General features: G+C 73.5%; 50 protein-coding genes and 1 pseudogene (2 of these 51 running past the window's edge). 29 read left to right on the plus strand and 22 right to left on the minus strand.

Annotation, left to right across the window (positions count from 1 at the left end; translation table 11 throughout):
* The 4 genes from ACIP5K_RS09225 to ACIP5K_RS09240 all read right to left on the minus strand — a co-directional run.
* Positions 1-153, minus strand: the beginning of a protein-coding gene (locus ACIP5K_RS09225; RefSeq protein ID WP_401407057.1) for a branched-chain amino acid ABC transporter permease. Its footprint begins 777 nt before the window's first position; the window shows 153 of its 930 coding nt (coding positions 1-153); it begins with the start codon at positions 151-153; the stop codon falls past the left edge of the window.
* A gap of 119 nt (positions 154-272) precedes the next feature.
* Positions 273-1502, minus strand: coding sequence for a branched-chain amino acid ABC transporter substrate-binding protein (locus ACIP5K_RS09230; protein ID WP_401407059.1), 1230 nt, complete (start codon positions 1500-1502; stop codon positions 273-275).
* Positions 1503-2671: 1169 nt separating this feature from the next.
* Positions 2672-3154, minus strand: coding sequence for a PaaI family thioesterase (locus ACIP5K_RS09235; RefSeq protein WP_401407061.1), 483 nt, complete (start codon positions 3152-3154; stop codon positions 2672-2674).
* A 73-nt stretch (positions 3155-3227) separates the two neighbouring features.
* Complete coding sequence (locus tag ACIP5K_RS09240) at positions 3228-5504, minus strand: FdhF/YdeP family oxidoreductase (RefSeq protein ID WP_401407063.1); 2277 nt, start codon at positions 5502-5504, stop codon at positions 3228-3230.
* A 243-nt stretch (positions 5505-5747) separates the two neighbouring features.
* Here ACIP5K_RS09240 and polA point away from each other — a divergent pair, with 243 nt between their 5' ends.
* Both polA and ACIP5K_RS09250 read left to right on the plus strand, forming a co-directional pair.
* Positions 5748-8417, plus strand: coding sequence for a DNA polymerase I (polA, locus tag ACIP5K_RS09245; protein ID WP_401407566.1), 2670 nt, complete (start codon positions 5748-5750; stop codon positions 8415-8417).
* Positions 8418-8978: 561 nt separating this feature from the next.
* Positions 8979-9365: pseudogene (locus tag ACIP5K_RS09250) on the plus strand (serine hydrolase); the annotation flags it as partial.
* Between the two features lie 133 nt (positions 9366-9498).
* On the opposite strand, the gene ACIP5K_RS09255 reads toward ACIP5K_RS09250, so the two are convergent.
* Positions 9499-10377, minus strand: coding sequence for a DUF4184 family protein (locus ACIP5K_RS09255; protein WP_401407065.1), 879 nt, complete (start codon positions 10375-10377; stop codon positions 9499-9501).
* Positions 10378-10622: 245 nt separating this feature from the next.
* On the opposite strand from ACIP5K_RS09255, the gene ACIP5K_RS09260 reads away from it, so the two are divergent.
* The 3 genes from ACIP5K_RS09260 to ACIP5K_RS09270 all read left to right on the plus strand — a co-directional run bounded on the left by ACIP5K_RS09260 (position 10623) and on the right by ACIP5K_RS09270 (position 13735).
* On the plus strand, positions 10623-12392 hold the full coding sequence (locus ACIP5K_RS09260) for a lytic transglycosylase domain-containing protein (RefSeq protein ID WP_401407067.1): 1770 nt from the start codon (positions 10623-10625) through the stop codon (positions 12390-12392).
* Positions 12393-12559: 167 nt separating this feature from the next.
* The gene (locus ACIP5K_RS09265; protein WP_401407069.1) at positions 12560-12694 is read left to right on the plus strand and encodes an SPW_0924 family protein; all 135 of its coding nucleotides are present in this window, start codon (positions 12560-12562) and stop codon (positions 12692-12694) included.
* Positions 12695-12742: 48 nt separating this feature from the next.
* The gene (locus ACIP5K_RS09270; protein WP_401407071.1) at positions 12743-13735 is read left to right on the plus strand and encodes a DUF3068 domain-containing protein; all 993 of its coding nucleotides are present in this window, start codon (positions 12743-12745) and stop codon (positions 13733-13735) included.
* On the opposite strand, the gene hrpB is transcribed toward ACIP5K_RS09270, so the two are convergent.
* The gene (hrpB, locus tag ACIP5K_RS09275; RefSeq protein ID WP_401407073.1) at positions 13725-16244 is read right to left on the minus strand and encodes an ATP-dependent helicase HrpB; all 2520 of its coding nucleotides are present in this window, start codon (positions 16242-16244) and stop codon (positions 13725-13727) included. The two genes, ACIP5K_RS09270 and hrpB, sit on opposite strands and share 11 nt — an antisense overlap.
* Before the next feature lie 36 nt (positions 16245-16280).
* Positions 16281-17174 carry a class I SAM-dependent methyltransferase gene (locus ACIP5K_RS09280; RefSeq protein WP_401407568.1) on the minus strand — a complete coding sequence of 298 codons (894 nt, stop codon included), beginning with the start codon at positions 17172-17174 and terminating at the stop codon, positions 16281-16283.
* A 313-nt stretch (positions 17175-17487) separates the two neighbouring features.
* Between ACIP5K_RS09280 and rpsA the strand changes: the two genes are divergently transcribed.
* Positions 17488-19002: a 30S ribosomal protein S1 gene (gene rpsA / locus ACIP5K_RS09285; protein WP_401407075.1), complete on the plus strand. Its 1515-nt coding sequence runs from the start codon at positions 17488-17490 to the stop codon at positions 19000-19002.
* 112 nt (positions 19003-19114) lie between these two features.
* On the opposite strand, the gene ACIP5K_RS09290 is transcribed toward rpsA, so the two are convergent.
* Complete coding sequence (locus ACIP5K_RS09290) at positions 19115-20062, minus strand: right-handed parallel beta-helix repeat-containing protein (protein WP_401407077.1); 948 nt, start codon at positions 20060-20062, stop codon at positions 19115-19117.
* Between the two features lie 161 nt (positions 20063-20223).
* Between ACIP5K_RS09290 and ACIP5K_RS09295 the strand changes: the two genes are divergently transcribed.
* From ACIP5K_RS09295 to ACIP5K_RS09310, 4 genes are all read left to right on the plus strand, one after another.
* Positions 20224-21159 (plus strand): PAC2 family protein, encoded by a 936-nt coding sequence (locus ACIP5K_RS09295; protein ID WP_401407079.1) that lies wholly within the window; start codon positions 20224-20226, stop codon positions 21157-21159.
* 60 nt (positions 21160-21219) lie between these two features.
* On the plus strand, positions 21220-21828 hold the full coding sequence (gene coaE, locus ACIP5K_RS09300) for a dephospho-CoA kinase (RefSeq protein ID WP_401407081.1): 609 nt from the start codon (positions 21220-21222) through the stop codon (positions 21826-21828).
* The gene (locus tag ACIP5K_RS09305) at positions 21825-22208 is read left to right on the plus strand and encodes a DUF3592 domain-containing protein (RefSeq protein WP_401407083.1); all 384 of its coding nucleotides are present in this window, start codon (positions 21825-21827) and stop codon (positions 22206-22208) included. The genes coaE and ACIP5K_RS09305 overlap by 4 nt, the downstream gene beginning before the upstream one ends.
* Positions 22209-22289: 81 nt before the next feature.
* The gene (locus ACIP5K_RS09310; protein WP_401407085.1) at positions 22290-22652 is read left to right on the plus strand and encodes a tetratricopeptide repeat protein; all 363 of its coding nucleotides are present in this window, start codon (positions 22290-22292) and stop codon (positions 22650-22652) included.
* Positions 22653-22685: 33 nt separating this feature from the next.
* On the opposite strand, the gene ACIP5K_RS09315 is transcribed toward ACIP5K_RS09310, so the two are convergent.
* From ACIP5K_RS09315 to ACIP5K_RS09325, 3 genes are read right to left on the minus strand one after another with little or no spacing between them, the layout of a single operon-like run.
* Positions 22686-22952, minus strand: coding sequence for a DUF6343 family protein (locus ACIP5K_RS09315; RefSeq protein ID WP_401407087.1), 267 nt, complete (start codon positions 22950-22952; stop codon positions 22686-22688).
* A 52-nt stretch (positions 22953-23004) separates the two neighbouring features.
* Positions 23005-25008 (minus strand): hypothetical protein, encoded by a 2004-nt coding sequence (locus ACIP5K_RS09320; protein WP_401407089.1) that lies wholly within the window; start codon positions 25006-25008, stop codon positions 23005-23007.
* Between the two features lie 7 nt (positions 25009-25015).
* A complete protein-coding gene (locus tag ACIP5K_RS09325; protein WP_401407570.1) occupies positions 25016-25849 on the minus strand; it encodes an SGNH/GDSL hydrolase family protein in 834 nt (277 codons plus the stop codon).
* 226 nt (positions 25850-26075) lie between these two features.
* Between ACIP5K_RS09325 and ACIP5K_RS09330 the strand changes: the two genes are divergently transcribed.
* The 4 genes from ACIP5K_RS09330 to ACIP5K_RS09345 all read left to right on the plus strand — a co-directional run bounded on the left by ACIP5K_RS09330 (position 26076) and on the right by ACIP5K_RS09345 (position 29602).
* Entirely contained in the window at positions 26076-27317 is a 1242-nt protein-coding gene (locus ACIP5K_RS09330; protein WP_401407091.1) for a PucR family transcriptional regulator, read from the plus strand.
* Complete coding sequence (locus ACIP5K_RS09335; RefSeq protein ID WP_401407093.1) at positions 27314-28348, plus strand: acyltransferase domain-containing protein; 1035 nt, start codon at positions 27314-27316, stop codon at positions 28346-28348. Before ACIP5K_RS09330 ends, ACIP5K_RS09335 begins: the two co-directional genes overlap by 4 nt.
* A 34-nt stretch (positions 28349-28382) precedes the next feature.
* Complete coding sequence (locus ACIP5K_RS09340; protein ID WP_401407095.1) at positions 28383-29078, plus strand: class I SAM-dependent methyltransferase; 696 nt, start codon at positions 28383-28385, stop codon at positions 29076-29078.
* 92 nt (positions 29079-29170) lie between these two features.
* Positions 29171-29602 (plus strand): DoxX family protein, encoded by a 432-nt coding sequence (locus ACIP5K_RS09345; protein ID WP_401407097.1) that lies wholly within the window; start codon positions 29171-29173, stop codon positions 29600-29602.
* Between the two features lie 42 nt (positions 29603-29644).
* Here ACIP5K_RS09345 and ACIP5K_RS09350 read toward each other — a convergent pair whose 3' ends face one another.
* Positions 29645-30154, minus strand: a complete 510-nt coding sequence (locus tag ACIP5K_RS09350; protein ID WP_401407099.1) for an RNA-binding S4 domain-containing protein — start codon at positions 30152-30154, stop codon at positions 29645-29647.
* A gap of 117 nt (positions 30155-30271) precedes the next feature.
* Here ACIP5K_RS09350 and ACIP5K_RS09355 point away from each other — a divergent pair, with 117 nt between their 5' ends.
* The 4 genes from ACIP5K_RS09355 to ACIP5K_RS09370 are packed head-to-tail and all read left to right on the plus strand — an operon-like array spanning position 30272 to position 35168.
* A complete protein-coding gene (locus ACIP5K_RS09355) occupies positions 30272-31657 on the plus strand; it encodes a M20/M25/M40 family metallo-hydrolase (protein ID WP_401407101.1) in 1386 nt (461 codons plus the stop codon).
* Positions 31654-33165 (plus strand): YfcC family protein, encoded by a 1512-nt coding sequence (locus tag ACIP5K_RS09360; RefSeq protein WP_401407103.1) that lies wholly within the window; start codon positions 31654-31656, stop codon positions 33163-33165. Before ACIP5K_RS09355 ends, ACIP5K_RS09360 begins: the two co-directional genes overlap by 4 nt.
* A 47-nt stretch (positions 33166-33212) precedes the next feature.
* Positions 33213-33959 (plus strand): uracil-DNA glycosylase, encoded by a 747-nt coding sequence (locus tag ACIP5K_RS09365; RefSeq protein ID WP_401407105.1) that lies wholly within the window; start codon positions 33213-33215, stop codon positions 33957-33959.
* 9 nt (positions 33960-33968) lie between these two features.
* A complete protein-coding gene (locus ACIP5K_RS09370; RefSeq protein WP_401407107.1) occupies positions 33969-35168 on the plus strand; it encodes an MFS transporter in 1200 nt (399 codons plus the stop codon).
* Here ACIP5K_RS09370 and ACIP5K_RS09375 read toward each other — a convergent pair.
* The gene (locus ACIP5K_RS09375) at positions 35155-35862 is read right to left on the minus strand and encodes a GntR family transcriptional regulator (RefSeq protein ID WP_401407109.1); all 708 of its coding nucleotides are present in this window, start codon (positions 35860-35862) and stop codon (positions 35155-35157) included. The genes ACIP5K_RS09370 and ACIP5K_RS09375 overlap by 14 nt on opposite strands.
* A gap of 135 nt (positions 35863-35997) precedes the next feature.
* Between ACIP5K_RS09375 and ACIP5K_RS09380 the strand changes: the two genes are divergently transcribed.
* From ACIP5K_RS09380 to ACIP5K_RS09395, 4 genes are all read left to right on the plus strand, one after another.
* On the plus strand, positions 35998-37455 hold the full coding sequence (locus tag ACIP5K_RS09380; RefSeq protein ID WP_401407111.1) for an NCS1 family nucleobase:cation symporter-1: 1458 nt from the start codon (positions 35998-36000) through the stop codon (positions 37453-37455).
* A gap of 96 nt (positions 37456-37551) precedes the next feature.
* Positions 37552-38517, plus strand: a complete 966-nt coding sequence (locus ACIP5K_RS09385) for a glycoside hydrolase family 6 protein (protein WP_401407113.1) — start codon at positions 37552-37554, stop codon at positions 38515-38517.
* Positions 38518-38715: 198 nt separating this feature from the next.
* A complete protein-coding gene (locus ACIP5K_RS09390; protein WP_401407115.1) occupies positions 38716-39414 on the plus strand; it encodes a hypothetical protein in 699 nt (232 codons plus the stop codon).
* A 130-nt stretch (positions 39415-39544) separates the two neighbouring features.
* The gene (locus ACIP5K_RS09395) at positions 39545-40633 is read left to right on the plus strand and encodes a cation diffusion facilitator family transporter (protein WP_401407117.1); all 1089 of its coding nucleotides are present in this window, start codon (positions 39545-39547) and stop codon (positions 40631-40633) included.
* A 215-nt stretch (positions 40634-40848) separates the two neighbouring features.
* Here the strand turns inward: ACIP5K_RS09395 and ACIP5K_RS09400 are convergent, their stop codons facing one another.
* Positions 40849-41718 (minus strand): SigB/SigF/SigG family RNA polymerase sigma factor, encoded by an 870-nt coding sequence (locus ACIP5K_RS09400; protein ID WP_401407119.1) that lies wholly within the window; start codon positions 41716-41718, stop codon positions 40849-40851.
* Positions 41719-41941: 223 nt separating this feature from the next.
* Between ACIP5K_RS09400 and ACIP5K_RS09405 the strand changes: the two genes are divergently transcribed.
* Positions 41942-43039: a hypothetical protein gene (locus ACIP5K_RS09405; protein ID WP_401407121.1), complete on the plus strand. Its 1098-nt coding sequence runs from the start codon at positions 41942-41944 to the stop codon at positions 43037-43039.
* A gap of 70 nt (positions 43040-43109) precedes the next feature.
* Positions 43110-44030, plus strand: coding sequence for a nucleotidyltransferase family protein (locus tag ACIP5K_RS09410; RefSeq protein WP_401407123.1), 921 nt, complete (start codon positions 43110-43112; stop codon positions 44028-44030).
* A gap of 16 nt (positions 44031-44046) precedes the next feature.
* On the opposite strand, the gene ACIP5K_RS09415 is transcribed toward ACIP5K_RS09410, so the two are convergent.
* Positions 44047-44580, minus strand: coding sequence for a 2'-5' RNA ligase family protein (locus ACIP5K_RS09415; protein ID WP_401407125.1), 534 nt, complete (start codon positions 44578-44580; stop codon positions 44047-44049).
* 125 nt (positions 44581-44705) lie between these two features.
* Here ACIP5K_RS09415 and ACIP5K_RS09420 point away from each other — a divergent pair, with 125 nt between their 5' ends.
* Positions 44706-46730: an FUSC family protein gene (locus tag ACIP5K_RS09420; RefSeq protein WP_401407127.1), complete on the plus strand. Its 2025-nt coding sequence runs from the start codon at positions 44706-44708 to the stop codon at positions 46728-46730.
* Positions 46731-46811: 81 nt separating this feature from the next.
* Here ACIP5K_RS09420 and ACIP5K_RS09425 read toward each other — a convergent pair whose 3' ends face one another.
* Positions 46812-47651, minus strand: coding sequence for a serine protease (locus ACIP5K_RS09425; protein ID WP_401407572.1), 840 nt, complete (start codon positions 47649-47651; stop codon positions 46812-46814).
* Between the two features lie 265 nt (positions 47652-47916).
* On the opposite strand from ACIP5K_RS09425, the gene ACIP5K_RS09430 reads away from it, so the two are divergent.
* Complete coding sequence (locus ACIP5K_RS09430; RefSeq protein ID WP_401407129.1) at positions 47917-48612, plus strand: DUF899 domain-containing protein; 696 nt, start codon at positions 47917-47919, stop codon at positions 48610-48612.
* Between the two features lie 143 nt (positions 48613-48755).
* On the plus strand, positions 48756-48938 hold the full coding sequence (locus tag ACIP5K_RS09435) for a hypothetical protein (protein WP_401407131.1): 183 nt from the start codon (positions 48756-48758) through the stop codon (positions 48936-48938).
* 60 nt (positions 48939-48998) lie between these two features.
* On the opposite strand, the gene ACIP5K_RS09440 is transcribed toward ACIP5K_RS09435, so the two are convergent.
* Together ACIP5K_RS09440 and ACIP5K_RS09445 are read right to left on the minus strand one after the other, a co-directional pair.
* Positions 48999-49463, minus strand: a complete 465-nt coding sequence (locus ACIP5K_RS09440) for a hypothetical protein (RefSeq protein WP_401407133.1) — start codon at positions 49461-49463, stop codon at positions 48999-49001.
* Positions 49464-49581: 118 nt separating this feature from the next.
* Positions 49582-50067, minus strand: coding sequence for an ATP-binding protein (locus tag ACIP5K_RS09445; RefSeq protein WP_401407135.1), 486 nt, complete (start codon positions 50065-50067; stop codon positions 49582-49584).
* Between the two features lie 338 nt (positions 50068-50405).
* Here ACIP5K_RS09445 and ACIP5K_RS09450 point away from each other — a divergent pair, with 338 nt between their 5' ends.
* Both ACIP5K_RS09450 and ACIP5K_RS09455 read left to right on the plus strand, forming a co-directional pair.
* On the plus strand, positions 50406-51275 hold the full coding sequence (locus ACIP5K_RS09450) for a helix-turn-helix domain-containing protein (protein ID WP_401407137.1): 870 nt from the start codon (positions 50406-50408) through the stop codon (positions 51273-51275).
* Complete coding sequence (locus ACIP5K_RS09455; RefSeq protein ID WP_111661655.1) at positions 51276-51548, plus strand: DUF397 domain-containing protein; 273 nt, start codon at positions 51276-51278, stop codon at positions 51546-51548.
* Positions 51549-51766: 218 nt separating this feature from the next.
* On the opposite strand, the gene ACIP5K_RS09460 is transcribed toward ACIP5K_RS09455, so the two are convergent.
* From ACIP5K_RS09460 to ACIP5K_RS09475, 4 genes are all read right to left on the minus strand, one after another.
* Complete coding sequence (locus ACIP5K_RS09460; RefSeq protein ID WP_401407139.1) at positions 51767-53299, minus strand: PLP-dependent aminotransferase family protein; 1533 nt, start codon at positions 53297-53299, stop codon at positions 51767-51769.
* 513 nt (positions 53300-53812) lie between these two features.
* The gene (locus ACIP5K_RS09465; protein WP_401407141.1) at positions 53813-55309 is read right to left on the minus strand and encodes a glutamate synthase subunit beta; all 1497 of its coding nucleotides are present in this window, start codon (positions 55307-55309) and stop codon (positions 53813-53815) included.
* A 127-nt stretch (positions 55310-55436) separates the two neighbouring features.
* Positions 55437-55922 carry a DUF1772 domain-containing protein gene (locus ACIP5K_RS09470; protein WP_401407143.1) on the minus strand — a complete coding sequence of 162 codons (486 nt, stop codon included), beginning with the start codon at positions 55920-55922 and terminating at the stop codon, positions 55437-55439.
* 124 nt (positions 55923-56046) lie between these two features.
* Positions 56047-56357 carry the 3' portion of a DUF2293 domain-containing protein gene (locus tag ACIP5K_RS09475; RefSeq protein ID WP_401407145.1) on the minus strand. It continues 430 nt past the right edge of the window, so only the last 311 of its 741 coding nucleotides appear in the window; the start codon falls outside the window, past its right edge — the gene reads right to left on this strand; it ends in the stop codon at positions 56047-56049.

The following is a 56357-nucleotide window of genomic DNA, read 5'->3' on the forward strand; positions in this document are numbered from 1 at the left end:
GAGGGCGCCGAAGCCGCCGATCATGTAGATCTCGCCGTGGGCGAAGTTGATGAGCTGGATGATGCCGTAGACCATGGTGTAGCCGACGGCTATGAGGCCGTACAGGGCTCCGAGGATCAGGCCGTTGACCAGCTGCTGCGGCAGATCGTGCACCGCTGGGCCTCCGAGGTTGTCTCAAGTGCGAGGGCGCGGGGGGCTGTTGTGGTGCCCCCCGCGCCGTGGGCTGGTGCGGTGGGATCCCGGAGAGGGTTACCGCGGGTGGTCCCGGTGGGTTACTTCTCCAGCTCGCCGGTCTTGACCGGGGTGTGCTTGCCGCCCTTGACCTGGTAGACGGTCAGGGTGCGGTTGGTGGTGTCGCCGTACTCGTCGAAGGCGACCTGGCCGGTGACGCCGTTGAAGGAGACCTTCTGCGTGGCCTCGGTGATCTTGGCGCGGGCGTCGGAGGGGAGCTTGCCGTCGTTGTCGTTCACGACGCTCTTGACGGCCTGGATGATGGCCCAGGCGGCGTCGTAGGAGAGGGCGCCGTAGGTCTCGTACGGGTCGCTGTAGCCGCCGGCCTGGTAGTCGGCGATGAACTTCTTGGCGGTGTCGAGCTGCTCCGGCGGGGCGCCGACGGAGGTGGCGAAGTCGCCTTCGGCGTTCTTGCCGGCGAGCTTGACGTAGTCGGCGCTCTGGAGGGCGTCGCCGCCGATCACCGGGATCTTGGCTCCGGCGTCCTTGATCTGCTTGGAGAGCGGGGCGCCGGCCGGGTACTCGCCGCCGTAGTAGACGAAGTCGGCCTTGGAGTTCTTGATCTTGGTGGAGATCGCGCCGAAGTCGCGGTCGTCGGGGTTGATGTGGTCGGTGGCCACGACCTTGCCGCCCAGCTTGGTGAATTCCTGGCGGAAGGTGCGGGCGAGGCCGGCGCCGTAGGTCTTCTTGTCGTCGACGGAGTAGACCGTCTTGAGCTTCAGGGTGTTGTACGCGTACTGGGCGGCGTACGGGCCCTGGAGCGCGTCGGTGGTGGCGGTGCGGAAGTACGTCTTGAACTGGCGGGTCTTCTTCGTCGCGTAGTTGGCGCCCTGGGTGAGCTCGGGGGCCGTGTTCGCGGGCGAGATCTCCACCAGGTTCGCGGAGTTGAAGGTCTTCTGCATCGACTGGGCGACGCTGGAGTTCAGCGGGCCGACGACGCCGAGGACGTCCTTGTTGCCGACGAGCGTGGTGGCGTTCTGGCCGCCGGTGGAGGGGTTCGCGACGTCGTCGAGCGCCTTGATCTGGAAGGTGACGCCCGGGACTTCCTTGTTCTTGTTGGCGGTCTTGGCGGCCAGGTCGACGGAGTTCTTGATGCCGATGCCGATGGCCGAGAGGTCGCCGCTGAGGGGGGCGTCCACGCCGATGACGACGGTGGTGTTGCTCTTGTCGCCGGACTTGTCGCCGCCTTCGTCGCGCGATCCGCAGGCGCTGAGCGTGAGTGCTCCGGTCGTGAGCACTGCGGTGAGTATGAGCTGAGAACGGTGTCGCACGATCAATCCTCTCCCTGGCGCGGCCCTTTGGTCGGGGGCCGTGTGTCTCGCCGGGCCGTACGGGGTGGTACAGGGGCCGTGCAAGTGACGCGCCCGGCGGCGCGGTGACTGGCCGTGACTATAAGCGCAGGTGGGGGAGTGCAGCGTGGATGCGGGAGAGGCTGTGACGCTCTTGTTATGCCGGGGCGGTTTCGGCGGGGTGCGGTGTGGGCGATTGGGGCGGATGTGCCGGTGGCGGAAAAGATCGCTTGCTGAGAACGCCCAGTTCTTCCAGGGGACTTGAGGTGATCTTGGTCGGGTGGATGGCGGTGGTTTCGGGCGGTTGTGTCCGTCAGGGGAGGGTCGCGCCGGGCGTGGGCGCGGCGCGTGGCCTTCGCATTGCTTCGTTGCGGCAGAGGTAACGGATTGTTACCGCTGTGTGAGTTCGGAACGCGGGCGGGGCGGGGGCCGGGAGGCGCGGTACGCGCGGTGGGCGCGGGTGGGCGGAGGGTGCGGGGAGTGGCCGGCGGAGCGGGGGGCGGGGGCTCGCCGGGCGGTCCCGGAGGGGCGAAGTGGCGCCGGGACGGAGGGAGGTGGGGCGGCGAGGAGGTGCGGCGCGGACGCGGGGGGCCGGGTGCGCGGGGGTGCGCCCGGGGCTGCCGTGCGCGGTGGGTCCGCCGTGACGTGGGGCGTCAACTGGGCTTTTCCGGACCGCATCTGACTGATCATCACCGGGGCCGGGCGGGCGGCGCGGATCGGGTGCGGCGGAGCGGTGGGGGCGGCGGCCGGGCGGCGGGGCGCGGACGCGGCCCCGGGCGGCGGCGGGGCGCGGGATTCCCGGCCGGGGCGCCGCCGGGCGGGGTGGCGGCGCGGGGCGCGGCGCCGGGCGCGGGGAGCCGCTGACGGCGCGGCGGCGCCGCGGCCCGATGACCGAACGGGCACGGGCGCCGCTACCGAGGGTGGCGGTCGGTGCCGAGGAGTAAGGGGTGAGGGGCGCGGTCGGGGTCGTACCGCCGCGGGGCCCGGGCGGGCGGCGGCACGAGGGGGCCGCGGTGCCCGGTCCGGCCGATGTCGGTGCAGGTCATGCGGGAACGCGGAGGCGGCGCGGGGTGCCCGCCGACGCCGTCCGCGCCGGACTGTCGGGCACCTCACCGCCCCGTCCCGGCCGCACCCGGCCGGGGCCGGTCCGCTCAGGCCGCCGGCGGCGCCGCATCGGTCAGGGGGGCTTCCTTGAGCAGGCAGGTCAGACGGGCGGAGCAGACCCGCCGGTCCTGCTCGTCGCTGATCACGATGTCGTACGTGGCCGTGGTGCGGCCGCGGTGCACCGGCGTGGCCACCCCGGTGACGAAGCCGGAGCGGGCGCTGCGGTGGTGCGTGCAGTTCAGGTCGACGCCGACCGCGAGCCGGCCGATGCCGCCGTGCAGCATGGCGCCGACCGAGCCGAGGGTCTCGGCGAGCACGGCGGAGGCGCCGCCGTGCAGCAGGCCGTAGGGCTGGGTGTTGCCCTCGACCGGCATGACGCCGACCACCCGGTCCGCGGACGCCTCCCTGATCTCGATGCCCATGCGGGTGCCGAGGTGCCCGGCGGAGAACAGCGCCGGCAGGTCGATGCCGTAGTCCGCGTACTCGTCGAGGACCTCCTGCGGGAACTTCACCTGGTTCTGCTCGCCCATGGACCCTGCTCCGTCCGTCGTTCCTGAGTGTCTGGGTGCGTCGTACCACGACGCACGCTCGCTGAGCGAACGCTCAGTCGGTGCCGGATTGTTCCAGGCGCACCACGACGGACTTGCTGGCGGGGGTGTTGCTGGTGTCCGCGGTGGCGTCCAGCGGCACCAGGACATTGGTCTCCGGGTAGTACGCGGCCGCACAGCCGCGGGCCGTCGGATAGTGCACGACGCGGAAGCCGGGGGCGCGCCGCTCCACACCGTCGCTCCACTCGCCGACCAGGTCGACGTAGGAGCCGTCGGCGAGGGCGAGCTCCTTGGCGTCCTCGGCGTTGACCAGCACCACCCGGCGGCCGTTGCGGATGCCGCGGTAGCGGTCGTCCAGGCCGTAGATGGTGGTGTTGTACTGGTCGTGCGAGCGCAGCGTCTGGAGCAGCAGCCGCCCCGGCGGCAGCCGGGGGTACTCGACCGGCGCCGCCGTGAAGTTGGCCCTGCCGGTGGCCGTCGGGAAGCGGCGCTCGTCGCGCGGCGCGTGCGGGAGGGCGAAGCCCGCCGGGTCGGCCACCCGCGCGTTGAAGTCCTCGAAGCCCGGCACCACCCGGGCGATGCGGTCGCGGATCGTGGCGTAGTCCCGCTCGAAGTCCGCCCAGGGCACGGCCGAGTCGGGCAGCACCCGGCGGGCCAGCCGGGTCACGATGGCGGGTTCGGACAGCAGGTGGCGGCCGGCGGGCTCCAAACGGCCGCGCGAGGCGTGCACCATGCCCATGGAGTCCTCGACGGTGACGAACTGCGCGCCGCCGGCCTGGAGATCGCGCTCGGTGCGGCCGAGGGTGGGCAGGATCAGCGCGCGGGCGCCGGTGACGGTGTGCGAGCGGTTCAGCTTCGTCGACACGTGGACGGTGAGCCGGGCGCGGCGCATGGCCGCCTCCGTGACCTCGGTGTCGGGGGAGGCGGAGACGAAGTTGCCGCCCATCGCGAAGAAGACCCGCGCGTCGCCGTCGCGCAGCGCGCGGATGGCCCGGACGACGTCGAGGCCGTGCTCGCGCGGGGGAGCGAAGCCGAACTCCTTCTCCAGGGCGTCCAGGAAGGCGGGCGCGGGGCGCTCGAAGATGCCCATGGTGCGGTCGCCCTGCACGTTGCTGTGTCCGCGCACCGGGCAGACCCCGGCGCCGGGCCGGCCGATGTTGCCCCGCAGCAGCAGGAAGTTCACCACTTCGCGGATGGTCGGCACGGAGTGCTTGTGCTGGGTCAGGCCCATCGCCCAGCACACGACCGTGCGGCGGGAGGCGAGGACCATCTCCAGGGCGCGCTCGATGTCGGCGCGGGACAGGCCGGTCGCGGTGAGCGTCTCGTCCCAGTCGGCGGCGCGGGCGGCCTCGGCGAACGCCTCGAAACCGTGGGTGTGCTCGGCGATGAACGCCTCGTCGGTGGCGCCGTCGGTGGCGAGGATCAGCTTGTTCAGGAGGCGGAAGAGGGCCTGGTCCCCGCCGAGCCGGATCTGGAGGAAGAGGTCCGTGAGGGTGGCGCCCTTGGTGAGGCCCTTCGGCGTCTGCGGGTTCTTGAACTTCTCCAGGCCCGCCTCCGGCAGCGGGTTCACCGAGATGATGCGGGCGCCGCCCGCCTTGGCCTTCTCCAGGGCGGAGAGCATCCGGGGGTGGTTCGTGCCCGGGTTCTGCCCGGCCACGATGATCAGGTCCGCCTTGTAGAGGTCCTCCAGCAGGACGCTGCCCTTGCCGACGCCGATGGTCTCGGTCAGCGCCGACCCGGACGACTCGTGGCACATGTTCGAACAGTCGGGCAGGTTGTTCGTCCCGAACTCGCGGGCGAAGAGCTGGTAGAGGAACGCCGCCTCGTTGCTCGTGCGCCCCGACGTGTAGAACACCGCCTCGTCGGGGGAGGCGAGCGCCGTCAGCTCCTCGCCGATGATGTCGAAGGCCCGCTCCCACGTGACCGGCTCGTACCGGTCCCCGCCCTCGGCCAGGTACATGGGGTGGGTGAGGCGGCCCTGCTGGCCCAGCCAGTACCCGGAGCGGGTGGCGAGATCGGCGACCGGGTGCGCGGCGAAGAACTCGGGGGTCACCCGGCGCAGCGTGGCCTCCTCGGCGACCGCCTTCGCGCCGTTCTCGCAGAACTCCGCCGTGTGCCGGTGCTCCGGCTCGGGCCAGGCGCAGCCCGGGCAGTCGAAGCCGTCCTTCTGGTTGACGCGCAGCAGGGTCAGGGCGGTGCGCTTCACGCCCATCTGCTCGCGCGCCATCTTCAGCGTGTGCCCGACCGCGGGCAGCCCCGCCGCGTGATGCTGCGGCGCCACGACCTGCGGTGCGTCCTGAACCGGATCGGATGCGGGCGGCTTCGCGGCCATGTCGGGCTCCCCTTCGAGCGGTCCTGCGCGGTCCTGCGTGGTCCTGCGGGCGTGCTGTGAGCTGCTTCTCCGATCCTCGCACGGAGGTCCGACGGCGTCGCCGCCCGGTCGGGGTGGACCGGAGTGTCAGTGGGGTCTGGCAGGATCGGGGACGTGGCAGAAAAAGCAGCGAAGACGGCGAAGAAGACGGCGGCTGGCGCGACGAAGGCGGCGGACAGCGGCGCCGGCGGGCGCCCCCGGCTGATGCTCATGGACGGGCATTCGCTGGCCTATCGCGCGTTCTTCGCGCTGCCCGCGGAGAACTTCACGACGGCCTCGGGCCAGCCCACGAACGCGATCTACGGCTTCGCGTCGATGCTGGCGAACACCCTGCGTGACGAGTCGCCCACCCACTTCGCGGTGGCGTTCGACGTGTCCCGCAAGACCTGGCGGTCCGAGGAGTTCACCGAGTACAAGGCGAACCGGTCGAAGACCCCGGACGAGTTCAAGGGCCAGGTCGAGCTGATCGGCGAGCTGCTCGACGCGATGCACACCCCGCGCTTCGCCGTCGACGGCTTCGAGGCCGACGACATCATCGCCACGCTCGCCACCCAGGCCGAGGCCGCGGGCTTCGACGTCCTCATCGTCACCGGCGACCGCGACTCCTTCCAGCTCGTCTCGGAGCACGTGACGGTGCTGTACCCGACGAAGGGCGTGTCCGAGCTGACCCGGTTCACGCCGGAGAAGGTCGAGGAGAAGTACGGCCTCACCCCGGCCCAGTACCCGGACTTCGCGGCGCTGCGCGGCGACCCGTCGGACAACCTGCCGGGCATCCCCGGCGTCGGCGAGAAGACGGCCGCGAAGTGGATCAACCAGTTCGGTTCGTTCGCCGAGCTGGTCGAGCGCGCCGACGAGGTCAAGGGCAAGGCCGGGCAGAACTTCCGGGACCACATCGAGGCCGTGAAGCTCAACCGCCGCCTCACCGAGATGGTCCGCGACGTCGAGCTGCCGAAGACGGTCGCCGACCTGGAGCGCACGGCGTACGACCGGACCTCGATCGCGATGATCCTGGACACCCTGGAGATCCGGAACCCGTCGCTGCGCGAGCGCCTGTTCGCCGTCGACCCGGGCGCCGCCGAGGCCGAGGCGGCCCCGGCCGAGCCCGGCGTCGAGCTGGACGGCACCGTGCTGGCCACCGGCGAGGTCGGGCCCTGGCTCGCCGAGCACGGCACCGCCGCCCTCGGCCTCGCCTCCGTCGACACCTGGTCGCTCGGCACCGGCTCGGTCACCGAGGTCGCGCTCGCCGCCGCCGACGGCGAGGCCGCCTGGTTCGACCCGGCGCAGCTGGACGAGGCCGACGAGAAGGCGTTCGCCGGCTGGCTCACCGACGCGGCGCGGCCGAAGGTGCTGCACAACGCCAAGAGCGTGATGCGGGTCTTCGCCGAGCACGGCTGGCGCATCGAGGGCATCACCATGGACACGGCGCTCGCCGCGTACCTGGTCAAGCCGGGCCGCCGCTCCTTCGCGCTCGACGCGCTGTCCCTGGAGTACCTGGGCCGCGAGCTGGCCCCGGCCGGGGCGGCCGACGGACAGCTCGCGTTCGGCTCGGAGGAGGACGAGCAGGCCGAGGCCGACGCGCTCATGGTGCAGGCCCGCGCCATCCTCGACCTGGGCACCGCCTTCGGCGAGCGGCTGACGGAGGTCGGCGCGGCCGACCTGCTCACCGACATCGAGCTGCCCACCTCGGTGCTCCTCGCCCGCCTGGAGCGGTACGGCATCGCCGCCGACCGCGCCCACCTGGAGACCATGGAGCAGATGTTCGCGGGCGCCGTCCAGCAGGCGGTGAAGGAGGCCCACGCCTCGGTCGGGCACGAGTTCAACCTCGGCTCGCCCAAGCAGCTCCAGGAGGTCTTCTTCGGCGAGCTGGACCTGCCGAAGACCAAGAAGACCAAGACGGGCTACACCACGGACGCCGACGCGCTCGCCTGGCTGGCCACGCAGACCGACCACGAACTCCCCGTGATCATGCTGCGCCACCGCGAGCAGGCCAAGCTCCGCGTGACCGTCGAGGGCCTGATCAAGACGATCGCCGCCGACGGCCGCATCCACACCACGTTCAACCAGACGGTCGCCGCGACCGGCCGTCTGTCGTCGACCGACCCGAACCTCCAGAACATCCCGGTCCGCACCGACGAGGGCCGCGCGATCCGCCGCGGGTTCGTCGTCGGCGAGGGCTACGAGACGCTGATGACGGCCGACTACAGCCAGATCGAACTGCGCGTCATGGCCCACCTCTCGGAGGACGCGGGCCTGATCGAGGCCTTCACCTCCGGCGAGGACCTGCACACCACGGTCGCCTCCCACGTGTTCGGCGTGGAGCGGGACCGGGTCGACGCCGAGATGCGGCGCAAGATCAAGGCCATGTCGTACGGCCTGGCCTACGGTCTGTCCGCCTTCGGGCTCTCGCAGCAGCTGAACATCGAGGCGGGCGAGGCACGCGCCCTGATGGACACCTACTTCGAGCGGTTCGGCGGGGTCCGCGACTATCTGCGGCGCGTGGTCGACGAGGCGCGGGCCACCGGCTACACCCAGACCGTGCTCGGGCGGCGCCGCTACCTCCCGGACCTGAACTCGGACAACCGGCAGCGCCGCGAGATGGCCGAGCGCATGGCGCTCAACGCGCCGATCCAGGGCACCGCCGCCGACATCGTGAAGATCGCGATGCTGAACGTCGACAAGGCGCTCACCGAAGCGCGGCTCACGTCCCGGATGCTGCTCCAGGTCCACGACGAAATCGTGCTGGAGATCGCTCCCGGGGAGGCGGCCGCCGTCGAGGAGCTGGTCCGCCGGGAGATGTCCGGCGCCGTCTCGCTGCGCGCACCGCTGGACGTCTCGGTGGGCCTGGGCCGGGACTGGGAGTCCGCCGCGCACTAGCCCGGCGGCGGGCGGCGCTCCGGCGCCGCCCCGCTTCCCCGGCCGCGGGTCCGCCGGGGGCGGGGGCGTCCCCGGGCGCGGGCCGGCGGCCCCCGCCCACGCCGGTCCCCGCGTCCCCGCGCCCCCGAGAGCCTCCCGCCGCGTGCGCCCCCCGTTCAGCCCCCACACCGTGCCCCCGGCGGAGCGCACGGCCACGATGGGCCAATGCCGTCCCACCCCCGCCGCACCCGCACCACCCTGGTCACCCTCGCCGTCGCGGCCCTGCTGAACGCCACCCCCGCCGTGGCGGCGGCCCCCGGCGCCGCCACCTGCCGGGCGCCCCGGCATCCCGCGCTCGCCCGGCAGCTCACCCGCGACCTGAGGGCGGCACTGGCCGGACGCCGCGGCAGCGTCTCCGTGGCCGTCCACGACGACCGCACCGGGCTCGACTGCACCCTCACCCCCCGCACCCGGTACGACGCGGCGTCCCTGGTGAAGGTCCTCGTGCTGGAGGCCACCCTGCGCCGCGCCCAGAGCCGGGGCCGCGGTCCGACCGCCTGGGAGCGCGGCAACCTCGCCCCCATGATCCGCAGGTCGGACAACGCCGCCGCCGGCCGCCTGTGGAAGGACCTCGGCCGCACCCGGCTCACCACCACCCTGGCCCAGGCCGGCACCACCCGCACCGTCCTCGGCCCGTACGGCTACTGGGGCCTGACCCGCACCACGGCCGCCGATCAGCTGCGCCTGCTGAACCGGCTCACCGCCCGCCGCTCGTTCCTGACGGCGGGATCACGCGCGTACGGGCTGAGGCTGATGAGCCAGGTGCGCAGGAACCAGCGCTGGGGCGTGCCCGCCGGGATGCCGCGCGGCCTGCGCGCCCACCTCAAGAACGGCTGGCTGCCGCGGGCCACGCACGGCTGGCGCGTCCACAGCATCGGCGCGTTCACCGGCGCGGACCGCGGCTACCGCATCGCCGTGCTCAGCCACGACAACCCGTCGATGGTCTACGGCGTGCGCACCGTCGAGCGTGTGGCGCAGGCCGTCCACCGCGCGCTCAACAAGGGCCGGGCCGCCGGGGTCGGCCTCACCCCGCCGGACGGGATCAGCGAACGGCCCGACGGCTCGGTCCCGCCGGACGCACCGGACCCGGACCGTCCGGCGGGACCGGCGTGGCCGGGCCTCTTCGGGCCCGGAGTGCCTGGAGCACCCGGAGCAGGAGCGCGTACAGCACGAGCCCGATGACGAGCCCGGCGCCCCCGCCGAAGCACACGGTCGGCACGATCTCCCACGGCTTCCAGGCCATGCGCCGCTCGTCCACGTACGACAGCCAGCGCACCACCCGCGCCGCCGCCCCGCCGGCCGCGCACCCGCCGAGCACCACGAGCGCGAGCCACCGCCGCCCGGCGCCCGGTGCGGGCCGGCCGGCGGAGGGTTCGGCGCCGCGCACCGCCCCCCACACGAACACGGCGACGACGGCGAGGGCCAGCGCCGAACCGGCGTACTGCACGTACCAGTAGAGCGGCGACCCGGCCACGTCGTCGCCGAGCACGGGCAGCAGCCGCATGCCCCACCGGTCCCGGTGCGTGAACGCGTCCCACACCACGTGCGTGAACGAGCCCAGCACCGCGGACACGTACCACCACGACGCGCGGCCCGGCGCCCGCCCGGGACGGCCGCGCACCACCGTCCGCACCCGGGCGCGCACGGCGCCCGGCAGCAGCGCGAGCAACGGCTCGCGCACCAGCCGCCACAGCGCCACCAGCCCCACCGCGAACAGCGCGTCCACCGTGACGACACCGGTGAACGAGTGCGTGAACGCGCCGAATTCCATGGCCCCCGGCACCGCGCCCGCCGCGAAGTAGGTGAGGTCCGGCGCGAACGAACCGGCCACGAGCAGGGACGGCACGAGCCGGCCCCGCCCCGACCCGTCGCGCCGCACGAACGGCAGCACGGCGGCGGCATGGCTGATGGTGAACGGCACGGATCCCCCTGCGTCGACGCGACGGCCCGCGGTGGGCGAGCGTCGAAGCGTACGACACCACTCCGCGTCGCTTACCAGATGAATCGGTTAATAGCGGGCACGAACGGGTGTCCGTGCGCGGGAAGTTGTCGTAGTGTCGGCCACGTCGTGCGCTGGGGAGCGCGCGACGGCGCCGAGCAGCTCCGCGACCCGGGGCGGACCCGGTGCCCCGGTCGGTACGGGCGATTGCGGGAGGGGTTCGCGGCATGGCGGCGGTTTTCGGCAGGAGGCTGCGCAGGAGCGTGATGACGACCGCGATCGCCGCAGCGGCGGTGGCGGCGCTCTCCGCTTCGCAGGCGCCGGGCTTGACCCCGCCGCGTGCGGACAGCGGCCGTTCGGCGCCGGACCGGTCCGACGGCGACGTCCCCGACACCGCGTCGGGCCCCGACTACTACACCGAACGGCCCTCGGAGGACAGCCCCACCGTCGAGCCGTCCGGCCCGCCCGGCACGGACGCCGGCAGCGCCGCGAAGGCCGAGGCCGGCATCCCCGCGACCGTGCTGGACGCGTACAAGAAGGCCGAGGCCGAGCTGGCGTCGGCCAAGCCCGGCTGCAACCTGCCGTGGCAGCTCCTCGCCGCGATCGGCAAGGTCGAGTCGGGCCAGGCGGGCGGCGGCGACGTCGACGCGAACGGCACCACGAAGACCCCGATCCTCGGCCCGCCCCTCGACGGCAACGGATTCGCCAGGATCACCGACACCGACGGCGGCCTCTTCGACGGCGACACGGTCCACGACCGGGCCGTCGGCCCCATGCAGTTCATCCCCTCCACCTGGGAGTGGGCGGGCCGCGACGGCAACGGCGACGGCAAGAAGGACCCCAACAACGTCTACGACGCCGCCCTCGCCGCGGGGCACTACCTGTGCCGCTTCGACTGGGACCTGTCGAACGCCACGGACCTGAACAAGGCGATCCTCAGCTACAACAGGTCGTCGGACTACCTCGCGACCGTCCTGTCCTGGATGCAGTACTACCGCAAGGGCACGTACGAGGTCCCGGACGGCACCGGCGTGCTGCCCCGGCAGCCGAGCGGCTCCGGCACCAGCCCGCTGCCCACCCCGAACCCGTCGCCCGGCACCCCCGGCACCGGCCCGTCGACCCCGCCCGGCTCCGGCGGCTCGCCGAGCCCGGACCCGAGCCCGTCCCACCCCACCACCCCGCCGAAGCCCTCCGACCCGGCCGACCCCTCGGACCCGCCGCCCACCAAGCCCGCCCCGAGCCCTGCCGAGACCGTCACCAAGCTGGCCGACGCGGACACCGGCACGCTCAGCGCGATGGCCGGCGACGCCTTCGCGGGGCAGGTCAAGGTGCGCGCCACGGACAGGACGGGCAAGGGCGTCGGCACGGTGAAGGTGCGCTTCGCGATCATCGGCGCCACCGACGCCCGCTTCGCCGGCGGCGCCACCAGCGCCGTCGTCACCACGACCGGCGCCGGCACGGCCACCGCGCCCCGGCTCACCGCGGGCGAGAAGACCGGCACCTTCACGGTCCGCGCCACCGTCGTCGGCAGCTCCGTGGCCCGCCTCGACCACACGGCGAAGGTCACCGAGCGGGCCGCCGACGCCCTGGCGCGCACCAGCGACAAGGACCTCGGCTGCGTCGCGGGCGGCACCTTCGACGCGGACGCCCTGAAGCTGAAGGCGACGTACAAGGGCAGGGCCGCCGACGGCGTCCTGGCCACCGCCACCTTCATCAAGGCGGAGGACGACCCGGCCGAGGCGACGACGGGCCCGCACTTCGAGGACGCGGACGGCAAGGCCGTGCGCACCCTCAAGGGCCTGAAGACCGACGCCGACGGCGTGCTCACCCTGCCGAAGCTGTCCGCGGACGACGCCACCGGCACGTTCCTGCTGCGGATCACCACGGCGGGCGGCGCCACGCTCACCGTCGAACTGAAGGTGACCGCCGCCCCGGCGGACACCCCGGACGACGGCGCATCCGGGAGCCCCGAGGCGTCCGCGAGCCCGTCCGCGTAACCCCTCGCGCCCACCGCGCACCGAGCCCCCGGCCGACCTCCGGCCGGGGGCTCGCGCGTGGGCGGCGGCAGGTCGCGTCCCACGTGTTCTCATCTCTCCCCGGCATTGCTACGGTGCACCGACCCAGGCCCTGACGGACCATCAGATCAAGCTTCGGGAGGCCGGACATGCGTGCCCTCATCGCGGCGGCGATCGGCCTTGCCGCGGCCCTCGCCCTCGTCCTCACCATCTCGGCGGTCGGCGCCCCGACGGGCAGCACCTCCCCCAAGCCGCTCCTCACCACCGTCCCCGCGCACCCGTGACCACCTGAACACCACTCCCCGGACCCGTAGTTGAGGAGGTGCGCCGCGATGCGCCGCAAGGCAAGCCTGATCCTGCTCGCCCTCGCCGTGTTCTGCACGGCGATGTCCCCGCTGATCCGCTGGTACGCGTTCCCGCGGCTGGCGAAGATCCCCGCGAACCAGTACCAGACGATGGTCCTGGAGGCGAAGGACGCCACCCTCGTCGACTACGGCTCGATGCAGGTCCGCAAGGTCCCCAGGCTCACCGTCGTCCAGACCCTCAAGGGGGACGTCGAGGCGTCCGACAGGATCGAGAAGAGCGCCGGACGCGACGTCGTCGTCTGGGACGGCCTCAGCTACATCCTGGGCCCCGACGGAAAGTTCGTCTCCCAGATCCCCGAGAGGTACATCTTCGACGCGCACAGCCAGGAACCCGTGCACGCCACCGGCGAATCCGTCGACGGCGACCCCGTCACCCGCGAGGGCATCGAGTTCAAGTGGCCGTTCCTCACCGAGAAGCGCAGCTACGAGTACTTCGACGCCCGCGCCCGCATCACCCGCCCCATCCACTACAAGGGCACCGAGGACTTCCGCGGCGTCACCGTCTACCGCTTCGAGCAGACCATCCCCTGGACCAAGGTGCCCTTCCCCAAGAAGCTCCCGGTCAAGGGCGTGACGGCCCAGGACATCGCCAGGACCGGCACCCAGATGTGGTACACGACCGAGCGCACCTTCCTGGTCGACCCCACCACCGGCGCGCCCGTCTACGGCGAGGAGAAGCACAAGGAGGAGATGCGCGGCGGCACCCTGCTCGGCGACCGCGACAAGGTCACCGCGTTCGCCGGCGACGTCAAGATGCGCGAGGACTTCATCCGGTCGACCGTCGACCTGGTCAAGTCCAACCGCATTCCGGTCCTGCTGCTCACCTCCTACCTCCCCTGGGGCTTCCTGGTCCTCGGCGTCCTGCTGCTCGCCCTGTCCCTGTGGCTTGAGGCCCGTGGCCGCCGCCCGGGGGACCCGGAGCCGGACCCCCTCGACGAACCGGCGCCGGTCAGCGTCTGAGCCGCGCGTTCGTGTACCGCGTCGGCTCCGCCGCCGCCGGGTCCTCGGGCCACGGGTGCTTCGGGTACCGGCCGCGCAGATCGGCCCGCACGGACCGGTAGCCGTCGCGCCAGAAGGACGCCAGGTCGGCGGTGACGGCGGCGGGCCGCCCGGCGGGGGACAGCAGATGGACGAGGACCGGCACCCCCGCCACGGCCGGCGTCTGCTGCAACCCGAACATCTCCTGCAACTTCACCGCCAGCACCGGCTGTTCGGGATCCGCGTAGTCGACCCGCACCGACGACCCGCTCGGCACCGTGATCCGCTCCGGCGCCAGCTCGTCGAAGCGCGCCGCGGCCCCGCCCGCCCACGGCAGCAGCCGCCGCAGCCCGGCCCCCGCGTCGATCCGGGCCAGATCCGCGCGCCGCCGGGCCCGCCCCAGCTCCGGCTCCAGCCAGTCGTCCACCCGCGCGTACAGCGCCTCGTCGCCCACGTCCGGCCACGGCTCGCCGACGTGCCGCCGCAGGAACGCGAGCCGCTGCCGCAGCGCGACCGCCTCCCGCCCCCAGCGCAGCAGCCCCAGCCCCTCCCGCCGCAGCCCGTCCAGCAGACCCTCCCGTACGAGGGCGGGGGACGGGTTCCGCAGCGGGCGCACCGTCAGCTCGACCGCCCCGATCCGGGTCACGTGCCGGGCCACCAACTCGCCGTCCGCCCAGACGACTTCGTCGCCCTCCGTGGCCAGCTGCGCGGCGGCCCGGCGGGCGGTCCCCTCGTCGACCGCGGCCCCCAGCCGCACCCGCGCGTGCCCGGCGCCGACCGGCCGGTCCGCCACCGCGACGGCCACCCACGCGGCGTCCCGCAGCACGGAGCCGTCCCCGAGGTCGGCCCGGGTGCCCGACACCATCAGGTACGACCCGCCCGACCGGCGCGCCACCCGCTCCGGGAAGGCGAGCGCGGCGACCAGCCCGGCGGCGTGCTCGTCGGACCCGGCGCCCTCCGGCGCCCCGGAACCACCGGACGGCCCGGCCAGCCGCGCCAGCCGCCGCACCTCCGCGCTCCACCGCCCCGCGTACGCGTCACCGCCGCGCCGGGCCAGCCGCAGCGCCTGCCCGAGGTCGTCCCCGTACCCGCGCGGCGGCTCCTCGCTCAGCAGGGCGACGACCTCCGCGGCCCGCCGCGCGGACACCACCGGCGCCGCGTCGACCAGCGCCCGCCCGAGCCGCGGATGCAGCCCCAGCCGCGCGAGCCGCTGCCCGCGCTCCGTCACCCGCCCGGAACCGGCCGCGACCGCACCGACCGCGACCAGCACCTCCCGCGCCGCCGCCATCGCCCCGCCGGGCGGCGCGTCGAGCAGCGCCAGACCGGCCGCCCCGGGGTCCCCCCAGCACGCCGCCTGGAGCGCGAACGCCGTCAGGTCCGCCACCTTGATCTCGGGGGAGGGGAACCGCGGCAGCCGCCCGTCCTCCGCCTCCGCCCAGCACCGGTACACCGCCCCGGGCGCCTCGCGCCCGGCGCGGCCCGCGCGCTGCGTCCCGGCCGCGCGCGACGCCCGTACGGTCGTCAGGGCGCTCAGCCCCCGCGCATGATCGACGCGCGGCTCGCGCGCCAGCCCGGCGTCCACGACCACCCGCACCCCCGGCACCGTCAACGACGACTCGGCGACGGCCGTGGCCAGCACCACCCGCCGCCGGGTGCCCGGCGAGAGCACCGCGTCCTGCACGGCGGCGGGCGCCCGGCCGTGCACCTGGAGCACCTCGACGTCCGCGCCGAGCCCGCCCAACTGGCCCGCCACCCGCGCGATCTCCCCGACGCCCGGCAGGAAGCACAGCACGTCGCCCGGGCGCTCGGCCAGCGCCCGCCGCACCACCGACGCCACGTGCGTCAGCAGCGCCGGGTCCACCCGCATCCCGTGCGGCGGCCGGACCGGCGCGGCCGGCGGCGCCCACACCACCTCCACCGGGTGCGTGACGCCCTCGGCCTCGACGACCGGCGCGTCGCCGAGCAGCCGGGCCCACCCCTGCGCGTCCGTCGTCGCCGACGCCGCGACGAGTTCGAGCTCCGGGCGCAGCGTCGCGCGCACGTCGCACAGGAAGGCGGCCACCGTGTCCGCGTCCAGGTGCCGTTCGTGCACCTCGTCGAGCATCACCGCGTCGACCCCGGCCAGTTCCTGGTCGCGCTGGAGCCGCTGGAGCAGCACGCCGGTGGTGACGACCTCGACGAGGGTGCCGGGGCCGACGACCCGCTCGCCGCGCACCGTGTAGCCGACCCGTTCCCCGACCCGCTCGCCCAGCAGCCACGCCATCCGCCGCGCCGCCGCCCGGGCCGCGATCCGCCGCGGCTCGGCGACGACGATCCGGCGCGGCGCGGCGCCCTCGTCGAGCAGGCCGGCGAGCACCAGCGGGACGAGCGTGGTCTTGCCGGTACCGGGCGGCGCGACGAGCACGGCGACCCCGCGCCCGTCGAGCGCGCGCCGCAGCGCGGGCACGGCGGAGCGGACGGGCAGGGCGGAGAGGGCATCGCTGCGGATCACGAGGCCCAGTCTCCTGCACCGTCGCGAGGGCGGTCCCTAGACCCGGTCGTCCCGTTCGCACACGAAGATCGCCGAGCCCGGGATCAGGTTCCCGCGCAGCGGGGACCAGCCGCCCCACTCCTGCGTGTTCCAGGCCGGCCACTCCGGCTCGATCAGGTCCACCAGCCGGAAGCCGCCCGCCACCACGTCGCGGACCCGGTCCCCGACGGTGCGGTGGTGCTCGACGTAGACCGCGCGGCCCTCGTCGTCCTGCTCCACATAAGGGGTGCGGTCGAAGTAGGAGGCCGAGACGCTCAGGCCCTCGGGGCCCGGCTCGTCGGGGAACGCCCAGCGGATCGGGTGCGTGACGGAGAACACGAAGCGGCCGCCCGGCCGCAGCACCCGGTGCACCTCGCGCAACACCTTCACCTGGTCGGCGACGAAGGGCAGTGCGCCGTAGGCGGAGCAGGCCAGGTCGAAGGAGCCGGCCCGGAACGGGAGCGCACCGGCGTCCGCCTCCACGAGCGGCACCTGGACGGCGGCCCCGTCCTGGATGCGCTGGGCGTGCTGGAGCTGGCGGTGCGAGAGGTCGAGGGCGACGGGCCGGGCGCCCTGGGCGGCCAGCCAGCGCGAGCACTGGGCCGCGCCCGCCCCGATCTCCAGGACGTCCTTGCCGGCGAGGTCCTCGGGCGGCCCGAGGAGTTCGGCCTCCACCTCGTCGAGGCCCTCGGGGCCCCAGACGAACCGGTCGTCGCCGAGGAACGTGCCGTGCTCGACCTGGTAGTCGTCCGCGTTGCGGTCCCACCAGCCGCGGTTGGCCCGCGCGCTCTCCGTGGTGTCCGCGTCACGCCGGGTGGCCGTGGAGTCCTCGTCGACCGCGCCGGTCGGGTGCGACGGTTCGTACGCTTCGGTTGGTCCAGACTCTTGGATGATCGGCTCCCTGGTACTAATCTGCGGGCACTGCGGACCTCGTGGCCTCCCGGGACGCGATTTGTGCCGGGTATGCGGCGATCTGCCCCGGGTGTGCGCCTTCGCGCATTGACCGTGTCCGGCTGCCCCCGTATGCTACAAGTTGCGCTGCGGGCCTGCGTTCCTCAGACATAGCAGGCTGCGCTCGCATCTGTCGTATGTCCCCTCGGTTGTCGAGGCGCCTCCCGGTCATCGGGATCGGCGCTTCCTAGGCTGTCCGGCTTCTTCGGTGCGAAACAGGCTCCCGGCGTAGCAGTACCCCCCGACTTCAATGTCCGCCGGAGCCCTTTCCCACATGACGAGCAGCACCGAGACCACCGCCACCACCCCGCAGGTTGCGGTCAACGACATCGGTAACGAGGAAGCTTTCCTCGCCGCCATCGACGAGACGATCAAGTACTTCAACGATGGCGACATCGTCGACGGCGTCATCGTCAAGGTTGACCGGGACGAGGTTCTCCTCGACATCGGTTACAAGACCGAAGGTGTCATCCCGAGCCGCGAGCTCTCGATCAAGCACGACGTCGACCCGAACGAGGTCGTCAAGGTCGGCGACGAGATCGAGGCCCTGGTTCTCCAGAAGGAGGACAAGGAAGGCCGCCTGATCCTCTCGAAGAAGCGCGCTCAGTACGAGCGTGCCTGGGGCACCATCGAGAAGATCAAGGAAGAAGACGGCATCGTCACCGGTACCGTCATCGAGGTCGTCAAGGGTGGTCTCATCCTCGACATCGGCCTCCGTGGCTTCCTGCCGGCGTCCCTCGTCGAGATGCGCCGCGTTCGCGACCTCCAGCCTTACGTGGGCAAGGAGCTCGAGGCGAAGATCATCGAGCTGGACAAGAACCGCAACAACGTGGTCCTGTCCCGCCGTGCCTGGCTCGAGCAGACCCAGTCCGAGGTCCGCCAGACGTTCCTCACGACCCTGCAGAAGGGTCAGGTCCGCTCCGGCGTCGTCTCCTCGATCGTCAACTTCGGTGCCTTCGTGGACCTGGGTGGCGTCGACGGTCTCGTCCACGTCTCCGAGCTCTCCTGGAAGCACATCGACCACCCGTCCGAGGTTGTCGAGGTCGGCCAGGAAGTCACCGTCGAGGTCCTCGACGTCGACATGGACCGTGAGCGTGTCTCCCTGTCGCTGAAGGCGACGCAGGAAGACCCGTGGCAGCAGTTCGCCCGCACGCACCAGATCGGCCAGGTCGTTCCCGGCAAGGTCACGAAGCTGGTTCCGTTCGGTGCGTTCGTCCGCGTCGACGAGGGCATCGAGGGCCTGGTCCACATCTCCGAGCTGGCCGAGCGCCACGTGGAGATCCCGGAGCAGGTCGTCCAGGTCAACGACGAGATCTTCGTCAAGGTCATCGACATCGACCTCGAGCGCCGTCGCATCAGCCTCTCGCTGAAGCAGGCCAACGAGGCGTTCGGCGCCGACCCGTCGGCCGTCGAGTTCGACCCGACCCTGTACGGCATGGCCGCGTCGTACGACGACCAGGGCAACTACATCTACCCCGAGGGCTTCGACCCCGAGACGAACGACTGGCTCGAGGGCTTCGAGACCCAGCGCGAGGCTTGGGAGGGTCAGTACGCCGAGGCGCAGCAGCGCTTCGAGCAGCACCAGGCCCAGGTCATCAAGTCCCGCGAGGCGGACGCCCAGGCCGAGGCCGAGGGTGCCGTCGCCGGTGCCTCCGGTGCGGCTCCGGCCGCCTCCGGCGGTGGCGGTGGCGGTTCGTACTCCTCGGAGTCGGACGACAACTCGGGCGCGCTCGCTTCGGACGAGGCGCTTGCCGCGCTGCGCGAGAAGCTGGCGGGCGGCCAGAGCTGAAACGCTCTGAGCTGACAGCTGGTTGACAGTGGGCCCGCATCCCCTCGGGGGTGCGGGCCCACTGGCGTGTCCGGCGCGTGCGGCGGACGGGACGGCGTGGATCCGGCCCGCCCTAGGTCAGGGGGATGTTGGTCAGGCCCCTGCCGCCCGTCACCGTGTTGGTGGCGGTCACCGTGGTCGGGCAGCCGGCGCTCGCGTTCGTGACGTCGATGGCCAGCCGGGTGGCGCCGGTCGCGCCGGTCAGGTCCGACTGGTTGCCGCGGAAGACCGTGCCGCAGCCCCAGCCGGTCTGCTGGGTGTGGGTCTGGTAGCCGTCGTTGGTGGTGGCGGTGCCCCTGTTGTTCTCCACCAGGACGTTGTTGCCCTTCACGTCGACCCACGAGTCGTCGTAGTTGGCGCCGGTCAGGCCGCTGCCGTCGAAGGTGTTGCCGATGACGCGCGCACCCGTCGTGCCCTCCTTGATGTCGACGTTCTCGCCGCCGACGCCGGGGCCGATGGTGTTGCCGGAGATCGTGACGCCGTCGCTCCTGTCGGAGAGCGTGTTGGCGGTGCCGACGTACACCCCCTCGCCCATGCCGCGGCCGTCGTGACCGGTGTCGTAGATGCGTGAGTTCCTGATGGTGCCGTCGGAGCTGGAGTTGCGGAAGTGGACGCCCTCCATGTCCAGGTCGTGCACGGTGACCGAGTCGACCAGGACGCCCCGTGCCGTGTCGATCATGATGCCCTTCTGGCCGCCGGTGACCGTGATGCCCCGGACCGTCCAGTACGCGGCGCCGTCGAGGTGCAGGCCGTAGCCGCCGCCCGCCGTGAGGACCGCCTTCGATGAGCCGGTCAGGGTGATCCGCGCGGCGGAGGTCGCCGCCGTGTAGGCCTTGAAGTTGCCGGTGTACGTGCCGTCGGCCAGGTGGATCGTGTCGCCGGGGGCGGCGGCCGTCAGCGCCGACTTGAGCTGGGCCGCCGTGGTCACCTCGATCGTGGTGGCCGCCTGGGCGGGCGCGGTGAACAGCGGGGTGGCCAGCGCCGCGGCGAGCACGGCCGGGGCGAGGAGGTGTCTGCGCATGGGGATCCCTTCGTTCTCGTACGTGAACATTGGGTGCGGACATGAACGTACGAGCGCGGCGCGGAGGCGTCAAGGTCTGGACCAGAGCGCGTGCCCGCGCGCGGGAATGCCCGTGCCCGTCCCGCGTGTTCCCCCTAGGAACACGAGGAGGAGCGGTCACTGTGCTTGATCCGCAGGATTTGTACACATGGGAGCCGAAGGGCCTGGCCGTGGTGGACGTGGCACTCGCCCAGGAGTCCGCCGGCCTTGTCATGCTCTATCACTTCGACGGCTACATCGACGCGGGGGAGACCGGCGACCAGATCGTCGAGCGTCTCCTCGACTCGCTGCCGCACCAGGTCGTGGCGCGCTTCGACCACGACCGCCTGGTCGACTACCGGGCCCGCCGCCCGCTGCTGACGTTCAAGCGCGACAGCTGGAGCGACTACGAGGTCCCCTCGATCGAGGTGCGGCTGGTCCAGGACGCCACCGGAGCGCCCTTCCTGCTGCTGTCCGGCCCCGAACCGGACGTGGAGTGGGAGCGGTTCGCGGCCGCCGTCCAGGAGATCGTGGAGCGGCTCGGCGTCCGGCTCGCGGTGAACTTCCACGGCATCCCGATGGGCGTCCCGCACACCCGGCCGGTCGGCCTCACCCCGCACGGGAACCGCACGGACCTGGTCCCCGGACACCGCAGCCCCTTCGAGGAGGCGCAGGTGCCGGGCAGCGCGGAGGCGCTGATCGAGTACCGGCTGACCGAGGCCGGGTTCGACGTGCTGGGCGTCGCCGCGCACGTCCCCCACTACATCGCGCGCTCCGCGTACCCGGACGCCGCGCTCACCGCCCTGGAGGCGATCACCGCCGCGACCGGGCTCGTCGTGCCCGGCATCGCGCACGCGCTGCGCACCGAGGCGCACCGCACCCAGACCGAGATCGACCGCCAGGTCCAGGAGGGCGACGAGGAACTCGTCGCGCTGGTCCAGGGACTTGAGCACCAGTACGACGCGGCGGCCGGCGCCGAGTCCCGGGGCAACATGCTGGCGGAGTCGATGGAGATCCCGTCCGCGGACGAGATCGGGCTCGAGTTCGAGAGGTTCCTGGCGGAGCGGGAAGGCGACTAGGCTCGCCGCAGGAGACGCTCCCCGCACGCCGGGGCGCCGAGGCGAGTGGGAGGCGCGGACTTGTTGTCTGTGGGCTTGACCGGGGGAATCGGTTCCGGCAAGAGCGAGGTGTCGAAGCTCCTCGTGGAGCGCGGCGCGCTCCTGATCGACGCGGACCACATCGCCCGCGAGGTCGTCGAGCCCGGCACGCCGGGACTCGCCGCCGTCGTCGCGGCGTTCGGCGACGACGTCCTCGCGGCCGACGGCGGCCTCGACCGCCCGAAGCTGGGGTCGATCGTCTTCACCGACCCCGACAGGCTGGCCACGCTCAACGCGATCGTGCACCCCCTGGTGGGAGCCCGGTCGGCGGAGCTCCAGGACTCGGCGGGACCGGACGCGGTCGTGGTCCACGACGTGCCCCTGCTCGCGGAGAACGGGCTGGCGCCGCTCTACGACCTGGTCGTCGTGGTCGACGCGAGCGCCGGGACCCAGCTGGACCGGCTGACCCGGCTGCGCGGCATGAGCGAGGAGGACGCGCGGGCCCGGATGGCCGTGCAGGCCACCCGCGAGAAGCGGCTCGCCATCGCCGACGTCGTCATCGACAACGACGTCCCCCTCGACCGGCTGCGCGAGCAGGTCGACGCGGTCTGGGACGACCTGGTGCGCCGGGCGCGCACCGCCTCGCAATGATCGTTCTGGCGGCGTTCACCGCGCTGGGCGGGCTCGTCGCCCTCCTCGCGGGCGCCTACGGACTCCGCCGCACCCGGCGCGTCCGCACGGCGGGGAACGTGACCGAGGCCCTGGTCAAGCCGCCGCAGCCCGGCTCCGACCGGCCGCTGCTCCAGTTCGCGACCGGCGACGGCCGGGTCGTGGAGGTCGTCTCACCGGTGCCCGCGGGCAAGCGGCTGCCGCTGGCCGCGGGCGGGGTCGTCCGCATCGCCTACGACACCGACGACCCGCGCGAGACCGTGCTGCTCGGCGGGGAACGGCCCGGCGTGGACCGGACCTTCATGATCGCCGGGGCCGTCGTCGTCCTGGCCGGGATGGTGCTCGCGGTGTCGCTGGGGTGAGTGTCCCGGCGGTGCGGCCCGGGCAGGAATAGCCCTCAGGGGCCACGGCGTTGACGTGGTCGACCCCGGAAGGAGCACACCGTGTCCGACGCCACCCCGGAGACGCACGTCATCGACTACCGCGCCGCCGAGCAGCTGCTCGCCGCGCGGGATCCCCGCGGCGCGGTGAAGCTGCTCGACGACGTGATCGCCGTGCACCCCGAGAACACCGCCGCACGGCTGCTGCGGGCGCGCGCCTTCTTCGCCGCCGCGCAGCTCCGGGCCGCCGAGCTGGAGTTCTCCATCGTCCTGGAACGCGAGCCGGACAACGCGTTCGCGCACTTCGCGCTGGCCCGCACGTACGAGCGCTGGGCCCGCCCGCAGCAGGCCCGGCGGCACTTCCGGCTGGCCGCGGCGCTCGACCCGCAGCCGGAGTACGTGGCGGCGGCGCACTTCGACGACTGACCCCGCGCACCGCCCGCGCTCGCCCGGCGCCCCTCAGGGGGCGCTTCTCCGGTACGGGGGGACGTCACGGCCCGGCTGGTAGTGCGGCCCCTGACGCAGATGGCGGACGATCAGAGCCAGGTCGACCGTCGTGACCAGCCAGAGCGCGCCGCAGGCCGCGGCCCAGACCGGACGGTGGGCGAACAGGAAGGCGACGGTGCCCGCCGTCGTGCAGAACAGGCCGAACAGCGCGAGGCCCAGGCGCAGGCGCAGCGGGCTGCGGGCGGTGACCGGCTCGTCGCCGGTCCGGATCAGATGCATGGCCGTCACCTCCGCGCGGGGAAGAGGCACCCCTTCCAGGGTGCCTCCTCGGTCACGGTGTGGGAAGCGAACGGCAGGGCGCCCGGCCGCACACGTCGACGACGGCCCCGGTGCGCAGGAACGTCGCCTTCTGCTGCCGCGCCGCCGCCGTGGAGCGCGGATCGGAGTGCGGGTCCTCGCCGTACTCCGGTGCCGTGGGCGGGGTGTTCGTCAGCGGCGGTGTCGGCGTACCGCTGTCCCAGACGACCATCGCCGAGCCGCCGCGATAGGGCGACTTGCCGGCCCGGCGGACACCCCAGTACGGGACCCGGTCGGGGCTGCGGCCCGCCGCGAGCGCGGGTGTGATCAGGCGGGCGCCGAGCGTGCGCGCCTCCACGTCGGCGGCCGCGTTCGCGACCTGGTGGTCCCCGTACGCGATGTGCATCAGGACGCGGTCGCCGGACCCGGCGAGGGTCTGCGCGTAGCCGTCGGTCTCGCCGCGGTCCCAGACCATCTGGTAGAGCCCGAGCACGATCTGCTGGCGCAGCCGGTCCGGGTAGGCCACGTCGAGGACCTGCTGGAACGGGGCGAAGTCGGCGCTGCGCTGGAGCAGCAGCCCGTAGTTCATGCCGGTCACGCCGAGCACCCCGCGCCGCAGGTCCTGCGAGGCCGCGACCAGCGCGCCGCCCAGGATGCCGCCCTGGCTGTTCCCGTCGTACGCGAGGCCGTGCGCGATGTCGATCAGGGGGCGGCCGTCCGCGGTGCGGAAAGCGGGGTCGCGGGAGAGCCCGGCCCGGTGGATCAGGGCCCGGCCCAGGAACATGGCGTTCAGCATGCCCTGTTCGGTGCGCTCGGGGACCGCGGGGAAGCGGTTCAGGTCGGCGAGCGCGCCGAGCACGACCGGGATGTCGGGCCGCGCCATGCCGATCCAGTCGGTCGCGCAGAACGTGAAGTCGTGCTCGGCCGCCATGGCCTTCACGTTGCCCGCGCCGACCTCGTCGGCGCCGCCGAGCAGCCCGTGCCCGTACAGGGCGGGCCGGGACGGCTGTCCGGTGAACGCGGTGCGGGGTATCTCGCAGCGGAACGCGGCGCTCTGGACGGCGCCCGGCAGCCGGCGCGGGGTGCCGTCGCGGTCCCGGTGCAGGGTGGAGCCGGGCGGGCCGCCGGGCAGCGAGAGATAGCCCGGGACCGTCACGGTGCCGGTGACCTCGCGGGCGATCCTGGCGTCCTGGGCGGCGTCGAGGTCGCGCACGCCGGTGACCGTGAACCGCGGTGATCCGGAGCCCAGCCTGCGGAAGGCGTCGTCGCGGATCGTGAACAGGTCGCCGGTCAGGTTGCGGGCGTCCGCGACGGTGAAGTCCCAGGCCAGATAGAGGGAGCGGGGGTCCGTGATGCCCGCGTGCCGGGCCAGTGCCGCGAGGGCGGGCCGCAGCCGGCGCTGCCGCTCGGCCAGCGGATCGTGCCGGGAGAGGCGCCCGCCCGCCACCTTCGCGTACGCGGGCGGCGCCGGGATGCGGCGGCCGTCGGCGGTCCTGAGCCCACGCAGCGCGACGGCGTAGTGGTGGCCCTCGACGAGGTTGCGCGCCGGATGGACGAGCAGGGCCCGGCGGTCCGGGCGCGTCGCGTTCGCGTCCGTCTCCGCCCAGTAGGGCGCGCGCTCGCCGGTCGTGGTGTCGAGCAGCACGATCGGTGCGTCGCGGTCGAGGGAGCGGCCGATGTCGGTCAGCGGGGCCGCGCCCGTCGCCGCCAGGTCCAGGCCCGGTACGTGGGCGAGCAGCGTCGATCCGGGCGAGAAGCCGTCCGAGCGGTTCCAGGCCGCCGGGTCCACGGCGGGCGCGCCCGCGCCGCGCGGCAGCATGTCGGCGGTGAAGGCGACCCGGCGCCCGGTCGGCGTGCCGGGGTCCGCGCGGGTGTACCAGTCGTCGGGGAAGGGCAGCAGGCAGTCGCCGCCGTCGGCCGTCAGCGGATCGCAGCCGGTGGGCCGCTGCGGGGGGTGCGCGTGCGCGGACGGGGCGAGCAGCGTGGCGGCGCCGAGCAGCGCCGCCACGAGCGTCAGAGCGGAGGAGCGGGAGCGCACGGTGGTGTCAGCCCCCGAGGTGCGCGCCGACGAAGCGGGCGTACGCGGCCTCGCCGAGGGCGTTCGGGTGCAGCGGCGCCGCCGGCGCCGTCGGCACGAAGCCCTCCACCCACTTGGTGCCGACCGCCCGGCAGGCGTCGTGGCCGGCGCTCGGCGTGCGCACGTCCACGTACTCGGCGCCGTGCGCGGCGGACTGCGCGGAGATCACCGCGTTCAGGTGGTCGACGCTTGCTTGCAGCCAGTCGGCGTCCCTGCCGAGGACCGGGACCAGCGGCCAGCAGCCGCCCTTCTTGATGTAGTCGCCGTATCCGGTGACCAGCACCCGGGCCTGCGGGGAGCGCTGGTGGACGGTGTCGAGGACGGCCGCGAGCCGCGGGCCGAACGCCTCGATCTTCTGGGCGACCGTGTCGACGCCGTCCACGACGAACTTCTTCTGGCAGCTGTCCGCCGTCGGGTCGAGTTGCAGGCAGTCCTGGGCGACGCCGACCAGACCGGCGTCGTTGCCGCCGATGGTGAGCGTGACCAGGGTGGTGTCGGCGCTGAGCGCGTCGAACTGGGGCGCCGCCCGGCCCATGTCCACCCCGAGCAGCGACAGCTTCTGCGGACCGGACATGTCTCCGGTGTCCGCGCCGGAACAGGTCACGTCGCGCAAGGTCGTCACCTTCAGCTGGTCGGCCAGCAGATGCGCGTAGTTGCGGGTGGAACGGCCGCAGGCCAGCGGGCCGGTGATCGGCGGGACCAGCGGGCCCGACGCCATCGAGTCGCCGAGCGCCACGTACACCTGGGGCGTGGCGGCCCCGGCCTGCGCGGTGCCCGCGCCGAGCGTCGCCAGGGCGGCCACCGCGACCACGGCGGCCGCCAGGCCCCGCCGGCCCCGCCGACCGCTCCGACCGCTCCGGTCGCTCCCCGAGATGGCGGTCCTGCTCGAACGTCCCTTGCTGCGCAAAGAGTTCACGGTGCGGCTCCCTGAATCTCACGGTGGGGCATGGATGGGGTCGCCGCACATGATGCAGACTCGTGGGGCAGCGCTTAACTGGTCGGTAACGCAGACTTACCGGGGGAAAGTTGTGACGCGTGACAAGACCGGGGCCACGGGCCCGCTGATCGTCGCGGGCGTCCCGGCCGCCGCGCGGCTGCGGGCCCGCGTCCCCGCCCTCACCCGGCGGGTGGTGACCCGGCTGCGCAGCGAACTGCCCGTCTACGCCGAGCTGCCCGGCGAGGAGATCGCCGGGGACATCGCCGACATCGTCCAGTACACGCTGCGGCTGCTCGCCGACGTCATCGAGCACCGCAGGCCCGCCACCGACGCCGAACTCGCCCAGCAGCGCGACTCCGCGGCCCAGCGCGCCGAGGAGGGCGTCCCGCTGGACGCGATCCTCACCGCCTACCAGATCGGTACGGCGATGTGCTGGTCCGAGCTGTCGCAGGACGCCCGTCCCGCCGAACTGCCCGACCTCAAGGAGGCCGTCGACCGGATCATGGTGCTCCAGCAGCAGGTGACCTCCGCCGTGAGCCGCGCCTACCTCCAGGCCCGCGCCATCCTCGACAGCCAGGAGCACGGCGGACGGCACGCCCTGCTCGCCGCGCTGCTGGCGGGCGACGCGGGCGAGCGGCCCGGCGTCCAGCGGCCCGCCGCCCGCTATGCCGCGCTGACCCTGCGGCTGGGCACCCACCCCGACGAGACGCTGCCCGGACCCGGTGCGGGCGTCGCCGCCCGGCGCAAGATCCGCCGGGTCCGCGCCGCTCTCGACGCGTTCGGCGCGGGCACCGGCGAACCGGCCCTGACCTCGCTCGACGGCTCCGGCGGCACGGCGCTGCTGCCGCTCGCCGACACCCCGCCCTGGTCCGCGCTGTGCGCCCTGATCGACGCGGTGTCCGGCGCGGCCGGCGTCCCGGTCACCGCCGCCGCGGCCGTCGCGGAACCCGCCGAGGTGGCCGCCGCCGTCGCCGAGAACACCGAGATCGTCGACCTGGTCGAGCGCACCGGCCGCGGCCCGGGCCTGTACCGGCTCGCCGACGTCCTCCTCGACTACCAGCTCAGCCGCCCCAGCGTCGCCCTCGAAGGGCTCGCCCGGCTGCTGCGCCCCCTGGACGGCAAGCCGGAGCTGCTGCGCACCCTGGAGACGTACCTGCGGCACGGCCTGGACCGGCGCGGCTGCGCCGCCGCCCTGCACATCCACCCCAACACCGTGGACTACCGCATCCGCCGCATCGCCCGGCTGACCGGCCTCTCGCCCGGCCGGCCCGCCGATCTCCAGCACCTGACGGCGGCACTGGTGGCCCGCCGGGCGCGTACGTTGGGTCCATGACCAGGCTGGACGAAGGAGACGCCGCGGCGGTCCTGGCGGCGACGCTCAGCGGCGACCCGGGGTGCGCCGCCTGGCTCGCCGCCCTGGAGGACCCCCGCATACCCCGGCGCGCGGCGGCCCTGCCGTCCGCGTCCGACCTGCCCGACGTGCTGCTGGACCTGGCCGTCCCGCACGAGGACATCGGCGAACTGCTCGTCCTGCACCGCGAGGTGACGGCGTCGGCGGAGCTGACCGAGCTGCTGACGCGGGCCGTCAGCGGGCTGCTGTGGCGGCTCGGGACCCCGGAAGGAGGGACGGGCCTGCCGGACGTCCCGGCCGCGGCGGGCGCGCTCGGCCGCTGCTTCGCCGTGTTCGTGTTCGTGGCCGCGCTGCCGCACACCCGGGCCCTGCACCGCGGGCACGGCGTCCCCGACGACGTCTCCCGGCACTCGCTCGCCGACCTCGGCCGCAATCTCGCCGTGCACCGCCGGCGGTTCGGCACCACGGGCCTGCTCGTGCCCTGGTGGCCGACCCGGCACTTCCGCGGCGAGCTCTACCAGTTGGGGCGGTTGCAGTTCGAGCGGCAGCGCCTGGACGGGCGGACCGGGGCGGCGGTCGCGGCCGCCGGCGCCGGCGCGGGGCCCGGCGACCCGTGTCTGAGCGTGCACATCCCCGACTTCCGCGGGCCGTTCACCCCGGATGCCTGCGACGACTCGATCGCGCGCGCCCGGGAGTTCTTCGCCCGGCACTTTCCGCGGGAGCCGGTGCGGGTCGCCGTCTGCGACTCCTGGCTCCTGGACGAGCAGCTGCGGAGGTACCTGCCGGCCGACTCCAACATCGTCCGCTTCCAGGACCGTTTCGAGCCGGTCCGCCCGGCGCCGGGGGCCGCGCCCCGGCCCGCCGAGGACGACACCCCGGTCACTTTCGTCTTCGGCGGCACCGAGACCCCGCGCGCCCGGCTGCCCCGCCGCACCGGTCTCCAGCGCGCCGTCCTCGGCCACCTCGACGCGGGCGGCCACTGGTACCCGGGGCGGGGCTGGTTCCGGCTGTGAGGAACCCGCGGCGGGGCCGGGACGTTCTGCGGGCATGGGCCTTGAGACGCGTAGGGGATACGAGGGGACGGGGCCGGGAGCCATCACGCCGGACGGCTGCGCGGTGGAGCTGTACGCGCGGCTGCCCGTCGAGGACGAGCCGGACATCATCGCGGCCGCCGTGCCCGCGGGCGCCCGCGTGCTCGAACTGGGCTGCGGGGTCGGCCGGGTGACGCACGCCCTGCTGGAGCGGGGCTTCGAGGTCACGGCGGTGGACGAGTCGCCCGACATGCTGGAGCGGGTGCGCGGCGCCCGCACGGTCCGCTCCGCCATCGAGGACCTGGACCTGGGCGGGGAGACGTTCGACGTCGTCCTGCTCGCCTCGCTGCTGGTCAACACCGGGGACGGCGCGGTGCGGCGCGGCATGCTCGACACGGTCCGGCGGCACGTCGCCGACGACGGCTGCGTCCTGATCCAGCGGGTGCGCGACGGCGCGTACGAGGACCTGCCGCGCGAGCGCCACTTCGCGGACCAGGGGTTCACCATCCGCATGGCGGCGTCGGAGCCGGTCGGCGGCGGGGTGCGCTCGGCGACGGTGGAGTACCTGTTCCCGGACGCCGTGTGGACGCAGACGTACCGGGTCCTGCCGATGACCCCGGGGGAGTTCGAGCGGGCGCTGGCGGCGGCCGGTCTGGCGGTGGACCGGTACCTCACCGACGACCGGGTGTGGGCGCGGGCGACCCCCGCCTGACAAAGGGCCGCGGGGGGCGATGAGTTCGGGCGGGGGGCCGGGTCTACAGGGGTGACAGCGACCGACCCGCCCGCACCGCTCAGGAGACCGTCATGACGAACCTCGCAGCCGCCCCGGCCACCACCACCGCCCCCGCCCGCTCGCGTCGCGCCCGGATCGCGCTCACCACGACCACGGTCGTGCTCGCCGCGTTCTTCGCCCTCGCGAGCGCCCTGCCGAAGCTCTTCGCGGTCTCCGCGGCGGTCGACTCCTTCGAGACGATCGGCTGGGGCGCCACCGGCATGTACGTCATCGGCGCACTCGAACTCGCCGGGGCCGTCGCCCTGCTGGTGCCCGTCCTGTCCGGTGTCGCGCCGATCGCGCTCGGCGCCCTGATGATCGGCGCGTGCGTCACCCAGATCGTCTCCTTCGGCGGGGAGAACGCGGCGACCCCGCTGCTCCTGCTGATCCCCCTCGGCATCCTCGCCCGGGCGCGGCGCGACCGGAACCGGGAGCTGCTGGCGCTGGTGCGCCGTGGCGCCTGAGCCGCCGGCGCCGGGCCGGGGTCCACCGCGGTGGACCCCGGTTCAGTGCTGCCCGGGACCGCTCTCCTCGTCCGGCCCCTGACCGAAGACGCCGCGCAGCCGCTCCAGTTCGCGCCGGTCGCGCTTGGTGGGCCGGCCGGTGCCCCGGTCGCGGATGCCGACCGGCGCCACGACCTCGCGCGGCGGGGGCGGCGGGCTGTTGTCGACGTACGCCTCGACGGCGACCGGCGCCCCGACCCGCTTGCGGATCAGCCGCTTCACCACGACCACCTGTTCGTGGTGGCCGGGCCGGCGCAGCCGCACCTCGTCGCCGACGCGCACCGCGTGCGCGGGCTTCACGCTCGTCCCGTTGACCTTCACGTGCCCGCCCTTGCAGGCCGCCGCGCCCGCCGAGCGCGTCTTGACCAGCCGCACGGCCCAGATCCAGCTGTCGACGCGCACGCTCTCGCCGCCGGCCGGTGCCGCCGCCCGCGCGGCCTGCGCCGGGTCCTTCGGCGCTCCGGCCGGGCCCGTCGCGCCCGGTCCCGACGTCTGCGATGTCCTCGCTGCCATGCCCCGACCTTAATCCCGTTGCCGTCCCCGTCGGCGAGCCACGGACGAACCGCCCCGCCCCGACCCGGATAATCCGGACGAACCGCACGAAACAACCCAGCGAGGGGCGCGTACGTCATGGCAGATCCACAGGACCCCCAGGACCCCCGGGCGACGGCCGACCGGCTGATGGACGGACTGCGGGCCGACCTGGAACGGCTCGCCGCCATCCCGTCGATCGCCTTCCCGGGCTTCCCGCCCGAGCCGGTCCGCGAGGCCCACGACCTGCTCGTCGGGCTGCTGCGCGACGCCGGTGTCGACCGGATCGAGACCATCGACCTGCCCGACACCGCACCGGTGATCTTCGGCGAGATCCCGCCGCCGACCCCGGACGCCCCGACCGTCCTGCTCTACTCGCACTACGACGTCCAGCCGCCCGGCGACGAGAGCCTGTGGGACTCCCCGCCGTTCGAGCCGACCCCCGTCACGGAGGGCGGCGAGGAGGGGCTGCGGGCGCGCGGCATCGCCGACGACAAGTCGAACGTCATCGCGCACCTCGGCATGCTCCGCGCCTTCGGCGGCCGCCCGCCGGTCGGCGTCAAGATCGTCTTCGAGGGGCAGGAGGAGTACGGCAGCCCCTTCGACACCTACCCGCCCACCGACCCGGACCGGTTCGCCTGCGACGCCATGGTCATCGCCGACCTCGGCAACGTCCGTCCGGGCACCCCCACCCTCACCACCGGCCTGCGCGGCGCCGCCGAGGTGATCGTCGAGGTCCGCACGCTGCGCGAGCCCCGGCACAGCGGCGAGTTCGGCGGCGCCGCCCCCGACGCGCTGCTCGTCCTGCTCAAGGCCCTGGCCACCCTGCACGACGTGCACGGCGACGTCGCCGTCGAGGGGCTGCGGCGCGACGAGTGGACCGGCGCCGGCTTCACCGAGGACGAGTTCCGCGACCTCGCGGGCGTCGAGGCGGGCCTCCCGCTGCTCGGCAGCGGCACCCTCGGCGAGCGCCTGTGGAGCGGCCCCGCGATCACCGTCATCGGCGTCGACGCCCCCGGCGTGGACCATGCCGCGTCCGCCGTGGTCCCGTACGCCCGCGCCAAGCTCAACCTCCGCTTCCACCCCCGCCAGGACCCGCAGGAGGCCCAGGCCGCCCTGGTCCGCCACCTGAGCGCCCTCAAGCCGTTCGGCGTCCCGCTCACCGTCACCCCCGGCGACACCGGACCCGGCTACGAGGCGGCCACCGACGGCCCCGCCTACCGCGCCGCCCGCGCCGCGCTCGCGAAGGCGTGGGGCACCGACGCCTCGTACATCGCGACCGGCGGGTCCATCCCGCTGGTCAACGGGCTCGCCCAGGCCGCCCCGCGCGCCGAGGTGCTGCTCTTCGGCGCCCAGGACAACCAGTGCAACCTGCACGCCCCGAACGAGCGCGTCCTGCTCTCCGAGCTGCGCGCCACCGTCGTCGCGATGTGCGCGTTCGTCACCGGGTACGCGGCGGACTTCACCCGCGAGGAGCGGGCATGAGCACCGAGACGGCCCGCAGGCCGGAGAAGAAGAAGTTCACCTTCCCCAGCGCCCTCACCGTCCTCGCCGTCGTCACCGTCGCGGTCTGGCTGCTGGCCTTCCTGATCCCCTCGGGCCAGTACGACCGCAACGACGCCGGCGCCCCGGTCGAGGGGACCTACCACCGCGTCCCCTCCGGCCAGTCCTTCGTCGACCGCCTCAACGACCTCTTCCTCTCCCCGGTCAACGGCCTCTACGGCATCCAGGACGCCAAGACCTCCCTCGTCGGGCCGGACAACTCCGGCGACCTGTACGGCAGCGCCGGTGTCTTCCTGTTCGTGCTGGCCATCGGCGCGTTCATCACCGTCGTCTTCGCCACCGGCGCCCTCGACCGCGGCATCGGCCTGCTCGCCCACCGGCTGCGCTCGCGCGGGGCGCTGCTCATCGCCGGTGTCATGGTGGTCTTCTCCGTGCTCGGCACGGTCGAGGGCTTCGCCGAGGAGACCCTCGGGTTCTACGGCCTGATCGTGCCGCTGATGCTCGCGCTCGGCTACGACCGGATGACGGCGGTCGGCGCGATCATCCTCGGCGCCGGGGTCGGCGTGCTGTGCTCCACCGTCAACCCGTTCGCCACCGGCGTCGCCTCCTCGGCCGCCGACATCTCCCTCGGCGACGGCATCGTGCTCCGCTTCGTGATGTGGGTGGTGCTGACCGCGGTGACGGTCGCCTACGTCATCCGGTACGCGAAGCGGGTGCGGAAGGACCCCGGGCGCTCGCTCTCCGGGTTCCTGCCGGGGGACCGCGAGACGTCGGACGCCGCCGGGGCCGAGGTGCCCGAGCTGACCCGGCTGCACCGAGCCGTCCTCGTCGTCACGGCGCTCGTCTTCGCGTTCATGATCTTCTCGGTGGTGCCCTGGGCGAGCGCCCTGACCGGCGACGCGGACGCGACCCCGTACGGCTTCGAGCTCGGCTGGTCCTTCCCGCAGCTGGCGGCGCTGTTCCTGTGCGCGGCCGTCCTCGTCGGCCTGGTCGCCCGGATGGGGGAGCAGAAGATCAGCTCCACGATCATCCAGGGCGCCGCCGACTTCGTCTCGCCCGCCCTGGTCATCCTGCTGGCCCGCGGCGTCACCGTGATCATGAACAACTCGAAGATCACCGACACCGTGCTGCACGCCATCGAGGGCGTCGTGAAGGGCACCTCGTCCGGCATCTTCGCGATCATCGTCTTCGTCGTGAACCTGCCGCTGGCCTTCCTCATCCCGTCCACGTCCGGACACGCCACCCTCGCCATGCCGATCCTCGCCCCGCTCGCCGACTTCGCCGGCGTCTCGCGCGCGGTCGTCGTCACCGCCTGGGAGGCGGCCAGCGGCTGGATGAACCTGTGGGTGCCGACCACCGCCGTCACCATCGGCGGCGTGGCCCTCGCCAAGGTCGGCTACGACCGCTACCTGCGGTTCGTGTGGCCGCTGCTCGCCCTGCTGTTCGTGCTGATCTGCGGCTTCGTGGCGCTCGGCGCCGCCTTCACGTAGACCGCCCGGCCCCGCGCCGGCCGGCCCGGGGCCCTACCGTGGCGGATATGGCGGACGCACTGCGCACTCTGGACGAGCGGATCACCGGCTGCCGGGCCTGCCCGCGGCTCGTCGCCTGGCGGGAGGAGGTCGCGCGCACCCGGCGGGCGGCCTTCGCCGACGAGACGTACTGGGGCAGACCGGTCCCCGGCTTCGGCCCGTCCGACGCGTCGCTGCTGCTGGTGGGCCTCGCCCCGGCCGCGCACGGCGCCAACCGCACCGGCCGGATGTTCACCGGCGACCGCTCCGGCGAGGTGCTCTACCGCGCCCTGTACGACCTCGGGCTCGCCTCCCGCCCGGACGCCGTCGCCGCCGACGACGGCCTGACCCTGCGCGGCGTCCGCATCACGTCCCCCGTGCGCTGCGCGCCGCCCGCCAACAGGCCCACCCCCGCCGAGCGCGACACCTGCCGCCCCTGGCTGGTGCGCGAGCTGGACCTGCTGCGGCCCACCCTGCGCGCCGTCGTCGTGCTCGGCGCGTTCGGCTGGCAGGCGGCGCTGCCCGCCTTCGCCGAGGCGGGCTGGACCGTGCCCCGCCCGCGCCCCGCCTTCGCCCACGGCGCCCGCGCCGACCTCGACGGACTCGCCCTGTTCGGCTGCTTCCACGTCAGCCAGCGGAACACCTTCACCGGCCGGCTCACCCCCGCCATGCTGCGGGACGTGCTCGGCGGCGCCGCGCGCGCCGCCGGCCTGCCGGTGCGCCGGGAGCCACCGAACGGAGCAACAGATCAGGTGCGGGCAGGTGACCCTTCCTAGCGTGAAGGAGTGACGCCAACGGAGACTCCGCAGCACCTCAAGCCCCCGGTCGCCGCCTACCGCAACCTGGCCGTGGCCACGGTGGGCTTCGCGCTCACCTTCTGGGCCTGGAACCTGATCGCGCCGCTCGCCGGAGTCTTCGGATCGGACCTGGGCCTCAGCTCGTTCGCCCAGTCCTTCCTGGTCGCGGTGCCCGTGCTCGTGGGCTCGCTGGGCCGCATCCCGGTCGGCGCGCTCACCGACCGCTACGGCGCCAGGCTGCTGTTCCCGCTGATCTCGGCGCTCACCATCATCCCGGTGCTGCTGGTGATCCCGGCCCGGCACAACTTCCTCGCGATGATCGTCGTGGGCTTCCTGCTGGGTCTCGGCGGCACCACCTTCGCCATCGGCATCCCGCTGGTGAACTCCTGGTTCCCGCCCGCCCACCGCGGTCTCGCGCTCGGCGTCTTCGGCATGGGCATGGGCGGTGTCGCCCTCTCCGGCTACTTCACCCCGCGCATGGCCAAGCACGGCGAGAACCTGCCGTTCATCGTCGTCGCCATCGCGCTCGCCGCGTACGCGGTCCTGGCGGCCGTCCTCATCTCCGACCACCCCGACCGCAAGATCCCCACGACGTCCCTGGCCCGGCGGCTCGGCTCGGCCGGCCGGCTCCGCGTCACCTGGGAACTCTCCGCGCTCTACGCGATCGGCTTCGGCGGCATCGTCGCCTTCGGCGTGTACCTGCCGACGTACCTGAAGACCTGGTACGAGCTCAGCCCCACCGACGCGGGCACCAAGGCCGCCGGCTTCGCCCTGGTCACCGTCGTCTTCCGGCCCGTCGGCGGCTGGCTCTCGGACCGCGTCCATCCGGCGGTCGTCACCTCGTGCGCCCTCGCCGTCGTCGCCGTGTTCGCGATCCTCCAGGCGTTCGACCCGCAGCTGAACCCGATGGGCACCGTCTGCTTCCTGCTGATGGCGGCGGGCCTGGGCACCGCGAGCGGCTCCGTCTTCGCCCTCGTCTCGCAGGTCACCCCGCAGCCGCAGGTCGGCTCGGTCACCGGCATCGTCGGCGCGATGGGCGGCCTCGGCGGCTTCGTCCCGCCGCTGGTGATGGGCGCCATCTACAGCGCCAAGGACTCGTACTCCATCGGCTTCATGCTCCTGTCCGACCTGGCGCTCGCCGGCTGCGTGTACGCGTACGGGCGGATGCGGACCATCAAGGCGGAGTGAGGCCCGTGCCGTCCGGGAAGCCGGGGGAGCGGGTGTCGTCGGCGCCGTCGAGGCCGCCGAACAGATGGCGCACGGTCGAGCGGTAGTTCGCGCGTACGTGGTCCAGCGCGACGGAGCGCGCCCGCCCCGCGTCCCCCGCGGCCACGGCCGCGTACAGCTCGCGGTGCTCGGCGAGCTGCTGCGGCCACTCCTCGTTGCGCCGGGTCAGCCAGCGCAGGCGTCCGGCGACCGGGTGCATGACGGTGACGAGGAGGCTGTTGCCGGCCAGGGCCAGCAGGTCGTCGTGGAAGCGGGAGTTGACCTCGGTCAGGGTCTCCGCGTCGTCCGTCCGGGTCGCCTCCGCGGCGCGGTCGAGCAGCAGGGCGAGCCGCGCCAGCTCCGCCCCGCCCGCCCGCTCGGCGGCGAGCCCGGCCGCGTAGACCTCCAACGCCTCGCGCAGCTCGAAGAGTTCCGCGACATCGGTGCGGGTCAGCGTGCGCACGACCGCGCGCCGGGGCGTGTCGAAGGTGACGAAGCCCTCGGCGACCAGCGCCCGTACCGCCTCGCGCACCGGCACCCGTGACACCCCGAACCGCTCGGCCAGCTCCCGCTCGACGAGCCGGTCGCCGGGCCGCAGCCGTCCGGCGACGATGTCCCCGCGCAACGCGCCGAGCACCCGCTCGCGCACCGCGCCCAGCGGTTCGGCCGTCGTCATGCCCCCATCCTCGCCGATCCGGCCGGGACCGGTTTACCGAGACGTAACTGCCCGGTCATTGCCGGGAGTCACCCGGAGCGGGACCATGGCGACGCTTTGGTATACCAAAGATGTCCCGGGATCCAGGAGGCTCTCATGTCCGTGGCCGAACCCGTGCAGGCGTCGTCGTCGGACGGCGGTGACTTCGTCCCCGACCCGCGTCTGGTCAACGAGGACCTGGCGCCCGCGGGCGACGGGCAGCGCACCTGGAAGGTCTACGACCTCTTCGCCCTGTGGATGTCCGACGTCCACAACCTCGGCAACTACACCTTCGCGGCGGGCCTGTTGGTGCTCGGCCTCAACGCCTGGCAGATCTTCACCGCCCTGCTGATCGGCTTCGTCCTCATCTACGCGGGCTGCAACGCGATGGGCCGCATCGGCCAGCGCCACGGTGTGCCCTTCCCGGTCGTCAGCCGGATCGGCTTCGGCGTCTGGGGCGCCAACATCCCGGCCCTCGTCCGGGCCGTCATCGCCATCATGTGGTACGGCATCCAGACCTACCTGGCGTCGGTGGCGGTGAACGTGATGGTGCTCGCCGCGTTCCCCGGCATGGAGTCGTGGACCCGCCACTCCTTCCTCGGCCTGCACGCGCTGGGCTGGGCGTCGTTCCTCACGCTGTGGCTGGTGCAGTTCCTGATCATCACGCAGGGCATGGAGTCGGTCCGCAGGTTCCAGGACTTCTGCGGACCGGCGATCTGGGTGGTGATGCTCGCCCTCGCCGTCTGGATCTGGGCGAAGGCCGGCTGGACGATCTCCCTGACCACCACCCCGCACCCGGTCCCGACGGGCGAGCAGGTCCGGCAGTGGTTCGGCGCGATAGGGCTGATCCTCGCGACCTACGGCACGCTGATGCTCAACTTCTGCGACTTCTCGCGCTTCGCCCCCGGCTACCGCACGGTCCGGCGCGGCAACTTCTGGGGCCTGCCGGTCAACTCCACCGCGTTCGTGATCCTCTCGGTGATGGTGACGGCGGGCAGCGTCGAGGTGTTCGGGGAGGCGATCACCGATCCGGCGCTGCTCGTGGCGCGGATCGGCAACACCTGGGTCCTCGTCTTCGGCGCGCTGACCTTCGCGGTCGCCACGATGGGCGTGAACATCGTCGCCAACTTCGTGTCGCCCGCCTACGACCTGGCGAACGTGTGGCCGCAGCGGATCACGTTCAAGGTGGGCGGCGCGATCTCGACGGTGGCGGCACTGGTGGTGACGCCGTGGAACCTGTACTCGAACCCGAACGTCGTGAACTACTTCCTCGGCGGCCTGGGCGCCTTCCTGGGACCGCTGTTCGGCATCATCATGCTCGACTACTTCTGGGTGAAGCGCGGCAGGATCGACACCGCCGCGCTCTTCGACGCGACGCCCGGCTCGCGCTACTACTACCGGCACGGCGTGAACCCGAAGGCGCTCGCGGCCTTCGTCCCCGCGGCGGCGCTGGCCGTCGTCCTCGCCCTGGTGCCGTACTTCGACGACGTCGCGGCGTACTCGTGGTTCATCGGGACCGCGCTGTCGGCGCTCCTGTACGGGGTGATCTGCCGGGCGGAGCGCGCCGCGTCCTGAGCCGGGGCGCGCACCGCGCGGCCGAACGAGTGCATTCGGGGGCAACCCGGCCCGTCGCGGGGCCCGTTGGGCCGGGCCCCCGACGATCATCCGGCCATGTCCCTGTCTCCGCGCCCGGTCCTCGGCGCTCTGCTGACCGCGTTCCTCGCCCTGGCCCCGGCGACGGCCGCGGCCCCCTCGGACGGCCCGGCCGCCGCGTTCTGGGTGGACCCCGGCTCGGCGGCGGCCCGCCAGGCGGCGGCCTACCGCGCCCAGCGCCGCCCGGCCGACGCCCGCCTCATCGACCGCATCGCCACCCGCCCCCAGGCGACCTGGCTCAACGGCGCGGGGCCCGGCCCCGCGGTCGGCTCCGTCACCCGGGCCGCGGCCCGCGCCCACCGCACCCCGGTTCTGGTCGCCTACGACATCCCGCACCGCGACTGCGGGCTGCACTCGGCGGGCGGCGCCGACGGCGCGGCCGCCTACCGCGCCTACGTCGACTCCTTCGCCTCCGGCATCGGCACCCGGTCCGCGTACGTGATCGTGGAGCCGGACGCGGTGGCCTCGACGGTGGCGGGCTGCGCGGGGGCCGACCCGAAGGAGCGCAACGCGCTGCTGACCTACGCGGTGAACCGGTTCTCCGCGCTCCCGCGCACCCGGGTCTACCTGGACGCGGGCAACCCCGGCTGGATCCCGGACGTCGGGCGGCTCGCGGCGGCGCTGCGCTCCGCGGGCGTCGGCAGGGCCGACGGGGTGGCGCTGAACGTCTCCAACTACCGTACGAACAAGGAGAGCGCGGACTACGGGCGCCGTCTGGTGGCGGCCCTCGGCGGCGGCAAGCGCGTCGTCATCGACACCAGCCGCAACGGCAACGGCCCCTACGCGGGCGCGGACGCCTGGTGCAACCCGCCCGGCCGCGCCCTGGGCGTCGCGCCGACCACGCGCACCAGGAACCCGCTGATCGACGCGTATCTGTGGGTGAAGCGGCCCGGGGAGTCGGACGGGACGTGCCGGGGCGGACCGGCGGCGGGGGTCTGGTGGCCGGCGAAGGGGCTGGAACTGGCCCGCAACGCGCGCGGCTGAACCGGCCCGGCACGGGCGTCCACGCCGCGCCGACATCGCTTTTTGAGCCGAATTTTACGGAATGATGGCTTCCGCGTGTTCCGGAGATCGCCAAGGGTATCCGGGCGTTTCCTCACTTCGAACTCTCGGTGAGCGGGGGCGGGAACGCCTCCGCGGGAAGGCGGTCTGATGCGCATCGCACGGACAGTCGCAGCGTGCATGGTCGCGGGTATATCGGTCACGGGCCTGGCCGCGTGCGGCGGGGGCGACGGCGACGAGCCGTTCCAGGGAGACAGCGCCGACAAGGTCGCGGACAAGGCGGTGGCCGCCACGCGCGAGGCCGAGTCCCTGCGCATGAAGGGCAAGGTGCGCCAGAGCGGCGGTGAGCCGGTCGCCATCGACATCGCGGTCGACCAGCAGAAGAACTGTCAGGGCACGGTCTCCGTCTCGGGCGCGAAGGCCGAGGTCAGGCACGTGAAGGCCACGTTCTACCTGAAGGGCGACGAGCAGTACTGGCGCTCCAGCCTCAAGCAGCAGCCCGGCGCCGGGAAACTGGTGCCGAAGGTCGCCGGCAAGTGGGTCGAGGTCCCCGCCCAGGACGACCAGATCACCGGGCTGTGCGACAAGCAGGGCCTGCTCGCCGCGATGGACGAGGACAAGTCGGAGCGCAAGGGCCTGAAGAAGGGCGGCACCAGCACCATCGACGGCACGAAGGCGCTGGCCCTGCACAAGACCAAGGGCGGCGAGAAGACCACCCTGTACGTCGCCGCGGAGGGCAAGCCGTACATCCTCAAGGTCACCACGACCGGGGGCAGCGAGCCGGAGACGACCACGTTCTCCGACTACGGCAAGAAAGTCAGCCCGGACCAGCCCGCGGACGGTGAGACGGTCGACCTGAAGCGGCTCGCGGCTCAGTAGTCACGGTGGTCACGCGCGGTCGCGTGCGTGTCGGCCGGCGGGGGCGTCGGGTTTACGGGCATCGGCCCCGGTTATCCGGAAGTTCGCTGTCCAGCGCTTCACCCTTCCCCGACGACTGCGAGATGCCGACGTGACCGATACATCATCCGAGCAGGGATCCAAGGAGTCCGCGGAGTCCCAGGAGTCCGCGGAGTCCGACACGTCACAGGAGTCCGACACGTCCCAGGAGTCCGACGCGTCACAGGAATCCAAGGAGTCCAAGGAGCCCGCGGAGTCCTCGGAGGACCGCAAGACCCGTTTCACGGTGCTGGTGGCACTCGGCGCGAATCTGCTGATCGCCGTGGCCAAGGCGGTCGGCGGACTCTTCGCCGGGTCCCCCGCGCTGCTGTCGGAGGCGGCCCACTCCGTCGCCGACAGCCTCAACGAGGTGTTCCTGCTCGCCGCGCTGCGGCGCAGCAGGCGCCCCGCCGACCGCCAGCACCCCTTCGGCTACGGCAAGGAGCGCTTCTTCTGGTCGCTCCTCGCCGCCGTGGGCATCTTCGTCATGGGCGGCTGCTTCTCCTTCTTCCAGGGGTTCGAGGCGTTCACCAAGGGCGGTGCCGAGGAGTCCAAGAGCGGATTCGTCGTCGGACTCGTCGTGCTGGGCGTCGCCTTCGTCGCGGAGGGCACCTCGCTGGCCCGCGCCGTGCACCAGGTGCGCAAGCAGCCCGGCGACGGCATCGGCTCGGACCCGGCGCTGCGCACGGTGCTCGCCGAGGACGCGACGGCCGTCATCGGCGTCGTGCTGGCGGCCGCCGGTCTGGTCCTGCACCGGATGACGGGCCACATCGAGTGGGAGGCGGCCGCGTCCGTCGTCATCGGGGCGCTGCTGGTGTTCGTCGCCTACCGCCTCGGGCGCAGCGCCCGCGACCAGCTGATCGGCGAGGGCGACCCCAAGCTGCACCACGACATCCGTGAACTGCTCGACGAGCAGCCGGAGATCGAGGCCGTCGCCGCGCTGCACATCATGCGGCTGGGGATGGACTCGACGCTGGTCGCGGCGCGGATCGACCTCGTGCCCGGCCTGGAGAGCGAGCAGCTGGAGCTGGTGAGCGAGCGCATCAAGCGGACGGTGCACGAGCGCTGGCCGGAGGCCGACCAGGTGTTCCTGGACGTGGTCGAGGCGCCGACGGGAGTGTGGGAGAGCCCGGCGGAGGGCGCGGCCCGCGCGAGCGGCTGACCGTCACCGAGGGCCGTCACCGACGACCGTCACCGAGGGCCCCGGACCGGCGACCGCCCGGTCCGGGGCCCTCGGCGCACCGCCGGTCCGGGCACCCGGCGGCACATCACCGGTTGTCCGGGCACGCGAAAAGGCTCCGCACCACCCGGGGGAACGGGGGTGCGGAGCCTTCTCGACGAGGACCGGTGGGTACCGGCGGGAGCCGCGTGGAGGTGTTACTCGGTGGCCATCAGGCCGGCGCGGAGCTTGCCGACGACCTTGGTGATCAGGCGGGAGACGTGCATCTGCGAGTAGCCGAGCTCGTCCGCGATGTCCTGCTGGGTGCGCTCCTCGACGAAGCGCAGGTGGATCAGGCGGCGGTCCCGCTCGTCCAGGTCCGCGACCAGCGGCGCGAGGGAGTGGAAGTTCTCGACGAGCTCGAAGCGGTCCTCGTCGACACCGATGAAGTCGGCGAGCATGGTGTCGGACTCGTCGTCCGAGCCGTTGACCGCCGCGTCGAGGGAGACGCTGTTGTAACCGTTGGACGCCTTCTGCGCCTCGGCGACCTCCGACACGTCGAGCTGCATCAGCTCGGCCAGCTCCGCCGTCGACGGCGTGCGGCCCAGCCGGGTGTGCAGCTCCTCGGTGGCCTTGGACAGCTCGATGCGCGCCTCCTGGAGCCGGCGCGGCACGTGCACGGCCCACGAGGTGTCGCGGAAGAAGCGCTTTATCTCACCGACGATGTACGGCACGGCGAAAGAGGTGAACTCGACCTCGCGGGTCAGCTCGAACCGGTCGATCGCCTTGATCAGGCCGATCGTGCCGACCTGGACGATGTCCTCCATCTCCTCCTGGCCGCGGTGCTTGAAGCGCGAGGCCGCGTACCGCACCAGGGAGAGGTTCATCTCGATCAGCACATTGCGCACGTAGCTGTACTCGTGCGTGCCCTCTTCGAGCTGGGTGAGGCGGTCGAAGAAGTGCTTGCCCAGCTCGCGGGCATCCTTCGGGCGCACGGAGGCGGGATCGGCGTAGGCACGCTCAATCAGACTTGCCTCGACCTGATCGGCCGTGATGTGCGCCTGCTCGTGAACTGCCACGGTACTCATTGCCGCCGGCCCTGCCTCTCGTCGTATGGATGCGTCTCCCCGCACGGCTGCGGTTACCCCGGACTCCTGCGCACATACATACGATACGACGTGTCTTGCGACGCTCTTTCTCCGACGGCTGGCCGGATGTGTGCGTTGCCCGATATCGCCCCCTTTCGTGATGGACCGTCCCGGGTCACCCTGCGGTCAGGACGTTCTCGCGCGACGACGGGGGCTGTTCGCCATGGCTCGACCGATCTACGTCCCGGCACTGGGCGTGCGGCGCAACACGGTGGCGGCCTACCGGGCGCTGCCGGACCGGGCACGGGCACGGATCATGCCGCTGTGGACCGTGGTGCCGCGCGTCGGTGAACGGACCCGGGGCGAGTGGCCGCAGCGGGACCCCGACCCGGACCCGGCGGCGCTGGACGGCTGGCTCACGGAGAGGGTGGACGCGCTCGTCGAGGCGATGGCCGGCCGCGCGGGCTGGATCGACCCCCGGCACGTGGAGGCGCACGGGGAGGCGTCGGCGCGGGCGCTGTGGCACGTGGCGACGCGCAGCCGGCTGCGCCTGGTCACGGGCCTCGACCGCCCGGAGAGGCTCCAGCGCCACGCGGCCGACCTGGCTTTCCTGTGCGGCCGGGGTCTCGGCCTGCGCGTCCTGGTCGACAAGGAGCCCGCCGTGCCGCGGGCCGGCGAACTGCTGGCCCTGACATCCAGGTTGTGCGTGCCCCCGTCGCAGCTGGACCTGCTGCTCGACGTCGGGCCCGTCGTGGACGCGGAACGGTCCGCGAAGAGCGCCGTCACCGCCGTGGACCTGCTGTCCGGGCTGCGACCCTGGCGCTCGGTCGTCCTGGTCTGCGGAGGGTTCCCCCTGGGCCCGGACGGCGGGGACGGCCACCCGTTCCAGCAGGTGCCGCGCCTGGACCGGCAGGTGTACGAGACGGTACGGGCGGCACGCGCGACGGGCATGCGCGAGGTCGTGTACGGCGACTACGCCACGGACCACGCCCTGTCCGCCGACCGGCCGCGCGCCGACGAGGTCCGTCCGCGCTGGGGCCTGCTGCGCTACACCACGGCCGAGCACCATCTCCTCGCCCGCGCCCCCCTGACCGGCCCCGACAGGACGGAGCGGGTCCGCGCCGCCGCCCACCGCCTCCTGCGGCACCCGGAATTCCGCGGCGCTGCCTACAGCGAGGGGGAGAACTGGCTGCACGCGTGCGCCACCGGCACGGGCCCCCGGGGCTCGGGGAACCTGGAGACCTGGATCAGGGTCGGGCACATCCAGCACATCGCCTGGGCCGTCGAACAGGGCCTCCGCCCTCCGGCCGGACCCGGCTGACCCTCGGGCCAGGGCGCAGGATGCCGCGGAGGCGGAGGCCGGCGCGGCAGGTGGTGCGTACGGTGCCTCCATGCCCGTATCGCCGCGCTCCCCGCAGCCCGTACCGCACTCCGCGTCGCACTCCGCCCCGCACTCCGCCTCGCACACCGCGTCGCGTTCCGCGGCCGACGACGAGGCCTTCCTCGACCGGCTCGCCGACACCCTGGCCGCCCTCCCCGGGGTCCACGCCGTCGCCCTCGGCGGCTCGCGTGCGCAGGGGACCCACACCGCCGACAGCGACTGGGACACCGCCGTCTACTACCGGGGCGGTGAGGGCCTCTTCACGCCGGAGGCGCTGCGCCGGGTCGGATGGGAGGGGGAGGCCTCGGAGATCGGCGGATGGGGCGGCGGGGTCTTCAACGGCGGGGGCTGGTTCACCGTCGAGGGGCGGCGCGTCGACGTGCACTACCGCGACCTCGACGACGTCGAACGGGTGCTGGCCGACGCCGAGGCCGGGCGGTTCCGGGTGGAGCCGCTGATGTTCCACCTCGCCGGGATCCCGACCTACCTCGTCGTCGCCGAACTCTCCGTCAACCGCGTCCTGCGCGGCACGGCGCCGCGCCCCGACGGATATCCGGCCGCGCTGCGCCGCACCGCGCCCGAGGAGTGGTGGGGGCGCGCGCGGACGATCCTGCACTACGCGCGGGCCGGGAACGCGCCGAAGGGCGGGCGGACCGAGGTCGTCGGGGCCGTCGCCGTCGCCGCCCTGTCGGCCGCGCACGCGGTGCTCGCCGCGCGCGGGGAGTGGGTGACCAACGAGAAGCGGCTGCTGGAGCGGGCCGGGCTGCGGGGCATCGACGACATCGTCGCGGACCGCGGCCCCGCCGGAGCGGATCCCGGCCCCGCCGGAGCGGATCCCGGCCCCGCCGGACTGGCCGGACTCGTCGACCGGGCCCACGACCTCCTCGCCGCCGCGGTCGCCGCCGCCCGCGGGACGGAGGGGGCCCGCTGAGGCGGAGCCGCACCTGTCAGGCGGGGCGGCCCAGCGGATAGCCGCGCACGTCCCGCCACGGCGTCCCGGCGCCGTCCGACACGATCAGCCGCACCTCGGTGACGGGCGCGCGCAGCGGCAGACCCGCCGTGAAGTCGTCGTCGGGGAGGTCGTCGGTGCCCGGCCCGCTCGCGAGCGTCAGATGCGGATCGAGACCGTCGGCGCCGAAGATCCCCCGATACGGGACCGCCTCCGGCCAGCGCCGCCGCAGCGCCGCCGTGAGGGCGCGCAGCGGGTCGGCCGGGAACGGCGCCATATAGAGGACACCCGGCCAGCGGCTCAGCCCGCGGAACGTGAGCGTGAACGCCGGGACGGCCGAGACCAGCTCGCGCAGCGCGCCGTCCGTCTCCCCGGCGATCCGGTGCGCCGGCAGGAACGGATAGAGGACCGTCACATGCGCCCGCGCCGGGGTGCGCACCAACGGGTCCGCCTCCGGCACCTGGATCGTCAGCGCCGTGTCCCCGGGTACGTCCGGCCAGCCGTCGTCGTCGTGGAGCGGGGGAGTGGGCACGGTCAAGTGTCACATTGCGGAAATCCGCGTGTTCCCTCCCCTCCATGAACTGCCGTTACCGTAGAGGGACCAGTTCAGGTCTGGCCGATGTCGTCCGGTACCCCCGTGCACGACAGGAGCCCGCCTTGTTCCGCCGCCCGCTTCCCCCTTGGCTCGGGCACGCCCTGCGCGCCCAGCGCGCCCCGGTCCCGTGGCCCGCCGTCGTGCGCGGTGCGCTCGCCGCGGGGCCGCTGCTGCTCGCCGGCCTCCTCGCCGGGCGCCCCTCCAGCGGTGTCCTGCTCGCCCTCGGCGCCATGCTCGCCGGAGTCAACGACCGCCCCGGCCCCCGGCTCGCCGCCCTCACCCGGCTCGGCGGGCCCGCGCTCGCCGGTGGCGCGGGCATGGTCGTGGGCACGGCCCTCAGCCCGTTCGCGGGGAACGGGGTCGGCGGCGGCGGCGGAGGCGGAGGCGGCGGATTCGGGTACGGGGTGGTGATCGTCGCCGCGTTCGCCGTGCTCGGGCTGCTCGGCGGCGCCGTCAGCGCGGTGGGCCCCGTCGCGTCCGCCGCCGGTACGCAGCTCCTGGTGACCGTCGCCGTCGGTGCCGGGATGCCGCTGCCGGAGGCCGGATGGCAGCGGGCCCTGCTCTTCGTGGCCGGCGCCGCCTGGCTGATCGTCCTGCGCGTCGTGCTGCCCTCGCCGGCCGCCCGCACCGGGAACCGCGCGGCCGGCCGGCCCGTCCACCGGTTCGGATACCTGTACGACGGTGAGCGCGTCGCCGTCGCCGCCGTGTACGAGGCCGTGGCCCGGCTCGTCGAGGCCGCCGGGACCACCGGGGCGCGGGCCTCCCGCGCCGCCCTGACCGCCGCCCTCGACCAGGCGCAGGACGCCCTGCGCGGAGGCGGCGCCGCGACCGGACCGCTGCGGGCCCGCTACGACGCCGCACTGCCGCTCGCCGAGGCCGCCACCGCGCTGGCCTGGGCCGGGAAGAAGGTGCCCGGGCGGGCCGCGGAGGGGCCGCGCCGGCTCGCGGCCGCCGTGCGCGACGGCGCCGCCGTGGGACCGCTGCCCGCGCCGACCCGCCACGACGCCGGGCTGCGCGCACTCGACGAGGCGCTGCTGCGGGCCGCCGAGGTGTTCGACGCGGGGCACGCGCCCGCCCGGCCCCGGCGCGGGAACGCCCCGGCGGCCTCCCACGACGGCCGGCCGACCGCTCCCGGCGCCCCGGACACCACTCCGTACGCCACCTCGGACGTCACCCCGGACACCACTCCGTACGCCACCCGGGACGTCACCCGGGACACCACCTCGTCCACCACCCGGGACCTCGCCCCGCACGCCGTCTCGAACAGTCCGATGGCGGTGCTGCGCAGGGCGGTCGGGCCCGGCGGGCGCGAGTACGGCGTCCGGGTCGGGCTCTCCTTCGGGGCCGGCGCCGCCGTCGCCCAGGCCCTGCACCCCCAGCACTGGTACTGGCTGCCCGCCACCGCCGTCTTCCTCGTCAAGCCGGACCTCGGGCCGCTCGCCTCACGCGTCCTGTGCCGGGCCGCCGGGACCGTCGCGGGCGCCGCCGCGTTCGCCGGGCTGGCCGCGCTGCTGCCCCGCCCCGCCGGGACCGTCGCGCTCGTGGCGCTGTGCGGGGCGCTGATTCCCGTCGCCACCCGGCACTTCGCCGCGCAGACCGCGGTCGTCACCGTGCTCGTCCTGTCCCTCGTCCTGGCCGGCGGGGAACCGCAGGCGTCGGTGGGCCGGATCACCGAGACGCTGCTCGCCTGCGCCATCGTGCTGGTCGCCGGGCACCTTCCGGGGCCCGGCGGCCACCGCGGCGGCGGCGTGCGGGTGCGGGTCGCCGCCGCGCGCGAGGCCGCCCACGCCTACGTACGGCACGTGCTGAGCGAGGACTCCGGCCGCCCGCAGGACCGGGCCAGGCGGTGGGCGCTGCGCCGGGAGGCGTACCGGACGCTGGCCCAGGCGCGGGACGCCGCCGACCTCGCCGCCGCCGAACTGCCCGTCGTGGCCCGGCACTCGGACGGCGCCCACCGGGTGACCGTCGTCCTGGAACGGCTCATCGACACGGCCACCGCGTGCGCGGTCCAGGTCGACGACACCGGGGGCGTGCCGCCGCAGTGCGCGGAGCGGATCGGCGGCCTCCTCGCGGAGCTGGCCGCCTGAGCCGCGTCCCGGCCGCGCGGCAGCGACGGCCACCCCGCCGCGGAACCGGGCGCCCCCGCGCGGGGGAGCGCCCGGCCGCCGTCACGGCTTGGGCAGCGTGCATCCCGGCGCCGACAGGTTGATCTTGTTCCCGGCGACGACGCACGGCACGATCCCGTACGTCTCCTGCGCGTAGTTGATGCCCTGGCGCACCGTCACCTTGCCGTTCGCGTCCACCTCGCACGGGTTGTTCTCCGTGCACTGCTGGCCGTCCTCGTTACCGGTGTTGTTCACCGCGACGACCTTGCCCGTCGTCTGGTCGAGGACGGGGGAGCCGGACGTGCCGCCGATCGTCTGGCAGGCGGAGGTGTAGCGGACCGAGTCCTTCCAGGTCCACGCGCCCTCCTTGAGGCGGTAGACGAAGCCGTCGATCGAGCAGTTGTACTTCTTCTTCCAGTATCCGGAGACCACGCTGATCGCCGTGCCCTGCGTCGGGTGGGCGGCCGACAGCTCCAGCGCCTTGATGCCGTACGAGCTCTCTATCTGCGCGTACGTGGAGGTGAGTTGGTACAGCGAGACGTCCGTGTCCGTCATGGTGCCGTACGCCACCTTGCTGGCCCGCAGCGTGGCGACCTTGCTGCCGGCGGAGTTCAGGAGGCTGAACGTGCGGGACGACGCCTTGTTGACCACGACCTCGCCCGGACCCGGGAAGCCGGACTCCAGGCAGTGGCCGTTCGACATCACCAGGGCCGGGTCCGACGGCTGGGAGCTGGGGACCCGGACGACGGAGCCGGAACAGTTGCTGAGCGCGACCGTGCCGGCGAAGGAGACGGCGGTGACCCCGGGAGCGGCGGGCGACGCGCCGTCGACGGCCAGGGCGGGGGCGGCGGTTCCGCCGATCAGCGCGACACCGAACGCCGCGGCGGTGAGCGACTTGCGCAAGGGGTGCTTCGTGGGCGTGGGGCTCGTGCGGTTCATGTGGGGGGTCCTCTCCCGTGTCGAGAGTGGTGCATGAATGGAGCATGAGTGGAGTGCGGGTTGCCGTGTTGGCATGAGCATTGTGATGGCGCACGGCTCAGCGGACAACAGTGCGTGCTCAGCGGACACGGCCGCCCCTGAGGCCCGCCCCGAAGATTTCCTCCCGGGACCGATGAGTTCCGCGCACCCTCCGAGTCCCCCCTCTGGAGACACGACTCTAGGAGGAACCATGGGGCTGCCGAAGGTGGTCACCCGCCAGGAGTGGCAGGCCGCACGCGAGGAACTGCTCGCCCTGGAGAAGGCGGCGACCCGGGCGCGCGACGCGCTGAACACCCGGCGGCGCGAGCTGCCCATGGTGGAGATCGACAAGGCGTACGTCTTCGAGGGGCCGGACGGCAAGGCCGAGCTCCTCGACCTGTTCGAAGGGCGGTCCCAACTCGTCGTCTACCACTTCATGTTCGCGCCGGAGTGGGACGCGGGCTGCACCAGCTGCTCCGGATTCCTCGACCAGATCGGGCACCTCGCCCATCTGCGCGCCCGCGGCACGGCGTTCGCGGCGGTCTCCCGCGCCCCGTTCACCAAGATCCTGCCGTTCAAGGCCCGGCTGGGCTGGACCCTGCCCTGGTACTCCTCGAACCTCACCGACTTCAACCAGGACTTCGGCGCCACCCTGCGCGGCGAACCCGACGGCGACCTCCAGGAACGGCCCGGCCTGAGCTGCTTCCTGCGCACGGGGGAGCGGATCTTCCACACGTACGCGACGTTCGACCGCGGTCTCGACAACCTCGGCTTCACCTCGAACCTCCTGGACCTCACCGCCCTCGGGCGGCAGGAGGAGTGGGAGAAGCCGGAGGGGCGGGCGACGTCCCTCGGGGCGCCCGCGGGGAGCGCGCGGGTGCGCTATCACGACGAGTACGTCGACTGACGCCGCCGGCCCCGTCTCAACTCGGTGTCATTCTCGTCACGTTGCGAGTCCTTACCCCTCCTGTCAGCGTTCTCCTTCACACAGGGCGCCGGACCCGTTCCGGAGTCCGCGCTTCAGGCACGACACGGGGGCAGGGACGAACGATGATCAATGGACGAGTGGTGTTGCAGCGGTTCCCGGCCGGAGGGCCCCGCGGCTCCTGGCCCGCGGAGGAGTTCGCGAGCCGGTGTCGGCTGGAGGGCCGGGCCGCCGAGGTCGTCATGGACCTCGCGACGGACGCGTTCCTCGTGATCGTGCGGGAGGCGGCGGCCCAGCCGGTCGCCTGACGGCGGTCGCCGTGCCACTGCGCCGTCGTGCCACAGGTGCGGGGGCTCGGCGGGCGCGGGTCAGGGCGTGTTGACCGACCGGGACCAGGCGGGGGTCGTCCCCGTCACCCGGCACAGCGCCAGATACAGCGGGATCGGCGGGGTGTAGGGCACCGCGCCCTCGGGGCAGTGGATGAGATCCGGCACCCGCGCCGCGTCCGGCACCACGGCGCCCGCCGTGTAGCGCGCCGGAGCGGGCCATTCGAGCGCCACGTCCGAGTCCGACGGCACGAGCCACCACCAGTGCCCGTCGGCCGCGTACACGCACCCCATCCGCGGCAGCCGCCGCGTCATCGCGCGGGCGAAGCTCTCCGGCACGGCCACGGCGTCGCAGCCGAGCGGCGCGGTCATGCCCTCCGGCACGGTCAGGCGTACGGGTGCGGGTGGCTGCGGCTGCCGACTGCGCCGTCTCCGGGCGAGTCCGACCAGAGAGTCCAGCTGCACCGTCCGCAAACTGCCCGTCGCGCCCGTCGTCACCACGCCCATCCGTTCCCGTTCAGCACGCTTGTCGATCTTCGCCCGCCCGGTCCGGGCGGTGGTTCACCCCGGCGTCATGCGGGGGCACATCGAGGTCTGGAGTCCATCGAGAGCGGAGGGCACCCGGTCACCAGACCCAGCCGCTTCCGCCGGGCGAGTCCGGTACGGGCCCGGGGTCCGTGCCCGGCGCTCCCGCCTGCCGGGGCAGCTCCGCCCACACGAGCAGACCCGGACCGGTCTCCTGGGCGCCCCACGCGGTGGAGACCGCGGCGACCAGCAGCAGCCCTCTGCCGTGCTCCTCCTCGGGCGCTATCCGGCCGGTGGGCCGGCTGTCGCCGGGTATGCGCCCCTCGTCGCGCACGGCTATCCGGACGCGCTCGCCGTCCCCGTCGCCGCGCAGGTCGTGCAGCTCGCAGTGGATGCGGCGGCTGGCGGTGTGCACGATGGCGTTCGTCACCAGCTCCGACACGACGAGGGCGGCGGCGTCGCACGTGTCCTCGCACGCGCCCCACCCGGTCAGCTGGGTGCGCGTCATGCGCCGGGCCTGTGCGGCGGAGCCCGGATGGGGAGCCAGCTCGAAGCTGCTGCGGCGAACCGCGAACAAGGGCGACATGCCCAAGCGGTCACCGAGCGTAGCCTCGTCGGCTGCTGTTCCTAAAGGCGCAGACGGAATCACGCTTGCCACTATCGCCCCGTCGCGAACACTTGGCAAGAGCCACTCTGAAAAGTGCAGAGTGCAGTGTGCCCCGGGGAGCAGGCATGGCAGACTGCTCGCTACAGCCCGCCGCCTGGCGGCTCCTGGACATGAACCGTGTGGGAATGAACCGGTGATCGGCCGCAGAATGGCTGGTCTTCGGCTTTCTCGCACGGTTGTGCGCGTCCGGGCGCGGCTGACTTCAGACACTGGGCTACGAGTCGGACGTCGGGTCGGACTGCTGGGAGGGATGCGGCGTGAGTGAACCGCGGTCCGCGCCGACGGTCGGCCAGGTCGTTCTCGGCCGCCGTCTCCAGGACCTGCGCGAGGCCGCCGGCCTCAAGCGCGAGGACGCGGCGAAAGTACTCCGTGTCACCGCGGCCACGGTCCGCCGCATGGAGACCGCCGAGGTCGCGCTCAAGATCCCGTACCTCCAGATGCTCCTGAAGTCCTACGGCGTCACCGACGCCGAGGCCGCCGCCTTCGTGCAGCTCGCCGAGGACGCGAACAAGCCGGGCTGGTGGCAGCGGTTCCACGACATCCTGCCCGGCTGGTTCTCGATGTACGTGAGCCTGGAGGGCGCCGCCTCCCTCATCAGGTCGTACGAACCGCACTTCGTGCCCGGTCTGCTCCAGACCGAGGACTACGCGCGCGGCGTGCTCAGATCCGGGGCGATCGGCCGTGCGCTGATCGACGATCCGGACCGCGTCGAACGGCACGTCGCCCTGCGCATGCAGCGGCAGACCCTGCTCACCCGCGAGGACGCCCCGCGCCTGTGGATGGTCATGGACGAGACGGCGCTGCGTCGTCCGGTCGGTGACGCGGCGGTGATGCGCGGCCAGATCGACCGGCTGCTCGAAGTGATCGAGCTGCCGAACGTGACCCTCCAGGTCGCCCAGTTCGAGTCCGGGCCGCACCCGGGCACCTACGGACCCTTCGTGCTGTTCCGGTTCGCCGTGCCGGAACTGCCCGACATGGTCTACAGCGAGTATCTGACCGGCGCCGTCTACCTCGACGCGCGCCCCGAGGTGGCCACCCACCTGGAGGTCATGGACCGCATGGCGGCACATGCCGCAACCGCACCACGCACAAAGGAGATCCTCAGCGATCTCCGCAAGGAGCTGTGAATGGACCAGATCAAGGACCGGATACGAGGAGTCGACGGCGAGCCGGTGTACAACGGCATGCCCGCGCGCGACCTCGGCGGTGAAGGCTGGCACAAGCCCTGGAGCGGTGGCAACGGAGGCAACTGCCTCGAAGCGATGAAGCTGGCCGACGGGCGCGTCGCGGTCCGGCAGTCCTCGGACCCGGACGGTCCGGCCCTGATCTACACGCTCAGCGAGATCTCCGCGTTCATCGAGGGGGCCAAGGCGGGCGCGGCGGACTTCCTCCTCTCCTGACCCGGCCCACTGCTCCGGCGATCCGGTTACTCGTGTCTTCTTGTGGCTGTGGTTTTGGCTGTGGGTGAGGGGCGTGATGTCCGGGTGTGGGCCTGTGGCCGGTCCGTCGGCCCGCTGAGCCCCTGCCGGTGGCCCGGTACGCGCTGACCGGGTGTTCCTCCGGCGGCCCGGTCGCTTGGTGGCCTGCCTGGCGGTGCCGGGCGGGGCCGGAAGCCCGGTCATTCGGCTTCCGCCAGTACCCCGCACAGCGCCTCGACCGCCGCTCCGTACGCCCGCTCGGCCGCCGCCGCGTAGCCGATGACCAGCCCTTCGTTGCCGTTGCCCTGGCCTCTGCCGTCACTGTCACTGTCACTGTCACCGGTGTGCGGTACCGCCTCCGGGTGCCGGAACGCCGTCAGTCCTTCCACCGCTATCCCGCGCGCCCGCGCGGCGGACAGCACCTGCCGCTCCCGCCCCCCGGGCATCCGCACCACGGCGTGCAGGCCCGCCGCGACCCCGCTGACCTCGGCCCACGGCGCCCGCTCGGCCAGCGCCGTCACCAGCAGGTCGCGGCGCGCCCGGTACCGCTGCCGCATCCGCCGTACATGCCGGTCGTACGCCCCCGACGCCAGGAACTCGGCGAGCGCCAGCTGCTCCGGCGCGCTCGCCCAGGCCTCCCGCTCCCCCTTGGCGGCGACCACCTCCCGCACCAGGTGCCCCGGCAGGACCATCCACCCCAGGCGCAGCGCGGGGGAGAGGCTCTTGCTCACCGAGCCGACGTACACGACGTGCTCGGGGTCGAGGCCCTGCACGGCTCCGACGGGTTTGCGGTCGTACCGGAACTCCCCGTCGTAGTCGTCCTCCACCACCAGCGCGCCGCGCCCGCGCGCCCAGTCCACGACGGCCGCCCGCCGCTCCGGGTGCAGCGGTCCGCCGGTGGGGAACTGGTGCGCCGGCGTCAGCAGCACCCCCCGCACACCACCGGCGAGCCCGCCCGGCTCGGCGACCCGCGCCCCGTCCTCGTCGACCGCGACCGGCACCGTCGGCACTCCCGCCCGGCCCAGCAGCTCCCGGTGGAACGGCAGCCCGTACTCCTCCACGGCGAGCGGCCCGCGCAGCACCCCTTCCCCGTACAGCAGCCGCAGGGCGTGCGCGAACCCCGAGCAGACGACGATGCGGCCGGGTTCGGTGCGCACTCCGCGCGAGCGCGCCAGGTACGCGGACAGCGCCGTCCGCAGCTCGATCCGGCCCTGCGGGTCACCCGGCCCGAGGGCGGCGGCGGGCGCGGCGTTCAGCGCTCGCCGGTACGCCGTCGCCCACGCGGCCCGCGGGAACGCCGACGCGTCCGGCGAGCCCTGCCGCAGATCGTGCACCGGGCCGGACACCCGCGGGATCCCGTCCCGCGTCGCCCGGTCCCCGCCGTCCTGGTCGGCACCCGCTGCCGTGCCCGGCTGCGCACCCGGACCCGTGCTCAGCGGCCGGGCCCGCTCCGCGACCCGCGTCCCCGATCCCTGGCGGGCGGTGAGCCAGCCCTCGGCGACGAGTTCGGCATAGGCGTCGGCGACCGTGTTGCGCGCCACGCCGAGGTCGGCGGCGAGCGCCCGGTACGGCGGCAACCAGGTCCCCGGCGGCAGCCGCCCGGACCGCACGGCGTCCCGCAGCGCGACGGCCAGCGCCCCCCGCCTGCTGCCCGTCCCCGACAGCTCCAGATGCAGGTCGACCCCGATCCGCTCCGCCGTGTCGACCCGCGATCCGTCCCCCGATCCCCTCATGGAGCCGCACCCTACAGACGGCCACTGACAACGCCCGAGCGCGACCGGAATCCCTCGCGGACGGCAACTGCCGTACGACGCCCGGACACCACCCCGCGGGCGACCCCACGGCCCCACCCATCCCAGGCCCACCTACGCACGGCCTCATCCGCCTCAGGTCTCACCCACCCACGGCCTCATCTGCGCCAGACCTCACCGCACACGGCCTCGCCCGCCCAAGACCTCAGCGCACACGACCTCGTCCGCCCAAGACCTCAGCCACGCAAGACTTCACCCGCACACGACCTCAGCCGCGCAAGACTTCACCAGCCCAAGACCTCACCCCGTAAGACCTCTCCCGCTCAAGACTTAACCCGCGCAAGATCTCACCCGCCCCAGACTCAACCCGCCCAAGACTTCACCCGTCCAAGACATCACCCCCGCAAGACTTCACCTGGCGCAAGACCGCACCCGCCGCCCAAGACCTCAGCCACCCAAGACCTCAGCCACCCAAGACCTCAGCCACCCAAGACCTCACCCCTGCAAGGGCCGATCATGCGCCCCGATCGGCGCCGGCAGCCGCGTCGACCCCATCAGCCAACGGTCCACCGCCGCGGCAGCGGCCCGCCCCTCCGCGATCGCCCACACCACGAGCGACTGCCCCCGCCCCGCGTCACCGGCGACGAACACCCCCGGCACCTCGGTCGCGAACGCGGCGTCCCGCGCGAACCCGCCCCGCTCGCCCGTCGCGAGCCCCCACTGCTCGGCGAATCCTCCGGCCCGCTGCTCGGGCCCGTGGAACCCGAGCGCGATCAGCACCAGATCCGCGGGCAGCCGCCGCTCCGTCCCGGCCCGGGGCCTGCGCCCCGCGTCCACCTCGACCAGGTGCACCTCCCGCACCCGCCCGGCCGCGTCCCCGGTGAAGCGGAGCGTCGACGCCGCGAAGAGCCGGGCGTCCGCGTCCGCCTCGGCGGCGGGCGCGGTCCGCAACTCGCCCGCCTCCTCGTGCGCCGCGGACATCCGGTACAGCTTCGGATACGTCGGCCAGGGCTCGGCCACCTCGTCGCGCACGTCACCGGGGCGGCCGTAGATGTCCAACTGCGTGACGGAGGCGGCACGTTCGCGGACCGCCGTGCCCAGGCAGTCCGCCCCGGTGTCGCCGCCGCCGACGATGACGACGTGCTTCCCCCGGGCGTCGAGCGGGGACACCTCCAGGTCGCCCTCACCGACCCGGTTGGCGAGCGGCAGATACTCCATCGCCTGATGGATGCCGGTCAACTCCCGCCCCGGCACGTCGAGTTCCCGCCACGCGGTCGCCCCGGTGGCCACGACCACGGCGTCGTACCGGGACCGCAGCTCGGCGGCCCCGAGATCCCGCCCGATCCCCACGGACGTACGGAACCGCACCCCTTCGGCCGCCAACTGCGCGATGCGACGGTCCAGGTGGGACCGCTCCATCTTGAACGTCGGGATCCCGTACCGCAGCAGCCCGCCCACCCGGTCGTCCCGTTCGAAGACGGCGACGGTGTGCCCCGCGCGCGTCAGCTGCTGCGCCGCCGCGAGTCCGGCGGGCCCCGAGCCGACGACGGCGACGGTCCGCCCGGTGAGCCGCTCCGGCGGCCGTGCGGCGAGGAGGCCGTCGGCCCAGGCCCGGTCGGCGATCGCCACCTCCACGTTCTTGATGGTCACCGCGGGCTGGTTGATCGCGAGGACGCAGCCCGCCTCGCACGGCGCGGGGCACAGGCGTCCGGTGAACTCGGGGAAGTTGTTCGTGGCGTGCAGCCGCTCGCCGGCGGCACGCCAGTCGTCCCGCGCCACCAGCTCGTTCCACTCCGGGATCAGATTCCCCAGCGGGCACGCCTGGTGGCAGAACGGGATGCCGCAGTCCATGCACCGGTCCGCCTGCGCCTCGACGATCGGCAGCAGTCCGCCGGGCACATGGACCTCGTCCCAGTCGCGCACCCGCTCCTCGACCGGGCGCCGGGGCGCCTCCTGCCGCGGGGTGGCGAGAAAGCCCTTGGGGTCGGCCATGGCCCTCTCCCTACGCTGTGACACTCTTCGTCACGATACGTCGGGTTGGCCCCTCGTGCCCGTTCCGCCCCGGAGGACCCCCTTCCCACCTGCACGGCAGTCCGGCGGTGCGGCGGTGCGGCGGTGCTCAGGTCAGGGCGAGGACGAACGCCGCCGACGCCGCGAGCGCCGCGCCGCCCCGGACGTGGTTCCACAGGGTCCACTCGCGCAGGTACCGACGCCAGTACGCCGCACTGCGCTCGGAGTCCTCGTCACCCGCCAGCTTGGCGAGCGCGTCGTTGCGCGGAATGTTCGCCGCGACCGTCACCCCGAACGACCCCGCCAGATACAGCACGCATCCCAGCAACAGCTCGACCGTCCCGGGATCCGGCCAGAGCACGAACGTGACGACCGCGATCACCGCGCACAGCAGCGCCGCCCCCACGAAGACGACCATGAAGGCGGGTGTCATCGCGGCGACATTGATCGAGTTCATCGCGGCGATCCCGCGCGAAGCGGGCAGCGCGCCGAGCCCGCGCATCACGAGCGTCGAGAACGCGACGAACACCCCGGACGCGATCCCGCACCACAACGCCCCGAGCACCACCAGAACGAAGAACGGTCCCTCGATCATCCGCCGACCCCCCTGGTCCGTCCCCCTGGCTGTTCACGTGAAGGGATCATGCCGCACCCGTACAGACGGGGGGAGCGGTTTCCGGTCACGCCGGGACGCGGGCGTCTTCCGCGCGCCGAAACCGTCATCCGCCCCGCCCCGGACCGCCCGCCCCGCCCGAGCCCGCCGGATCCCCCGCCAGCCAACCGTCCAGCACCGCCCGCACCGTCCCGCCGACCCGAGTCCGCGCCTCCTTCCGTGCCACCCCCGCCATCAGCAACCGGTCGTACGGCGTGTCCCCGTGCCGCACCGCCGCCCGCACGGCCGCCGTCACCGCCCCCTGCGACAGCGCCCGCCCCGCGGCGCTCCGGCCCACCCGCCCGCTGCCGCGCAGCCCCGCGTGCCCGGCGATGGCCCGCGCCCGCGCCTCGGGACAGCCGGGGAGCAGCCGCCGGA

Source organism: Streptomyces sp. NPDC088785, from assembly GCF_044750685.1.
Lineage (GTDB): Bacteria > Actinomycetota > Actinomycetes > Streptomycetales > Streptomycetaceae > Streptomyces.

Excerpts from the sequence above, each read along its gene's own strand:
- ACIP5K_RS09385 (WP_401407113.1), top strand. The coding sequence starts at position 37,552 with ATGTCCCTGTCTCCGCGCCCGGTCCTCGGCGCTCTGCTGACCGCGTTC.
- ACIP5K_RS09455 (WP_111661655.1), top strand. The coding sequence starts at position 51,276 with ATGGACCAGATCAAGGACCGGATACGAGGAGTCGACGGCGAGCCGGTG.
- ACIP5K_RS09365 (WP_401407105.1), top strand. The coding sequence starts at position 33,213 with ATGGCGGACGCACTGCGCACTCTGGACGAGCGGATCACCGGCTGCCGG.
- ACIP5K_RS09430 (WP_401407129.1), top strand. The coding sequence starts at position 47,917 with ATGGGGCTGCCGAAGGTGGTCACCCGCCAGGAGTGGCAGGCCGCACGC.
- ACIP5K_RS09235 (WP_401407061.1), bottom strand. The coding sequence starts at position 3,154 with ATGGGCGAGCAGAACCAGGTGAAGTTCCCGCAGGAGGTCCTCGACGAG.
- ACIP5K_RS09410 (WP_401407123.1), top strand. The coding sequence starts at position 43,110 with ATGCCCGTATCGCCGCGCTCCCCGCAGCCCGTACCGCACTCCGCGTCG.
- ACIP5K_RS09440 (WP_401407133.1), bottom strand. The coding sequence starts at position 49,463 with ATGGGCGTGGTGACGACGGGCGCGACGGGCAGTTTGCGGACGGTGCAG.
- ACIP5K_RS09260 (WP_401407067.1), top strand. The coding sequence starts at position 10,623 with ATGGCGGCGGTTTTCGGCAGGAGGCTGCGCAGGAGCGTGATGACGACC.
- ACIP5K_RS09380 (WP_401407111.1), top strand. The coding sequence starts at position 35,998 with ATGTCCGTGGCCGAACCCGTGCAGGCGTCGTCGTCGGACGGCGGTGAC.
- ACIP5K_RS09360 (WP_401407103.1), top strand. The coding sequence starts at position 31,654 with ATGAGCACCGAGACGGCCCGCAGGCCGGAGAAGAAGAAGTTCACCTTC.
- ACIP5K_RS09315 (WP_401407087.1), bottom strand. The coding sequence starts at position 22,952 with ATGCATCTGATCCGGACCGGCGACGAGCCGGTCACCGCCCGCAGCCCG.
- ACIP5K_RS09350 (WP_401407099.1), bottom strand. The coding sequence starts at position 30,154 with ATGGCAGCGAGGACATCGCAGACGTCGGGACCGGGCGCGACGGGCCCG.
- ACIP5K_RS09375 (WP_401407109.1), bottom strand. The coding sequence starts at position 35,862 with ATGACGACGGCCGAACCGCTGGGCGCGGTGCGCGAGCGGGTGCTCGGC.
- ACIP5K_RS09400 (WP_401407119.1), bottom strand. The coding sequence starts at position 41,718 with ATGAGTACCGTGGCAGTTCACGAGCAGGCGCACATCACGGCCGATCAG.
- ACIP5K_RS09405 (WP_401407121.1), top strand. The coding sequence starts at position 41,942 with ATGGCTCGACCGATCTACGTCCCGGCACTGGGCGTGCGGCGCAACACG.
- ACIP5K_RS09265 (WP_401407069.1), top strand. The coding sequence starts at position 12,560 with ATGCGTGCCCTCATCGCGGCGGCGATCGGCCTTGCCGCGGCCCTCGCC.
- polA (WP_401407566.1), top strand. The coding sequence starts at position 5,748 with ATGCTCATGGACGGGCATTCGCTGGCCTATCGCGCGTTCTTCGCGCTG.
- ACIP5K_RS09305 (WP_401407083.1), top strand. The coding sequence starts at position 21,825 with ATGATCGTTCTGGCGGCGTTCACCGCGCTGGGCGGGCTCGTCGCCCTC.
- ACIP5K_RS09345 (WP_401407097.1), top strand. The coding sequence starts at position 29,171 with ATGACGAACCTCGCAGCCGCCCCGGCCACCACCACCGCCCCCGCCCGC.
- ACIP5K_RS09445 (WP_401407135.1), bottom strand. The coding sequence starts at position 50,067 with ATGTCGCCCTTGTTCGCGGTTCGCCGCAGCAGCTTCGAGCTGGCTCCC.
- ACIP5K_RS09335 (WP_401407093.1), top strand. The coding sequence starts at position 27,314 with ATGACCAGGCTGGACGAAGGAGACGCCGCGGCGGTCCTGGCGGCGACG.
- ACIP5K_RS09340 (WP_401407095.1), top strand. The coding sequence starts at position 28,383 with ATGGGCCTTGAGACGCGTAGGGGATACGAGGGGACGGGGCCGGGAGCC.
- ACIP5K_RS09355 (WP_401407101.1), top strand. The coding sequence starts at position 30,272 with ATGGCAGATCCACAGGACCCCCAGGACCCCCGGGCGACGGCCGACCGG.
- ACIP5K_RS09390 (WP_401407115.1), top strand. The coding sequence starts at position 38,716 with ATGGTCGCGGGTATATCGGTCACGGGCCTGGCCGCGTGCGGCGGGGGC.
- ACIP5K_RS09435 (WP_401407131.1), top strand. The coding sequence starts at position 48,756 with ATGATCAATGGACGAGTGGTGTTGCAGCGGTTCCCGGCCGGAGGGCCC.
- ACIP5K_RS09290 (WP_401407077.1), bottom strand. The coding sequence starts at position 20,062 with ATGCGCAGACACCTCCTCGCCCCGGCCGTGCTCGCCGCGGCGCTGGCC.
- ACIP5K_RS09465 (WP_401407141.1), bottom strand. The coding sequence starts at position 55,309 with ATGGCCGACCCCAAGGGCTTTCTCGCCACCCCGCGGCAGGAGGCGCCC.
- ACIP5K_RS09270 (WP_401407071.1), top strand. The coding sequence starts at position 12,743 with ATGCGCCGCAAGGCAAGCCTGATCCTGCTCGCCCTCGCCGTGTTCTGC.
- ACIP5K_RS09470 (WP_401407143.1), bottom strand. The coding sequence starts at position 55,922 with ATGATCGAGGGACCGTTCTTCGTTCTGGTGGTGCTCGGGGCGTTGTGG.
- rpsA (WP_401407075.1), top strand. The coding sequence starts at position 17,488 with ATGACGAGCAGCACCGAGACCACCGCCACCACCCCGCAGGTTGCGGTC.
- ACIP5K_RS09240 (WP_401407063.1), bottom strand. The coding sequence starts at position 5,504 with ATGGCCGCGAAGCCGCCCGCATCCGATCCGGTTCAGGACGCACCGCAG.
- ACIP5K_RS09460 (WP_401407139.1), bottom strand. The coding sequence starts at position 53,299 with ATGAGGGGATCGGGGGACGGATCGCGGGTCGACACGGCGGAGCGGATC.